This window comes from Telluria sp. AZSoR62 (genome assembly GCF_058111565.1).
Genome location: NZ_JBYTST010000001.1, coordinates 683059 through 740729 on the forward strand (window position 1 = coordinate 683059; position 57671 = coordinate 740729).

Below are 57671 nucleotides of genomic sequence, written 5' to 3' on the forward strand. Positions count from 1 at the left end.
GAAGCCGCCAGCTGCGTCCATTGCCGCGCGCAGGTCGAAACGATCGGCAAAACCGGGGTGGAGATGGAAGCGCTCACTTCGGTGCAGGTCGGCTTGCTGACTATTTATGACATGTGCAAGGCGGTGGATCGGGGGATGGTGATGACCAATGTGCGGGTTCTGGAGAAGCACGGTGGCAAGAGCGGGGACTGGACGGCACCCGTTTGATTGTGAAAATACAGTCTGGCAAGCAGATTTAATCCGATGCCAGACAATATCACCCTATACCGCGATAATAAATTCCCGCAATCCTATTGGCAAACGCGATTTTGATGCCAGACAGTCTAAAGTAAAAAGATGCGACTTAACTTTTTCTGGCACCTTGTTCCACCGGACAGTGTTTTGGCTCCCAGAATTTCGGTCTGCCGCCAATAATTCAAGCCATTTAATAAAAAACATTAGAGCGAATTTACCCCGATATCTAAGTGACCCTGAAAGCCTCAAGAATTCGTCTTTATAGGCCGCCTTTTCAGCTTCGGTTGCTTCTCGCTTAGCTTGAATTATTAGCTTCTCATCCTTAGGACTTCGTACAATCTCGTCAACTTTAATTTCTACAATGTGATTGATTTTTTTGGGCAGAGGCGCAGCCAACTCAATCCCTAATTTTCGCACGACGAACAATCTATAATTTATTTCATAAGTTGCTGCAATATACTCCTGATATACCTTTTCGAATAGATCTACAACTGAATCTCGAAGCCCGGGCTCAGCATGGCAATGGAATTCATTCTGCAATAATTTTCTCAAAACAATTTCATCCACCAAATAATTCTCAACAGAATATGCATCCGTCATGAATATCGAATTATCTGGTTCACGCCCCCGCAAATCGTCAAAATCTCGGTCAATAAAGAAATATACCGAGGTGCCGATATCTCCTAAATCACGGTCAATCATAGCCTTTAGATCAAGGACATTCTCCTTTCCGTTACAGGGAAACGGCTCATAATCTAATCCCGGTCGAATTTTTTCGATCCAGTGGTGATAGATTGTCTTATCATCTATTCCCTCGAACGCAAATATTGGCGTTTCTGGCAGATCAGATCTAAGAGTTCCTAACCGTACTTTCAGAACAGCGGGCCCGCTTTTAGAACGAATCATTTCCTCGCGATAATCTTCTTGAACTCGGCCTTCTTCACTCATTTATCTCGTCCTCGTCTTCTAGATCTCCACCCAGAACCTTGCTCTCGTCCACTTTAATTGAGAGAGTTTTCGCGTAAGGCTCCAAATCGTTATCAAAGATAAACGGTGAATGGGTGATTGCGATTACTTGCGAACAGGCTGGCGAAGCCATTACATCCACAATAATCTTTTTTTGCCAGTTAATTGACAATGACAATTCCGGCTCATCAATCAAAACGATCTTTTTCCCAGGATAAAGGTAAAGCCTCGCAAAAAGAGAGATCATTTGCTTTTCCCCTGAGGATAGGGCGTCAAGTGAGATATTTCCCTTACCCCATTTCCTCTTCACGTTTACTCGAAGATTCTTTTTGTTTAGATCAAGAATTTTGTCATCACTTCTCTGATGAGCCATTTTATTATTTGCGGTCGCACTGTTATCATGCCCGGAAAGATATTTATTGCAACTAGTAACAAATTCTTCCACGATGAGCTCGGTGTCTCTAGTTGCTTTGATTACAGTATTCAGCTTACTCAAAAAATAATTGAGAAATTTATTAGATTGCGGTGTTATAGCTTCGCTGTTATAGATTTTATCAATATCCGGAATCACCACCTCATCATAAGTACTTACATGGCGCCTTCCCCCTTCTTTAATTCGAGAGAAGAAGAGTTGTAGCGACTCTTTGTCCGGCATCTCGAGAGGGCCAAAATCTTCTCTGTCCAATGCCCCACTGATCATTTCATTAATAATGCTGGCGCTAATCTTACGGTAGCCCTCATTCGACTTGAAAAGGACTTCTTGATTCAATACATACAAACGATCAGAAATATCTGACAATCCAAATTGTATTTCTGGATTATGAAGCCCTCTCGACTGGAGCCCTAGCCTTGATAAAATGTTTTTTTTACTTTTACTGGGTCGAGGACGCTCATTTTCCATCTCATTCGACAACGACAACTCAATCCGTCGATATGTTGGAAGATAAACAATGTCGTAGTGGCTAGTTACACTCTCAATTTTCCTTTTTACTTTGACGATGTTTGCACTTGAACCAAATAAACTATCGAGAATCATCTCACATACTTTATTAACTTCAGACCTAGAGTGGCCTAGTTTCATCCATATCTTGTAATAAATTTCATTTTCGGTGATGTCGTCGTTTTTCTTTCGCAACACTTGAAAATCGTAATACAGAAAATCAAGAAAAATTGTGGGCTCGATTCCAAATGACGTTGCATAACGATAAAGTAAGCTCTCCGATGGAACATTCACCAAAGACTTTACATCGCTTTGAGAAATAACGAGCTCCTCGTCCACATCACGTAATTTGCACTTAATCGAGGAAAATTCGAGCGATGCTAGTCGTCCAAACTGACAGCGCAAAAACGCATCTAACGCGCCAAGCAATGTAGTTTTTCCGCCGCCATTTTTTGCAATTAGAATGCATGCTGCGTATTTTGAACTCAATCCTATAGTCTTGTACCCGTAAAGTCCCTCAATAACAAAACTTTCGACGATAGAAGGTGAATGAAAAGTGGATTGGATCTCTATATCTGAATTATTTTCAACCATGATTTTATTTTTGATCCTGCGTGAATAAAAATTAGAAACTGGGAAATCGTTACGTAGCCGAATTCTACGTCCGCTAAATACAGGTACGAGTAAATATACCTTATCCCAAAATATTCGGCACATTTATTTAGAAAAACCACTCTATATGAATAATGTTAAGGGCTTTCAAAATCCTCGCAATCGAAGCTAGAGCAGTGCGATAGCAATACTATTCACCACTACGTCATTATGTTCCATATGAAGTAAAGGCGATTCCGTCTTTAACTATCCCCACCAGCGCCGCCTTGTTCTCTCCGCTTTCGCTGATGTCCGCGAGCACCTCGGCCACCGTCGCCGCGCGGCGATCGAGCAGGTCGCTCCAGTAGGCCAGGCCTGCCGCTTCCGGTGCGCGGTGCAGGATGTTTTCGTAGAAGCGGCCGACCAGTTGCTGGCTGGTCGGGCTGGCGCCATAGATGCCCTTGAACTCGACCGAATGGATGAAGTTGTCGGCCACGCTGTCCAGGCTCAATCCCTTGTCCATCGCCCTGATCCAGTAACCGAGTCCGCCCCCATCCGGCGTGCGGTTGAACGCCGCCTGGTAGAGCCGGTAGGCTTGTCCGGCATTGCCCTCGATATCCAGCGCCAGCGTGCCGTCGGTGAACGCGATGCGTTCCACGTTGACGAGCTGGTTGACGGCGCCGGATTTGTCGGTCGCGGTAAACGCCGACGCCGTGGCGCCCGCTTTCACCGTGATGTCGGCCCGCAGTGCGGCGAACTTCACGATGTCCAGGCCCGTGCCGCCGTCGACCCGGTGGCTGCCGCCCAGCAGCGACACGGTATCGTTGCCTGCCCCGCCATTGGCGTGCAGGCGCCCGCCCCCGCCTGCCAGCGTGACCAGGTCGTTGCCGCCGCCTGCCTCCACCACCATGTCTTCATACAGCCGGCCCGGCAGTTCCACGACGATGTCGTCATTGGCGCTGGATGCGCGCAGTAGATTCGCCATGATCGAGTCGCCGGCACGCATCTGGGTCTGGGTATTGCTCACGTTGAAGAAGCTGCCGTCCCGGAAGCTGCTCTGGTAGGAAGTGAGGATGCCTTCGACGGCCGCGTGCGACAGCCCCAGGCCCATGCTGTTGAGGTCGCCCGACACATTGAACTGCCCTTCGATCACCCCGGACAGGATGTATTTGTCCGAGGTCGCCGTCAGCTTGCTGAGCGTGCCCCGGAGCATGCCGTTGCTGGACAGGCTGAGCGCGCCGTTCATGAGGATCGCCACGTTGCCCAGCGTCGGATCATAGACGGAGCTGTAGGTCGGGACCTGGGTGGCGATGCGGATGGCATTCAGGGTCGATGCCTGCGTTTGCGATGGCATGAGCGACAGGCCGTCGGCGCCGATGACATAATCGTAATGCAGCTGGCCGGCCACGCTGAAGGTCAGCGCTCCCGGCGCCACGAATTCCGTATGGGTGGCCGTGGCCGCCCCGCTGGCCGCATTCGGATTGGCCATCCGCACGCCGTTATAGGTACGGAAGGCGCCGTCGGGGAAGTCGAGGCGCAGCGTGCTGCCCAGGTAGCTATAGGACGAGTAATACAGGTAGTTCTGCCCGATGGCATGGCTGGTCGTGGCGAACACGTCGACCAGGCTTCCAAGGTCGCCATTGAATGCGGGATTGCTTGCCCCGGCCTGCTGCTCGGTGTCGATGATGGCTTGCGAAAGTTTGATGCGGACAGTGGTCACGGTGATCCTTGAATGCGGTGGTTTTACTTACGGAAAAAATCATTGTAGTGATCCCGCCCAGCTGCAAATCTCGCCAATATTCACTTTCCGCCGATTACCCGGACGGGGTGATTGTTAGCTGCTATGATTCGCCCTTTTTGCATACCACCCAGCCGCAAACCGGCCCGCACACCACATGAACAGCGCCCCAGCCCAGGAGCTCAAGCAACAGGAGTTCGAGTTCGAGACGATGAACCTGCAGGTCGGCGTCCGCCTGCAGGTGATGACGCACCGGCAGCTCAAGCCGGTCCAGTACTTCTCGACCCTGATCGGCTACGTCAAGGACGAGTACATCATCATCAAGACCCCGCTTGAAAACGGCGTGCCGATTTCGATCACGGAAGGCGACCCGCTGACGGTGCGGGTGTTCTCGGGCGTGAACGTGTGCTCGTTTGCCTGCTCGGTCGAGCGCGTGTTCCCGCGCCCGCTGTTCTATCTTCACCTGTCCTTCCCGACCTCGATCCAGGGCACCAGCCTGCGCGGCGCAATGCGGGTCAAGGCGGAGATCCCGGCGCGGGTCACCCCGATGGGAAGCGGCGCGACCCCGGTCGACTGCTTCCTCACCAACGTGTCGGTGAGCGGGGCGCGCATCGATTCCCAGCATCCGCTGCCGCCCGATAACGAAGTCGTCGGGCTCAAGTTCACGCTGACGACCCCGCCAAGCAACCAGGAAGTGCAGGTCGAGACGCTCGCTGCGATCAGGAATACCACGGTGGCCAAGACGGGACCCGACAAGCCCGACCTGTTCAGCTATGGCGTGCAGTTTGTCGACCTCGACCCCGGGCATTACACGCTGCTCCAGAACATGACCTATGAAGCCTTGCTCGCGGACCGGCTGAAAATCGTCTAGGCCCCTCCTCCGCAGCGGCGCAGCTGACGGGCGTGCGCCGCCGCCTGACATGCCACATGGTAAATTGCTCGCCTACGTGCGCGGCGCCTTGCCGCGCGCGGACATGACAACGAGGATGGAGCATGAAATTTCGTTTGCCGAATTCGCTGCCGCAGGTGCTGCAGCTGATGCCGATCGCGGTCGCCACGCTGGCCGCCACCACGGCGACGGCCGCGCCGCGCGGCTTTACCGTGGAAGACCTGGTGAACATGGAACGGGTGGGCAGCCCGGCCGTGTCGCCTGACGCCAGCCGCGTCGTCTACACCGTGCGCAGCACGGACATGAGCAAGAACCGCGGCCATACCGAACTCTGGATGGTCGACCTGCGCGCCGCCCAGGCAGTGCCGCAGCGCCTGACCAGCCACGCGTCCAGCAGCACCGATCCGGAATGGTCGGCCTCCGGCGACGCCGTCTACTTCCTGTCGAGCCGCTCGGGCTCCTCGCAGGTCTGGCGCCTGCCGGTCGATGGCGGCAAGCCCGGCGCCGAGCCGGTCAAGGTGACCGACCTGCCGCTGGACGTCGACAGCTTCCGCGTCTCGCCCACCGGCGACCGGATCGCGATGAGCATGTCGGTGTTCCGCGACTGCGCGGACCTGGCCTGCACCAAGGGGCGCGCCGAGGCGAAAGAAAAGGACAAGGCCAGCGGCAAGCTGTACGACCGCCTGTTCGTGCGCCACTGGGATACCTGGGCCGACCACCGCAACGCCGTGCTGTTCTCTGCGCCACTGGACACCAAGGGCACGCTGGCCGCAGCCCCTGTGAGCCTGTCCGGCACCCTGGATGGCGACGTGCCCTCCAAACCCTTCGGCGACCGCGAGGAATTCCGCTTCAGCCCGGACGGCAAGACCATCGTGTTCTCGGTGCGCCTGGCCGGCAAGACCGAAGCCTGGTCGACCAACTTTGACCTGTACACCGTGCCTGCCGCCGGCGGCACGCCGCGCAACCTCACGGCCGACAATCCGGCCTGGGATACCAAGGGCGTGTACTCGCCCGACGGCCGCACCCTCGCCTATCTCGCCATGGCGCGTCCCGGTTTTGAAGCCGACCGCTTCCAGGTGATGCTGATGGACGTGGCGACCGGACAAAAGCGCAAGCTCGCGGCCGACTGGGACCGCTCGGTCGGCAGCATGCAGTGGCGTGCCGACGGCAAGGCCCTCATCGTCGACGCCGAAGACCTCGGCCAGCACCGCCTGTATGCGATCGACGCCGCCAGCGGCAAGGTTGCCGCCCTGACCGACAAGGGCGCGGTCGGCGCCTTCGACGTGCGCGGCGATACCGTCGCCTACACCCAGGCCAACCTGGCGTCCGGCGCCCAGCTGTTCTCGCTGAAGCTGGGCGGGGCACCGAGCCAGCTCACCAGCCTGAACACGGAGCGCCTGAAGGATGTGCACTGGGGCCAGTATGAACAGTTCAGCTTCAAGGGCGCCAATGGCGACACCGTCTACGGGCATGTGATGCAACCGTGGAATGCGGAACCCGGCAAGAAGTATCCGGTCGCCTTCCTGGTCCACGGCGGCCCGCAGGGCAGCTTCGGCAATGGCTGGAGCTACCGCTGGAACCCACAGGTGTATGCGGGCGCGGGCTATGCCACCGTGTTCATCGACTTCCACGGCTCGACCGGCTATGGCCAGAAGTTCACCGATTCGATCAGCGGCGACTGGGGCGGCAAGCCCCTGGAAGACCTGCGCAAGGGGCTGGACGCGGCGGTGAAGAAATACCCGTGGCTCGACCGCGGCCGCAGCTGTGCGCTCGGCGCATCCTACGGCGGCTATATGATGAACTGGATCGCGGGTAACTGGAACGACGGCTTCCGCTGCCTGGTGAACCACGACGGCGTGTTCGACAGCCGCGGCATGGCGTATTCCACTGAAGAACAGTGGTTCACCGACTGGGAAAACGGCGGCGCCTATTTCGCGGTGCCGAACAACCACGAGCGCTACAACCCGGTGCACCACGTGAACAAGTGGAAGACGCCGATGCTGGTGATCCAGGGCGACCTCGATTTCCGGATCCCGACGGCGCAGGCCCTGTCGACCTTTACCGCGCTGCAGCGCAAGGGCATCGACAGCCAGCTGCTGGTGTTCCCGGACGAGAACCACTGGGTGCTCAAGCCGGCGAACTCGCTGCAGTGGCATCACACGGTGATCAACTGGCTGGACAAGCACTTGAAGCAGTAAGCGTTGCGCCCGCTTCTCAACAGCGGGCTGTTAACGAAAAAAGAGACCGCCGCGGCGGTCTCTTTTCATTGAGCGCTTTCGCGGTCATTCACGATGACTTGTGATTAGCCGGCTGGAGCTGGGGCCGGGGCTGGAGCATCAGCATCAGCAGCCGGGATGTCGCAACCAGCAGGCTTGTAGCCCTCGGTGTCGGCGAAGCCGGTGGTGACGCAGGTGTAGACACCGGTAGCGCTGCGGTTCAAGGCGATGGTCGGTGCGGTGTCTGGATCTTCTGCCAGACGGCCTGGGTTGGCGATGGTGCAGGTCAGGGCGGCGCCGCCGTCTGGATCAGGAAGCGAAGCAGCGATGGTGGTGCAATTGCCGGTGGTTGCCGACAGACCGGCCTTTGCCAGGAACTCTTCCACGGTGTCCGCGCTGCTTTCCACGACGGCCATTTCGTAGCCGGTCTTGCCAGCCGAGATGTCGGCGTAAGCGGCAGTTGCTTTCGACTTGGCGATGTAGTCCTGGTATGCAGGGATAGCGACAGCTGCCAGGATACCGATGATGGCAACGACGATCATCAGTTCGATCAGGGTGAAGCCGCCTTGGGCTTTCTTGGCTTGCATTTGCTTGAAGTTCATTTTGTATCTCCAGGTGGTGTGTCGGGTGAATTTGGGTTACTGCTGAGTGCCACGCTTTCATATATGCAAGCGGTGTGCCAGCCCCAAAAATGTCGATTTTATGATTACGGAGATAACAAAACGGCTTGAAAGCGCAAGTTTAGGCTTGATCGGTGACAAAATTTGTCATGTGATGCCAGCAATTTTTGTCACCTGAACAGTTTACGTAACGCAATTTGTCATGCATAAGCCAAATTTGGCATGCCGACACATGGCACACGTGCCAGCCTGCTCAAAACGGCAGGCGAAAAAAAAGCGGGGAGCTCGCGCTCCCCGCTTTCGGCAACCTGAAGGTCGTCAGTATTACAGCATGGCCTTGAGCAGGCGTGCCATTTCCGACGGGTTCTTGGTGGCCTTGATGCCGCACTCTTCCATGATGTCCAGCTTGGCTTGCGCGGTATCGGCGCCGCCCGAGATCAGCGCGCCGGCGTGGCCCATGCGCTTGCCCGGAGGAGCGGTGACACCGGCGATGAAGCAGACCACCGGCTTCTTCATGTTCTCTTTGATCCAGTAGGCGGCGTTGCCTTCGTCCGGACCGCCGATTTCGCCGATCATGATGACCGCGTCGGTATCAGGATCGTCGTTGAACATGCGCATCACGTCGATGTGCTTCAGGCCGTTGATTGGGTCGCCGCCGATGCCGACTGCCGATGACTGGCCCAGGCCCAGTGCGGTCAGCTGCCCGACTGCTTCATAGGTCAGGGTGCCCGAACGCGACACGACGCCGATACGGCCCTTCTTGTGGATGTGACCCGGCATGATGCCGATCTTGATTTCGTCCGGGGTGATCAGGCCTGGGCAGTTCGGGCCCAGCAGCAGGGTCTTCGAGCCGGCTTTGGCCATGCGGTCCTTCAGGGCCATCATGTCACGGACAGGAATGCCTTCGGTGATGCAGATTGCCAGGTCCAGGTCGGCTTCGACGGCTTCCCAGATGGCGGCGGCTGCGCCTGCCGGCGGCACGTAGATGACCGACACGGTGGCGCCGGTCGCGGCCTTGGCTTCCGACACGTTGGCGTAGATCGGGATGCCTTCGAAATCTTCGCCGGCTTTCTTCGGGTTCACGCCTGCGACGAAGGCAGCTTTGCCGTTCGCGTAGTCGCGGCACATACGGGTATGGAACTGACCGGTCTTGCCGGTGATACCCTGGGTAATGACTTTAGTATCTTTGTTGATCAGGATCGACATTTGTTTATTCCTTAATTAGGCTTGACCAGCTGCAGCGGCGACGACGGCCTTGGCTGCATCTTCCATCGTATCGGCAGCGATGATCGGCAGGCCGGAGTCGACCAGCATCTTCTTGCCCAGGTCTTCGTTGGTGCCCTTCATGCGGACAACCAGCGGCACCTGCAGCGACACGGCCTTCGATGCGGTGATCACGCCTTCGGCGATCACGTCGCAGCGCATGATGCCGCCGAAGATGTTGACCAGGATGGCTTTCAGGCCAGGGTTCTTCAGCATGATCTTGAATGCTTCGGTGACTTTCTCAGCCGTCGCACCGCCGCCCACGTCCAGGAAGTTGGCCGGCTCGCCGCCGAACAGCTTGATGGTGTCCATGGTGGCCATGGCCAGGCCGGCGCCGTTCACGAGGCAGCCGATGTTGCCGTCGAGCGAGATGTAGGCGAGGTCGAACTTCGATGCTTCGACTTCGGCTGGATCTTCTTCGTCCAGGTCGCGGTAGGCGACGATTTCCGGCTGGCGGTACAGCGCGTTCGAGTCGAAGTTGAACTTCGCGTCGAGAGCGATGACCTTGCCCGAACCGGTCAGGATCAGCGGGTTGATTTCAGCCAGCGACGCATCGGTTTCCCAGTACGCCTTGTACAGGCCTTTCAGTTGCACGCGCGCGTCGGCCAGCGATTCGGCAGGCACGCCGATCTTGGTCGAGATCTCGTCGGCTTCCGCGTCGGTCAGGCCGACCGATGGGTCGATCGCGATCGAGTGGATTTTTTCCGGGTTGCTGTGCGCGACTTCTTCGATGTCCATGCCGCCTTCCGACGAGGCCATCAGCACGACGCGCTGCGAAATGCGGTCGGTGACCATCGAGACGTACAGTTCCTTCTTGATGTCGGCGCCTTCTTCGACCAGCAGGCGACGCACTTTCTGGCCTTCAGGGCCGGTCTGGTGCGTGATGAGCTGCATGCCCATGATCTGTTCCGCGTATTCGCGAACCTGCTCCAGCGACTTGGCAACCTTGACGCCGCCGCCCTTGCCGCGACCGCCAGCATGGATCTGCGCCTTGACAACCCAGACCGGACCGCCCAGTTCTTCGGCGGCCTTGACCGCTTCGTCGACCGACATGCACGGAATGCCGCGCGGAACGGTCACTCCGAACTTTCGGAGGATCTCTTTGCCTTGATACTCATGGATCTTCATGCTGGCTTCCCTTCTATTGATTACTGATTTGGAAATACGGTTGAACTACAAATGACAAAACTGCGAATGCTAACCCGCGACGGCTTTGATCGACCAGCGGGGATAGTAGGTGGCCACGGCGGGTCCGTCGCTGCGCAGCGCATGACAACGGTCGAGCTCGAAGGGCCGTTCGGCCGAATGCGTGCTGCCATGCGCCTCGGCGCCGCCGCGGGTGTCGAACACGTCGTCGGCAAAGGCTTGCAGCGCTGCGGTAGGCAGCACTTGGGCCAATTCGGTCAGGTGGGTGCAGCCGAGCACGCCGGACAGGCGATCTTTCAGGTGCAGCCGGAAGTGGTTCATCAGCGACAGGCCGATCAGCTTCCTGTAAGAAGGGCCGATCGTCTCGCAGAAACCGGGATACGGGACGGCATCGGACGCGGCTTCGGCATCCACGATGGTCAGGTCGCGGTCGATGGTCACGCGCAGTTTCAGGTCGTGCACGGGCAGGCCGCCCGGACGGGTGCCGGAAGCGAGGGGAATGTCACGGGTTTTGACGTCGCGGATGCTGGCGTCCAGATCCCACAGGCCATCATCGCGCGCATAGGCTTCGACGGTGATGGCGCGCGTATGCCGGAGCGAGCGCGATACGGGAAGAGACAGGGGCATAAAAACCAATGCCGCTTGCGCGGCCGTTAGTGGTGCAGCCAGTGTGCGTCATGCACGTTGCCGTAGCTTCTACGACAACAACCGCTCATGCGGCGCTGCTTAAACCACAAAAGTTTATCACAGCGCGTTATCGGTTGCACTGCAACAAAGCCGTTTTGGGGAGGTGAAAGGCAGATTTGACAGGGTTTCTTGCAGAGTGGGCAATGTTGCAGCAGCTTGGAGATCGATGCCGCAGGCGTTGCGGGAAAATGCAGACCGGCGCCAGCGCGCAGCGCCATCGCCCGTTGAGGAATATGCCGGAGCATATCGGGGATGACGCTCCGCGCTGGCGCCGGAACGGCTCACCTGGAAAGGCGGCCTAACAATACAGTGAAGGTGCTGGCTGGACGATGCGGCTACAAGCAGGCCAAGCGACAGGAACGACCGTCCTTCTGCACGCCATCCAAACGCGTACGACCAGGCTGCCAGGATGGCAAGCGCCCGCCCGTCAGAACTCGTCGTCGTCCGGTCCGCCCTGCATCGCCACCCGTGCGGCGCGCTGCGAAAAGCCGCGCTGCAGCAGGAAACGCATCTGCTTGGCGCGCTCGGCCGCATCAAGCGCGACGGTGCCGAACTTGCGTTGCCAGACTTCGGTCGCGCGCGCCGTTTCGGTGTCGGCCAGGCCGGCCTTGAGCTCGTCCAGGGCTTCGCCCTTGAGGCCGTGGCTTTTCAGCTCGGCCATCACGCGGCTGTTGCCGAACCGTGCCGCACGCCGGTTGATGAGCGATTCGGCGAAACGTTCCTGCGACAGCCAGTTGTTCTTTTCAAGGAAATCCAGGAGGGCTTCCACGTCATCGCCCTCCTCGGCATAACGGGCCAGTTTGCGTCCCAGCTCGAGCCGGCTGTGCTCGCGCATCGACAGGTAGCGAAGCGCGCGCCCTTTGAGGCTGAGCTGGGGTGCTGGCATGCAGGATTAGCGAAGACCGCCGGCGATTACTCGCCGACCGCCTGCAGCTTCACCCTGCCGGCTTCTTCGGCGGCAGCGACAGCAGCGGTGACCGGCGGCAGTTCGCGCACGCCCAAGGCCGTACGGACCTTGTTTTCGATCTCGCGGGCCAGCGCAGGGCGATCGCGCAGGAACTGGCGGGCGTTGTCCTTGCCCTGTCCGATGCGTTCGCCGTTATAGCTGTACCACGAGCCCGACTTCTCGACGATCTTGTTGTCGGCGCCGAGGTCCAGGATTTCGCCTTCGCGCGACGTGCCTTCTCCATAAAGAATGTCGAAGTGCGCTTCCTTGAACGGCGGCGCGATCTTGTTCTTGACAACCTTGACCTTGGTTTCGTTACCGATCACTTCGTCACCCGACTTGATCGAACCGGTACGGCGGATGTCCAGGCGCACGGAGGCGTAGAACTTCAGCGCGTTACCGCCGGTCGTGGTTTCCGGGCTGCCGAACATCACGCCGATCTTCATACGGATCTGGTTGATGAAGATGACCAGGGTGTTGGTACGGTTGATCGAGCCGGTGAGCTTGCGCAGCGCCTGCGACATCAGGCGAGCCTGCAGGCCCGGGAGCGAGTCGCCCATGTCGCCTTCGATCTCGGCGCGCGGCGTCAGTGCCGCCACCGAGTCGATGACCACGAGGTCGACCGAACCCGAACGCACCAGGGCGTCGGTGATTTCGAGGGCCTGCTCGCCGGTATCCGGCTGCGAGATCAGCAGTTCGTCGAGCTTGATGCCGAGCTTTTGCGCATAGCCCACGTCGAGCGCGTGCTCGGCGTCGATGAAGGCGCAGGTGCCGCCCAGTTTTTGCATTTGCGCGATGGTCTGCAGCGTCAGGGTGGTTTTACCCGACGATTCAGGACCGTAGATCTCGACGATACGGCCACGCGGCAGGCCACCGACGCCCAGCGCGATGTCCAGGCCCAGCGAGCCGGTGGAAACAGTCTGCACTTCCTCGACCGGCGTATTGGCATCCATACGCATGACCGAACCCTTGCCAAACTGCTTTTCAATCTGCGCCAGGGCGGCGGCCAGCGCCTTGCCCTTTTCAGCGGCGTTTACTGCGGTTTTTTTGTCGTCCATGGTGTACTTTCAGCTGTGGAGTAGGCAAGGTAGGGTCGCTACCGCGCAAATCAAGGTCACTACTGTATAAAATTCCAGTGGTTCTCAAACATGAATTCAAGTCAGTACTGTATATAAATCCAGTAGTTTGTGCAAGCGAAAAAATGGCGGTGTTGTGAAGAGGAGGCTCGCATTGTTGCGATAAATCAAACACAATAGGCCCTGTCGAAAGTCTAACGTTTACCAGGTGCTCCCATGCGAATTCTGCTCGCCGAAGATGATAGCGTACTTGCCGACGGACTCACGCGCTCGCTGCGCCAGTCCGGCTATGCCATCGACTGCGTCAAGAACGGCGAAGACGCCGACACCGCGCTGTCCACCCAGGAATTCGACCTGCTCATCCTCGACCTCGGCCTGCCCAAGCTGTCCGGCCTCGAAGTGCTGCGCCGCCTGCGCGCGCGTTCCTCGCTGCTCCCGGTGCTGATCCTCACCGCGGCCGATTCGGTCGAGCAGCGCGTCGAAGGCCTCGACCTGGGCGCCGACGACTACATGGCCAAGCCTTTCGCCCTGTCCGAGCTCGAGGCCCGCGTGCGCGCCCTCACCCGCCGCGGCGCCGGCGGCGGCCCGGCCGTGGTGCGTCACGGCCCGCTGGTCTACGACCAGGTCGGCCGCAGCGCCTATATCAACGAGCAGATGCTCGACCTGTCGGCGCGCGAGCTGGGCCTGCTGGAAGTGCTGCTGGCGCGTACCGGGCGCCTGGTTTCCAAGGAACAGCTGGTCGACCACCTGTGCGAATGGGGCGAGGAAGTGTCGAACAACGCCATCGAAGTCTATGTGCACCGCCTGCGCAAGAAGATCGAGGTCGGCGGCGTGCGCATCGCCACCGTGCGCGGCCTGGGCTATTGCCTGGAAAAGTACTCCGACGCCCCGCGCGCCACCGCCGACAGCAAATCCGCCGAGAAGTGAGCGAGCGCCACACCGGGTTCGAGGCCGCGCCCGCTCCCTGGGCGCCCGAGCAGCCCTACATTCCACCCAATCCCGAACCGGACGAGAACATCCGGCACTCGCTGTTCGGCGAGATCCTCGACTGGATGCTGGCCCCGCTCCTGCTGCTGTGGCCGATGAGCATCGCGATCACCTACCTGGTGGCAAAGTCGATCGCCAACCAGCCTTTCGACGACGCGCTGGAAGACCGCGTCACCGTGCTGTCGCAGCAGATCCGCACCGTGGCCGGGCGCCCCAGCGTGCAGCTGCCGGCCAGTGCGCGCGACGTGCTGCGCGCCGACGATGTCGACAGCGTCTACTTCCAGATCAGCGGGCCCGACGGCCTGCACATCGACGGCGACCGCGACCTGCCGCGCCCGCGCGCCAGCACGGCCGGCGCCGCGGCCGACGGCAGCCGCAGCGGCGCCGTGAGCTTCCGCAACGACAGTATCCACGGCACGCCGCTGCGCGTGGCCTATTCCTACGTGCACCTGGACCCGCTGCGCGGCGAGGACGCGGGCCGCGCAGCGCCCGACCTGGCCCTGGTGCAGGTGGCCGAGACGCTCGACAAGCGCGCCCACCTGGCCAACGAGATCATCAAGGGCGTGATCCTGCCGCAGTTCATCATCCTGCCGGTGATCCTGGCCCTGGTCTGGTTCGCGCTGTCGCGCGGCCTGACGCCGCTGGCCGAGCTGCAGGAGCGCATCCGCGCGCGGCCCCACGACGATCTGTCGCCGATCGACCCGCGCCAGGTGCCGGAAGAGATCTCGCCGCTGGTGGGTTCCTTCAACGACATGCTCGAGCGCCTGGCCCAGACCGTCGAGATGCAGAAGCGCTTCATCGCCGACGCCGCGCACCAGATGAAGACCCCGCTGGCCGGCATGCGCATGCAGTCCGAGCTGGCCCTGCGCCAGGTCGACCCGGAGGAAATCCACCGCTCGCTCGAGCAGCTGGCCAAGAGTTCGGAATCGGCCACGCGCCTGGTCAACCAGCTGCTGGCGCTGGCGCGCGCCGAGAACCAGCCGCATGCGGGCCTGGCCTTCGAGGCGATCGACCTGGCGCAGCTGGCGCGCGCCGTCGTGCAGGACTGGGTGCAGGCGTCGTTCGCGCACCGGATCGACTTCGGCCTCGAGCTGCCGGACCAGCCACCCGCGGAGCCGCCCGTCATCGCCGGCAATGCGCTCATGCTGCGCGAGCTGCTGTCGAACCTGATCGACAATGCGCTGCGCTACACGCCGCAGGGCGGCAGCGTGACGGTGCGCGTGCGGCGCGACGGCGAGCACGTGCTGCTTGAAGTCGAGGACACCGGCCCCGGCATCGCGCCCTCCGAGCGCGCCAACGTGTTCCAGCGCTTCTACCGCATCCTCGGCAGCAATGTGCAGGGCAGCGGCCTGGGGCTGGCGATCGTGCGCGAGATCGCCCAGCAGCACGGCGCCGAAGTCGACATCTTCAACAATCCACGCAGCGACTCCAGGAAGCACCCCGGGAGCCTGTTCCGCCTGACCTTCCCGCCACCGCAGCACCACGCCGACGCCGCCGATGCCGACCAAGCCCCCTAGCCCTCCCGCCTCGCCGGCCGACGCGGCCGCGCGCCACCAGCGCCTGATGGCGGCCCGCGCCGCGCACTGGGAGCGCACCCGGCGCCTGACCGCCGTACTGCTGGTCCTGTGGCTGGCCACCGGTTTCGGCACCGTCTATTTCGCGCGCGAGCTGGCGCAGTTCAGCGTGTTCGGCTGGCCGCTGTCGTTCTACATGGCCGCGCAAGGCGCCTCGCTGGTGTCGCTGGCCATCATCGCCTGGTACGCCTGGCGCATGCACCGCCTCGACCGGCTGTACGCCCTGCCGGAGGCGGGCGCATGAGCAACCCGAAGCCGCCGTATTTCCGCAAGCTGTCGCGCTACTACCTCTGGTACACCGGCTGCTTCGCACTGTTCCTGGCCTCGCTGGCCCTGCTCGAGCAGGAAGGCATGCCGCGCCTGTGGATCGGCTACATCTTCATGTTCGCCACCATCGCGCTGTACGCCACCATCGGCGTGGTGGCGCGCACTTCGAACGTCACCGAATACTACGTGGCCGGCAGGCGCGTGCCGGCCCTGTTCAACGGCATGGCCACGGCCGCCGACTGGATCTCGGCGGCCAGCTTCATCAGCCTGGCCGGCGGCCTGTACCTGCACGGCTTCGACAGCCTGGCCTACATCATGGGCTGGACCGGAGGCTATGTGCTGGTGGCCCTGCTCATCGCGCCTTACCTGCGCAAGTTCGCGCAGTACACCATTCCGGATTTCCTGGCGGCGCGCTATGGCGGCGGCGCGGGCGGGCGCGGCGGGACGGTGCGCGCCCTTGCCGTCGGCGCCACCATCCTGGTGTCGTTCACCTACGTCGTGGCGCAGATCTACGCGGTCGGGCTGATCGCCTCGCGCTTCACCGGCGTCGACTTCTCGGTCGGGATCTTCCTGGGCCTGGCCAGCATCCTGGTGTGCTCCTTCCTGGGCGGGATGCGCGGCATCACCTGGACCCAGGTGGCCCAGTACATCATCCTGCTGGTCGCTTTCCTGATCCCGACCATCTGGCTGTCGGCCAAGCATGCGGACAATCCGGTGCCGCAGGTGGCCTACGGCTCGCTCCTGCCCAAGCTGGCGGCGCGCGAGCAGCAGCTGGCGCGGGACCCGCGCGAACTGGAGGTGCGCGCGGAATTCCAGCGCCGCGCCGGCGAGTTCGATGCGCGCCTGAAGGCCCTGCCGGCATCGTGGGAAGCCGGCAAGCTCGAAGCGCAACGCGCCCTGCGCGCGGTCCGCGCCAGCAATGCCTCGCTGGGCGAGGTGCGCCAGGCCGAGCGCACGCTCGCTACCTATCCGGGCTCGCCCGACGAGGCGCGCACGATATGGCTGGCGCTGCGCGAAGCCAACCTGGCGCGCGCGCGCGCGCCCGCGCCGCACGCCACGCCCTTCCCGGGCGCCACCGAAGCCGAGTCGGACAATCGCCGCAACAATTTTTTGGCGGTGGTGTTCTGCCTGATGTTCGGCACCGCCGCCCTGCCCCATATTTTGATGCGGGCCTACACCACGCCCTCGGTGCACGAGACCCGCGTGTCGATATTCTGGACCCTGTTCTTCATCCTGCTGATCTACCTGACCATTCCGGCGCTGGCGGTGCTGGTGAAATACGACCTGTACACCTCGCTGGTGGGGAGCGACTTTTCCGCCCTGCCGACCTGGATCTCGTACTGGGCCAACATCGACAAGCTCAGCCCCCTCGTCAAGGTGGCGGACATCAACGGCGACGGCATCGTGCAGCTGGCCGAATTCGCGATCGATGCCGACGTGCTGGTGCTGGCCACTCCCGAGATCGGCGGCCTGCCCTATGTGATCTCGGGGCTGGTGGCGGCGGGTGGGCTGGCGGCGGCCTTGTCCACGGCCGACGGCCTGCTGCTGGCGATTTCCAACGCGCTCTCGCACGACGTCTACTACAAGATGGTCGACCCGGGCGCCTCGACCCAGAAGCGGGTCACGATCTCCAAGCTGCTGCTGCTGGGGGTGGCCTTCATTGCCGCCTATGCGGCATCGCAACGGCCGGCCGACATCCTGTCGCTGGTGGGAGCGGCCTTTTCACTGGCCGGTTCCACGCTGTTCCCGGTGCTGGTGCTGGGTGTGTTCTGGAAGCGCGCCAACCACACGGGCGCGATCGCCGGCATGGTGACCGGTTTCGCCATCTGCCTCTGGTACATGCTGCGCGCCAGCCCGACGCTGGGCGGCAGCGTGGACGACGCCTGGTTCGGCATCCAGCCGCTGGCCGCGGGCGTGTTCGGCGTGCCGGGCGGCCTGCTGGCCACGGTGGCAGGCAGCCTGCTCAGCGCGCCGCCGAGCCGCACCAGCATCGGCATGGTCGACTACATCCGCGCGCCGGAACAGGACCCGCCGAACGGCGCGTGATTGCGCCGGCGCGACAGTGCGTATGCATGCGGCATGGATGTGGCCCCTAGGGTTTTGCTGGCCCCGCAAGACTGTTATTGTTGGGATGCCTTCCCGGGCGCCTCCCACCATTTCAAGAGCCAACATGACGTTTTTCCGTTCCCGTGCACTGCGCAGCGCTGCGCTTGCCGCCGCCCTCGCATGCACCCTGCCCGGCGTGCAGGCGCAAACGCCGGCCGCGGCCGCGCTGCCGCCCATCGCCAGCTTCTTCGCCAGCGCCCCGATCAGCGGCGCCAAGCTCTCGCCCGACGCGCGCTTCCTGGCCGCGCGCTCCGGCGCCCCCGGCCGGCGCGATGCGCTGGTGGTGGTGGACCTGCAGGCCAACAGCGCCAAGGTGGTGGCCTCGTACAACGACGCCGACATCGACGACTTCCAGTGGATCAGCAACGAGCGGCTGCTGTTCGACACGCGCGAAAAGGGCGTCGGCCAGGGCAACCTGCGCTATGCGCCCGGCCTGTACGCGGTCAACCGCGACGGCGAGAAATTCGTGGAACTGGCCGACCGCACCGGCAGTAATTCGTCGCTCGGACGGCGCACCGTGCGCAAGATCCTGCCCTGGCATACCTTCATGCACAGCCAGGCCGGCGCGCAGGATTCGGAATACGTGTACGTCACCAGCATCAATTTCGATACCGCGAACGAGGTGCGCAACGTCGACCTGCTGCGCCTGAACACCCTGACCGGCTTCACCCAGGTGGTGCCGCGCCCGGCTGGTAACGTGCGCGGCTGGACGCTCGACCACAAGGGCCAGCCGCGCCTGACCTGGTCGATGGAGCGCGACACCGTCACCATGCATTACCGCGAACCGGCAAGCGGTGCATGGCGCGTGCTTGCCAGCTTCCCGGCATACGGCGACGGCAGCAAGGAGTTCCAGCCGGTCGGATTCGCTCCGGACGGCAACCTGTTCGTGCTGGCCTTCAGCGGCGGGCGCGACACCACCTCGCTGCATTTGTTCGACATCGCCACCGGCAAGATCAATCCGGAACCGGTGCTGGTCACCACCGGCTATGACTTCGACGGCGGCCTGGTGACCAACCGCGACAAGGTGCTCGGCGCACGCTTCACCACCGACGCGACATCGAACGAGTGGTTCGATCCGGCCATGAAAGCAGTCCAGCAGGCGGTGGACACACTGCTGCCGGCCACCGTCAACCTGATTTCGGTGCCAGCCCAGGCGGCGTCGCCCTGGGTACTGGTGTATGCCTACTCGGATGTCCATCCGGGCAGCTATTCGCTCTACAACACCCAGACGGGCATGCTCAACAAGGTCGCCGATGTGCGCCCGGCCATCAATCCGGCGCAGATGGGACGCCAGCAGTTCGTACGCTACAAGGCGCGCGACGGCCTGGAGATCCCGGCGCTGCTGACGCTTCCGCCTGGCGGCAAGAAGACCGGGCTGCCGATGGTGGTGCTGGTGCACGGCGGCCCTTACGTACGCGGCGGTTCGTGGAAATGGCACCCTCAGTCGCAGTTCCTGGCATCGCGCGGCTATGCCGTGCTCGAGCCGGAATTCCGGGGCAGCACCGGCTTCGGCGTGAAGCATTACCAGTCGGGCTTCAAGCAATGGGGCCTGGCGATGCAGAACGACATCGCCGACGGCGTGCGCTGGGCCACCGGGAAAGGCATCGTCGACGCCAATCGGGTCTGCATCGCCGGCGCCAGCTATGGCGGCTACGCGACCCTGATGGGCCTGGTGAACGATCCCGGCCTGTACAAGTGCGGCGTGAACTGGGTGGGCGTTACCGACATCAACCTGATGTATGACAGCGGCTAGAATTTCGACAGCGACCTCTCGAAAGAATGGAAATCCTACGGCATGCCGGAGTTGGTCGGCGACCAGGTCAAGGATGCCGCCCAGCTCAAGGCCACCTCGCCGATCGAGCAGGCCAGCCGCATCACCCAGCCGGTGCTGCTGGCCTATGGCGGTGTGGACCGGCGCGTGCCGATCACCCACGGTACCAGGTTCCGCGACGCCGTCATGAAAACCAACCCGAACGTCGAATGGGTCGAGTATCCGGAAGAAGGCCACGGCTGGTCGCTGACCAAGAACAACGTCGATTTCTGGGGACGCGTCGAGCGCTTCCTGGACAAGCATATCGGCGCCGGCGCAGGCAAACAATGACCAATCGCTTCGACAAAACCATCATGTCCACACTTCCTGTCCTGTGCGCCCGCGTCCTGTTCGCAGCAGCGCTGAGCACCGCCTTCGCCGCGCCATTGCAAGCCCAGACCGCGCCGCCGCCGGTCGAAGCCTTCTTCTCCAACCCCCTGCTCGAGCGTGCCCTGCTCTCGCCGAGCGGCCGCTACCTGGCCGCGCTCTCGGGCGCGCCCGGGCGACGCGACATGCTGGTCGTGATCGACCTGGTGGAAAACAAGGGCAAGCTCGTCGCCGGCTACAAGGACGTCGACATCCTGCAGTTCCAGTGGGTGAACGACCAGCGCCTGCTGTTCAACGTCACCGACAAGAAGATCGGCCCGGGCGGGAACTACCTGGCCAGCGGCCTGTATGCGGTCAACCGCGACGGCGAAGGCCTGCGCCAGCTGGCCAACCGCCGCGGCAACGAGTTCGTGGTCGAAGGCGGCTCCAATATCGACCGCCGTATCCTGCCCTGGCATACCTTCATGCTCGGCCAGCGCGGCGCCCAGGAATACGACAAGGTCTACGTGAGCAGCGTGGAATTCGACCACAATGGCGAAGTGCGCACCTCGAACCTGCTGCACCTCGACACCGTCACCGGCCGCTACGTGACGGTGCAGCGTCCGGGACCGATCGACAGCTGGATGCTCGACAACGCCGGCGAGCCGCGCCTGGCCACCAATTCCGAAGGCGGCACCACTACCATGTATCTGCGCGAGGGCGAAGGCGGCAATTGGCGCACGCTCGCGCAGTTCCCCACTTATACCGGCAGCCCGGGCGCGTTCTCGCCGGTCGGTTTCGGCAGCGACGGCACGCTGTACGTCAGCACCGGCAACGGCGCCGACACCGATTCGCTGCACACGCTCGACCTGGCCACCGGCAAGGTCAGGCCTGAGCCGGTGGTGGTCACGCCCGGCTACGATTTCAGCGGCCGCCTGATCAGCCAGCGCGGCAAGCTGCTCGGCGTCTCGGTCGAGACCGATGCCGCCGCCCACATCTGGTTCGACAAGGACATGCAGGCGGTCCAGCAGGCCGTGGACAAGCTGCTGCCGGGGACCGTCAACCTGATTTCGCCGGCCTCGCGGCCGGAGGCCGCGTGGATGCTGGTCGCTTCGTACTCGGACGTGAAGCCGCTTTTCTACAACCTGTACAACCCGAAGACCGGCGCACTCAATGCGGTCGGCAAGAGCCGCGAAGGGATCGATGCGCGCCAGATGGGCCGCCAGGACCCGGTGCGCTACAAGGCGCGCGACGGCCGCGAGATTCCCGCCCTGCTGACGGTGCCGGCCAATGCGGGCAAGAACCTGCCGCTGGTGGTGCTGGTGCACGGCGGGCCTTATGTCCGCGGCAACCACTGGGGCTGGGACGCCGATACCCAGTTCCTGGCCTCGCGCGGCTATGCCGTGCTGGAACCGGACTTCCGCGGCAGCACCGGCTATGGCGAGGCGCACTACCGGGCCGGCTGGAAGCAATGGGGACTGGCGATGCAGAACGATATCGCGGACGCCACCCGCTGGGCCATCGCGCAGGGCGTCGCCGATCCCAAGCGCATCTGCATCGCCGGCGCCAGCTACGGCGGCTACGCCACGCTGATGGGCCTAGTGAACGACCCGGACCTCTACAAGTGCGGCATCAACTGGGTCGGGGCCACCGACATCAACCTGCTGTTCAACGGGCACTGGAGCTTCGATTCCGATCTGAGCGAGGACTGGAAGAAGCATGGCATGCCGGTACTGATCGGCGACCCGGTCAAGGACGCGGCCCAGTTCAAGGCCACCTCGCCGGTCGAGCAGGCAGCGCGCATCACCCAGCCGCTCCTGATGGCATATGGCGCGGTGGACCGCCGCGTGCCGCTCTACCACGGCAACAAGTTCCACGACGCGGTCAAGACCCACAACAAGCAGGTCGAGTGGGTGGTGTACCAGGACGAAGGCCACGGCTGGACCCAACCGGAAACCCGTTTCGATTTCTGGAAGCGCGTCGAGCGCTTCCTGGACAAGAACATCGGCGCCGGGGCAGCGCGCTAGCCTGGAAGGCCGGCTGCAACGAAAAACGGGCGCCGCGGCGCCCGTTTTTCATGCGAGGCCGGGCATTACAGGCTGAAGTCCCAGTCGAACGCCGCGCGCCGCTGCCCCACCATCTCGACCGATTCCAGCAGCTCGATCGCGACCTGCTCGAGCGTGACGCCGTGCGCCATCTCCTGCTGCCAGTAGGCCAGCCCGCCGGCATCGGCCTCGCGGTTGAAGAGCGCCGCATACAGCAGGGCGATATCGTGGCCGGCCTGGCCATTGAAACCGCCGGCCGAAGCACTGTGTTCGCTCGAGTCGATCATGCGCAGCGCGACCGCGCCCCAGCTGGCGCCGGCGCCCAATGCATCGGCCCAGTATTCGAAGCCCTGCAAGTCGGCCTGGCGCCCGAGCACGGACTGGTACATGCCGGCCAGGGTTTCCAGCTCGCCGATGTTCTCGGCATGTCCTACCGCGACGCCGCCGTCGGCAAAGCGCAGCATCTCGACATTGACCAGCATGGCGCCGGCCGCCGGGTTCGCTTTGCTGGACACCACCACATGCCCGTGATGCCAGGCGATGTCGTAGTCGCCGCGCGCCCCCAGGAAGATGGCGGTGTCGATGCCATGGCCGCCGTGCAGGGTCGCGACGCCGCTCGCCGGCAGCGCCAGCGCGCGCTGTTCGCTTGCGGCAGGGCTGGCGGGTATGCCGAAGCCGAGCGTGTCGGCGCCGCCGCCCGCGAACACGGTGGCCCGGCTACCCGCCTCCACGGTGAAGCGCTGGTGGGCGCCGTCGCCTACCAGGACCGGATTGCCGCGCGCCAGGATGTCGGCATTGCCCACCACCGCGGCGAAATCGACGTCGCGCAATTCGATCGTGCCGCCGCCGGCCAGCCCGCTCGTGTCGATCACCAGCGCCACGCTGCGCCCTTGCGCCGCCGGCGCGCCGGCAAGGGTCAGGTTGCCGGCCGGCGCCGCCATGCTGACCGGCGCCACCGTCTGCACCAGCAGCGATTCGGCCGGCGCCAGTCCGGCCAGGAAGGTCAGCCCGTTGCCGGTCAGGTGGCCCTGCTCGGCCGGCGCATGGGCCGGCGTTGCCGCCTTGATTGCGCTGACCAGCGATTCCAGCGACTTGCCGGTGACGCTGGCGCCGCTGGCTTGCAGGCCGAAGCCGGGCGCCAGCTGCGCCAGTAGCAGCGTGGCATTGCCTTCGCTTGCCAGCGGAATGTCCGCCACGTCCGCGCGACCGCTCGATTCCATCCGGCTGCCGGTGACCACCGGTACCTGCACCGAAGTGCCGAGCATCCCGCCGGGCAGCAGCACCGGCTGCTGGCGGACCGATACGCCGTCGACCAGCGGGTCCGGCGCCGGCGGCGCGTCGATGCGCAAGATAAAGGCGCCGCTTGCGGCCGATACGTTGCCCGCCGCATCGCGCTGGGTCGCGGTGAGCGTATGGCTGCCGTCGCCCAGCGCTGTGGCGATGCGCCAGTTGCCCGCCGCATCCGCCGTGGCGCTGCCGGCCACGGTGGCGCCGGCATACAGGGTCACCTGGGCATGCGCGGCGGCCGTGCCTTCGACGAGCGGGCTGGTGGCGCCGGTGATGCCGTCGCCGGCGGCCCCCGTGTCGCTGCTTGCTGCCAGCGCCGGCGTCCCGGGTGCGGATGGGGCCAGCGTGTCGACATGGAGTGCCGCCAGCAGGCCGGCGGCGCCATCGTTGCCGGCCAGGTCGGCATAGGACCCGGCCGCGACGCCGATGGATGCTGCGCCGCCATCGATGCCCGCGTTCGGCGTGAACACGGCGCTGCGAATCAGACCCGTACCCGTCAGCGCACCGAGCGTGCCGCCGCTGACGGCGATATCGGCTGCATCGAAGCCGGCGCCGGGGTCTTCGCTGAAGGTGAAGGTGATGGTGGCGGTCTGGCCGATGCGCAGCGCCGGCGCGCTGCTGGTAATGGCCAGGGTCGGCGCCGCGGTGTCGATGATGACGGCCAGGCCGGTGCTGGCGGCGCCCGCATTGCCGGCGGCATCGACCGCGCGCGCGGTAACGGTATGCGCACCCGGCGCCAGCGCCGCCGCCGTGATCGACCAGGCGCCGTCTGACATGCCGGCCAGCCCGGTGCCGATGGCCGCGCCGCTGCTGTCATAGAGGGTGACGGTGGCGCCCTGTTCGGCGGTGCCGGTGAAGGTCGGGGTGGCGTCGTTCGTCACGCAGTCGGTGTTCGAACGGCCGCTGTCGCTGGCGGACAGCAAGCCTGGTGCGGAAGGGGCGGCCGGCGCCAGCGTGTCGAAGGGCAGCGCAGGCAGGGCGGCGCCCGTCCCGAGGTTGGCGGCCAGGTCGGTGTAACTGGCGCCGACCGTGATCGCCGCGCTGCCGCCGTTGGTGGCGGCGCTGGGCGTGAACAGCGCAGTACGGGTCAGCCCGGCGCCCGAGATCGCGCCCAGCGTGCCGCCGGACACCAACAGGTCGCCGGCGCTGCCGTCCCAGGCGAAGCTGCCGCCCGGGTCTTCGCTGAAGCTGAAGGTGATGGTGGCGCGCTCGCCCGCCTTGAGCTGGGCGAGGTCGCTGGCGATCGTCACGGCCGGCGCCGTGGTGTCCAGGGTGACGGTGCGCTGCAGCAGCGGGCCGGCATTGTCGACGGCGTTCGCCACGCGCACCTGCAGCGTGTGCACGCCGGCGGCCAGCGTGGCCGGCAGCGACCAGGTGCTGGCGCCGGCGGCGGCGCTGGCAAGCAGCCAGTTCATTCCCCCGTCGAGCGAGACCTCGACCCGCTCGCCCGCCGCCAGGTTGGCGTCGAGGGTGCCGGAAATGGTCTGGACGGCGGTGTTGGTGACGAGGTCGGCGCCGGAGAGCCCGGTATCGTTCGACAGGGCGACGCTGGCGGCGGCGGTCGTGGGCGAGCCGGTTTCGACGAACAGGCCGAGCGCGGTCGATGCCGCGCTTTCATTCCCGGCCGCGTCCACCGCACGCGCGGTAATGGTGTGGCTGCCCTGGGCCAGTGCGCTGCTGGTGATGCTCCAGGCGCCGCCCGTGGAGAACGCCGCGCCGATCACGGTCGCGCCGTCGTACAGGGTGACCCGGACGCCGCTTTCGGCGCTGCCGGTGAAGGTGGGCGTGGTGTCCCCGGTGACGTCGTCGCTGGCGGAGATGCCGGTATCCGAGGCGCCGGCCAGGTCCGGGCTGGAAGGCGCGGTCGGCGCGGCCGTATCGAACACGTAGGCGCAGGCGAACACCGCGCCGGCATTGCCGGCGGCATCGACCACGCGCACGCTCAGCGTGTCGCTGGCAAGCAGGGTTGTGGCCAGCGTCCAGGTCGCGCCGCCTGCGGCCGCCGTTGCAAGCCGCCAGGTGGCGCCATCGTCGGTCGAGACGTCGACCCGCTCGCCCGCGCCCAGGGCGGCGCTCAAGCTGCCGGAAATGGTTTGGGCGGCGGTCGCGGTGACCAGGTCGGCGTTTGACGCGCCGCTGTCGTCCGAGAATGCGGCGCCGGCGACCAGCGTGGCCGGGGCGCTGCGGTCGATCGTCAGCGCCAGGCCGGCCGACGCGGCGCCCAGGTTGCCGGCCGCGTCCAGCGCCCTGGCCGTGATCGTGTGCGCGCCCTCGGACAGCGCACCGGCGATGACCGACCAGCTGCCGTCGCCGCCCGCCGTCGTGCTGCCGATGACGGTGCTGCCGTCGGTGTCGTACAGGCTGACGGTGGCGCCGGCTGGCGCACTGCCTGCGGCGCCGGTGAAGACCGGCGTGTTCACGCTGGTCAAGTCGTCGCTGCCGGAACTGCCGCTGTCGCTGCCCTCGGCCAGGTCGGGCACGCCCGGCGGCGGCGGCGCCGTGCGGTCGATGGTGATGCTCAGGGCGCCGGACGCCGCGCCGGCATTGCCGGCGGCATCGGTCGCCGTCGCGGTGATCGCGTGGACGCCCTCGGCCAGGAAGATGCTGTCGGCCGACCAGCGTCCGTCGCCGGCGGCGGAGGTGGTCGCGATCAGCGTGGCGCCGTGGTACAGCCGGATGGTGGCGCCGGCTTCGGCGCTGCCTGCGGCGCCGCGGATGGTCAGCGCCGTGTCCCTGGTGAGGTTGTCGGTGGCCGAGCTGCCGCTGTCGTTGGCGGCGGCCAGGTCGGGCACGGCGGGCGCCCCGGGAGCCAGGGTGTCGAAGCTCAGCGCGGGTGACGCGCCGGCAGCGCCCGCATTGCCGCCCGCATCCACATAGGCCCCGGCGGCGACGCTGATACTGGCCGTGCCGTTGTTGACGCCGGCGGCCGGCGCGAAGGTGGCGCTGCGCGTGGTGCCGCTGCCCGCCAGCGGCCCGAGGCTGCCGCCGCTGACCGTCACGTCGGCCAGGGTGAAGCTCGCGCCCGGGTCTTCGCTGAAGGTAAAGGTGATGGCGGCGGTTTGCCCCGCCTTGAGCGTGGGCGTGTCGCTGCTGATGGAAAGCAGCGGCGCCAGGGTGTCGAAGTTCAGTGCAGGGCTGATTCCGGCGCCGCCGGGATTGCCCGCCGCATCGGTGTAGCTGCCTGCGGCAACGGTGATGCTGGCGCTCCCCCCGTTGGTGTTCGCCGTCGGAGTAAAGGTGGCGCTGCGGGTCAGGCCGCTGCCGCTGAGGGAGCCCAGCGTGCCGCCGGTCACGACCAGATCCGCGGCGTTGAAACTCACGCCGGGGTTTTCGCTGAAGGTGAAGGTGATCGTCGCCGTTTCGCCTACCTTCAGGGCTGCCTTGTCGCTGGTGATGGCAAGCGTGGGCCCGGCGGTATCGAGCACGATCGCCTTGTTGGCGCCGAGCGAGCCGGCTGCACCTGGGACGGGCAAGGTCAGGTCCGCACCGGCGCCGCTGTCCGCCGCCCGGATGGTGGCGCCGTTCAGTGCCAACGCACCGGTGCCGAGGTAATTCAGGTCGGCGCTGGTGTCGCCTGCTTGCACCGTATAGCTGAAGCTCAGGGTCATCGTGCCGCTGCCGCCCGCATACGTGGCCAAGTGGTCGCTGCTGCCCGTTTCCAGCTGCAGCGTGGGCAGCCCTCCGGCGGTATCAACATCCACCGTCCGGTCGAAGCTTACCGTCAGCAGGATCACATCGCCGGCGTTGTAGCTGCCGTTAGGCGTGCTGGACGAAACCGAAACGATGGCCGGGGCGGGCGGCTGGATGTTGGTCATCGAGATATCGTCGATCATCAGGTACTCGATCTTGCCGTTCAGCGTGGTGGCCGTGATCACCAGCCGGGTGATGGCGGTCATGCCGGGAAGCGCAATCGCGTCGATCGGCACGTCGCCAAAATAGTTGTTCGCAAGGGAGTGGGTGACGGTCGCGCCTATCTGCTGGTTGGCCGCGTTATAGCCCTTGATGACCACCGTCTGATCTTCCTGGCTGGTCGCGTAGTTCGACAGCATGATGACGCCCGGCGTGAACACCTGCCCCGTTGCGAACGACAAGGTGATGGCGTCCTCCAGCGCATACGAAGCGGCAAAGACGGCATCGTAACCCTCGTAGGCAACGGTGCCGGTCGTCGCGCCATCGATGACCAGCTGGTAGGCGGGATCGCCATTGACGCGGTAGACCGCATTCTGCGCCGCGTCGTTCTCGTCGCCGTCGTTCGCGAAATCGCCGAAATTCTCGAAGCTGACCGTGACGGAAGCGATGGATTCTGTCGTGGGGAGATTGGACGCCATGCTTGTCTTCCTTGGTTGTGCAAAGGATGTCGCGCGCACGGGCGTGCACGCATTGCAACCAAGCGATGATTCAGCAAACGCCGGGGCCGAGCAATTGCTGTTGCGCTATTGCTTGACCGAAATCAATTGGGCATAAAAATCCGCTTTCGTGTACCTGCCGCGCGACATGCGTTACATCCGAACCGTGCGAGCCTCACGGCGCTCCGGCACCGCTACCGCCGGTTTCACGGCCGCCCGCAGGCCGTCTTCGTCGCATCACGACACCACCAACAAAGGGGATTCACATGGAAGCTTTTCTCGGAATGATCATGCCCGTCGCCTTCAACTTCGCCCCGCCGGGCTGGATGCTGTGCCAGGGCCAGATCCTGTCGATCGCGCAGAACAACGCGCTGTTCGCCATTCTCGGCACCACCTACGGCGGCAACGGCCAGACCACCTTCGCCCTGCCCGACCTGCGCGGGCGCACGCTGGTGGGCATGGGCCAGGGCGCGGGACTGAGCCCGGTGAACCAGGGCGACATGATGGGCGCCAACAGCACCACCGTCACCGCCAGCGGCAACGCGATGGTGGCCATCGACGCGGCCCACCTGCCCAAGCACAGCCACCCGGTGAGCATCAGCGGCGACAGCTTGAGCGCCACCTCGACCCTGCACGCCACCTCGTCCGGCCCGGGCGCGGCCGCGCCGAGCGAAGGCGCGGCGCTGGGCACCACCGGCGGCGGCCCGGGCTCGGCGGCGATCTATGTCGGCAATGGCGCCACCACCGGCGTGGCGCTCAATGCCGGCAGCGTCACCACCAAGGTCGGTGGCCAGGTCGAGACCAGCACCGGCGAGAACACGGGCAGCGGCGCGGCCTTCGCGGCGCCGGTGACGACCAGTGCCAATGCCAGCGTGATGCAGCCTTCGCTGGGAATGAACTACATTATCTGCGTGCAGGGGATCTTCCCGTCGCGGCAGTAAGCGCCTGCACAAGAAAAACGGGCGCTCCGGTAAGCCGGGCGCCCGTTTTTTTTACAACTGTCAAAAAACCTTATTGCACGATGGTCTGCGCCTGGCCTTCTTCGCGCGCACGGATCTCGCCGATGCGGTACACGGTCTCGCCGGCTGCCTGCAACTGCGCCATGGCGGCGTCGGCGTTTTCCTTCGAGACGATCACGGTCATGCCGATGCCGCAGTTGAACACGCGGTGCATCTCGGCGTCTGCCACGCCGCCGTGCTGCTGCAGCCACTGGAACAGCGGCGGCATGGTCCACGACTTCGCGTCCAGCACGGCCGTCACGTGGTCCTGCAGCACGCGCGGGATGTTCTCGACCAGGCCGCCGCCCGTGATGTGGACCATGCCTTTCACTTCCATCGACGCCATCAGCGCCAGCAACGGCTTGACGTAGATGCGGGTCGGCGCCATCAGCACGTCCGACAGCTTGCGGCCGTGGAAGTCGCCTTCCAGGTCCGGGTTGGCGCGTTCGATGATCTTGCGCACCAGCGAATAGCCGTTGGAGTGGATGCCCGACGAGGCCAGGCCCAGCACCACGTCGCCCGCGACGATCTTGCTGCCGTCGATGAGCTGCGACTTTTCGACCGCGCCGACGGCGAAGCCGGCCAGGTCGTATTCGCCGTCCGGGTACATGCCCGGCATTTCGGCGGTTTCGCCGCCCAGCAGCGCGCAGCCCGACTGTTCGCAGCCCTTGGCGATGCCCGAGACCACGGCGGTGGCGGTGGCCACGTCCAGCTTGCCGCAGGCGAAGTAGTCGAGGAAGAACAGCGGCTCGGCGCCCTGCACCAGGATGTCGTTCACGCTCATGGCGACCAGGTCGATGCCGACCGTGTCATGGCGGTTCAGCTCGAAAGCCAGCTTGAGCTTGGTGCCGACGCCGTCGGTGCCGGAAACCAGTACCGGCTCCTTGAACTTCTTGCTGATCTCGAACAGCCCGCCGAAACCGCCGATGCCGCCGAGGACGCCCTCGCGCATGGTGCGCTTGGCGAGCGGCTTGATCGCTTCGACCAGGGCGTCGCCGGCGTCGATGTCGACACCCGCGTCGCGGTAGGAGAGGGAAACATTAGATGGTTGGCTCATGGTATTTGGCAGCGGAGGCGGTAAAATAGAAGGCGGCAGACCCAAACCAGGTCAATCCGTCATTTTAGCATTAGCAAAACGGCCCCCGCCGAAGCCGTTCTCACCCCAATCCGCGACCATAACAATAACTACATGCCATTTTTCCTCACTCCGGAGCAAAAACAATCCACCTTCTGGTTGGCGCTCTGGCTCGCGGTGGCGCTGTTGTTGTACGTCCTGGGGCCGATCCTGTCGCCCTTCATCGCGGCCGCCATCCTGGCCTACATGCTGGGCGGCGCGGTCGACCGGCTGGCCACTACCCGGGCCGGGCGCCCCCGCATGCCGCGCGTGCTGGCCGTCTCGCTCGTGCTCACCGCCTTCTGCGCGGCGGTGGTGGCGCTGTTCCTGATCGTGGTGCCGGTGCTGCGCGCCGAAATTCCCCTGCTGCAGGCCAAGATTCCCGCCTTCTTCACCTGGCTCGACACCTACCTGGCGCCCTGGCTGGGCCAGTACGGCATCCACGTCAAGCTCGACAGCGCCGGCCTGCGCGCCCTGCTCGAGCAGCAGGTAGCGGCCGGCGGCGACGACATGTGGACCTCGGTGCTGGCCAAGGTGAAGGTCGGCGGCAGCGCCCTGCTGGGCTGGATCGCCACCCTCACCCTGGTGCCGGTGGTGCTGTTCTACCTGCTGCTGGACTGGCATTCGCTGCTGGCGCGTATCGAAGGCGCGATCCCGCGCCGCTGGGCCCCGCAAACGGTCGGCATGGCGGTCGAATCCGACGTGCTGCTGGCCCAGTACCTGCGCGGCCAGCTCCTGGTGATGATCGTGCTGGCCGTGTACTACTCGGCCGCGCTGTACTTCATCGGACTGGACGTGGCGCTGCCGGTGGGCGTGCTCACCGGCCTGCTGGGCTTTGTGCCCTACCTGGGTTTTGGCCTGGGCATGCTGCTGGCGCTGGTCGCGGCGCTGCTGCAGTTCTCGAGCTGGGTGGGCCTGGCCTGGGTGGTAGGCATCTACACCGCCGGCCAGCTGATCGAAAGCTTCATCCTGACCCCGCGCCTGGTGGGCGAGCGCATCGGCCTGCATCCGCTGGCGGTGATCTTCTCGCTGATGGCCTTCGGCGAACTGTTCGGCTTTGCCGGCGTGCTGCTGGCGCTGCCCGCATCGGCGGTGCTGATGGTCGGCTTCCGCCACGTGCGGCGCCACTACCTGCGCAGCAGCTTTTATAATGCCGGTAGCATGGACCCAGCCATTGACACCGACCCCGAACCCGATGCCACCCGCGTGAAAGCGACACCATGAAACAGCTGGTGCTCGATTTAGGCGCCGAACCGGCGCACAGCCTCGACACCTTCCAGGTGGGCGAGAATGCCGAACTGGCGCACCTGATGCACCAGTTCGCGCAGCGCGCTTCGCGCGAGCATTTCGCCTACCTGTGGGGCGACACCGGCGCCGGCAAGACCCACCTGCTGCAGGCCCTCGCGGCCAGTCCGGCTTCGCGCTACATTCCTTTCAATGCGCCGGAAGACCAGTTCGTGCACTCGCCCGACGTCACCCTGTACCTGCTGGACGACTGCCACTGCCTGTCCCCGCAGCGCCAGATCGACGCCTTCGCCCTGTTCAACCAGATCCGCGAGCACGGCACCTACATGGTCAGCACCGGCCCGGTGCCGCCGGCCGTGCTGCAGGTGCGCGAAGACCTGCGCACGCGCATGGGCTGGGGCCTGGTCTACGAGATCAAGGGCCTGTCCGACGACGAGAAGATCGCGGCGTTGACCCAGGCCGCCGAGGCGCGCGGATTGACGCTGTCGGCCAGCGTGTTACCCTATTTGTTGTCTCACTTCAAGCGCGACATGCGGTCGCTGGCGACGATGCTGGACGCCCTCGACCAGTATTCGCTCGAGACCCAGCGCCCCGTCACCGTGCCCCTGCTGCGCGATTTGTTGCTCCAAGAAAACCAGCAGTCGGAATCCAAAGAATGAAACACCTTGCGCTGTTCGACCTCGACCATACCCTGCTGCCGATCGATTCGGACTACGAATGGGGCGAATTCCTGGTCCGCGTCGGCGCAGTCGACGAAACCGCCTTCCGCCGCCGCAACGACGAATTCTTCGCCGAATACCAGGCCGGCTTGCTCAATCCGCACGTCTATCTCGAATTCGCCCTCGGCACCCTGGCGCGCTTCCCGCGCGAACGCCTCGACGCCCTGTACGCGCAGTACCTGCGCGACGTGATCGAGCCGGCCATCCGGCCAAGCGCGCTGGCGCTGGTGCGCAAGCACCAGAATGCCGGCGACCTGGTGGCCATCATCACCGCCACCAATTACCACATCACGGCCCCGATCGCGCAGCGCCTGGGCGTCGAGCACCACATCGGCGCCATGCCCGAATACGACGCGGCGGGCAATCTCACCGGCAGGCTGGCGGGCACCCCCACTTCCGGGGCGGCCAAGATCACCCACATGCACGCGTGGCTCGAACGCCTGGGCCACCGCTTCGAAGAATTCGAGCGCAGCCACTTCTACAGCGATTCGCACAACGACATCCCGCTGCTGTCGGTCGTCAGCCATCCGGTCGCCACCAACCCGAGCACCAAGCTCGCCACCCATGCGCGCGAGCAGGGTTGGCCAACACTCCATCTATTCAATGATTAAGAAATTCATCCGCAAGATCCTGGGCGTCAAGGAAGACGGCCGCGACCCGACCGAACCCGTCATCCTCGGCCCCGACCAGCACAGCATCGACCCGCGCCTGGTCTCGAGCAATGCGATCAAGGTCACGCAAACCCTGCAGGACGCCGGCTTCCAGGCCTTCGTCGTCGGCGGCGCCGTGCGCGACCTGCTGCTGGGGATCAAGCCGAAAGACTTCGACATCGCCACCGACGCCACGCCCGAGCAGGTCAAGCGCCTGTTCCGCCGCGCCTTCATCATCGGCCGCCGCTTCCAGATCGTGCACGTGATGTTCGGCCAGGACCTGCTGGAAGTGACCACCTTCCGCGGCAACGGGAGCGACAACGCACCAAAAGACGAGCACGGCCGCGTCCTGCGCGACAACAATTTCGGCCCGCAGCACGAAGACGCGGCGCGCCGCGACTTCACCATCAACGCCATGTACTACGACCCGGCCACCGAGACGGTGCTCGACTACCACGGCGGCATCGAGGACATCCGCGCCAAGCTGCTGCGCATCATCGGCGTGCCCGAGGCGCGCTACCGCGAAGACCCGGTGCGCATGTTGCGCGTGGTGCGTTTCGCGGCCAAGCTGGGCTTCACCATCGAGCCGACCACGCGCGCGCCGATTCCCGTCATGGCCCCCTTGATCGACAACGTGCCGGCGGCGCGCGTGTTCGACGAAATGCTCAAACTCCTGCTGTCGGGCCATGCGCTGGCCTGCCTGCGCGAGCTGCGCTCGGCCGGCCTGCACCACGGCCTGCTGCCGCTGCTGGACGTCGTGCTGGAGCAGCCGATCGGCATGAAATTCGTCACCCTGGCGCTGGAATCGACCGACGGGCGCGTCAAAGCCGGCAAGGGCGTCTCGCCCGGCTTCCTGTTCGCCTCGCTGCTGTGGCACCAGGTGCTGGAAAAGTGGAACGCCTACCGCGCCGCCGGCGAAGCGCCGATCCCGGCCCTGCACCTGGCGGCCGACGACGTGCTCGACACCCAGACCGAGAACCTGGCCCTGCAGCGCCGTATCGCCACCGACATGCGCGACATCTGGGCCATGCAGCCGCGCTTCGAGCGCCGCACCGGCAAGGCGCCGTTCAAGCTGCTCGAGCACCCGCGCTTCCGCGCCGGCTACGACTTCCTGCTGCTGCGCTGCGAATCGGGCGAGCTGCCGCTTGAGGTGGGCGAATGGTGGACCGCGTTCTACGCGGCCGAAGGCGGCGAGCGCGAACAGCTGCTGGCAGCGGCCAATTCGCGCGGCGGGCGCTCCGGCGGGCACCGCGGCGGCGCCAGTTCGGGTCCAAGCGACAGCCAGGAGGGCGAAGGCCAGGGCGGCGAAGGCCAGCCGGCCAAGCGCAAGCGCGCACCGCGCCGCGGCCCACGCAAGTCGGGCGGTGGCGGCGAAGGCGCCGTCGCGAACGCACAGGGCGGCGGCGAGGAATGATCGCCTGGATCGGCATCGGCGCCAACCTGGGCGACGCCCAGGCCAACGTGCTCGACGCCGTGCGCCGCCTGGCCCTGCTGGACGGCACGATGGTGGTGGAAACCTCGGGCCTGTACCGCACGGCGCCGATCGATTCCAGCGGCCCGGACTACATCAATGCGGTGGCCTGCATCGACACCAGCTTCGACCCGCACGAACTGCTGGCCGCACTGCAGGACATCGAACTGGCCCATGGCCGCGAACGCCCCTACCGCAACGCGCCGCGCACCCTCGACCTCGACCTGCTGCTCTACGGCGACCAGGTCATCGCTACCGACTCCCTGACCGTGCCGCATCCGCGCATGCACGAACGCGCCTTCGTGCTGGCCCCCCTGGCCGAAGTCGCACCCGACCTGGTCATCCCGGGCCGTGGCCCGATCCATGATTTCCTGCCGCTCATCGGGCGCCAGGACGTGGACAAGATCGGCTGAGCATGCAGCTGCCCATCTGGTTCCAGACCGCGGGTCTCCTGGTACTGTCGAACGTCTTCATGACCTTCGCCTGGTACGGCCACCTGAAAAGCCTGAACCACCGCGCCTGGTATGTCGCGGCCCTCATCAGCTGGGGCATCGCGCTGTTCGAATACCTGCTGCAAGTGCCCGCCAACCGCATCGGCCACACCCAGTTCAGCCTGGCCCAGCTGAAGATCATGCAGGAAGCGATCACGCTGAGCGTGTTCGTGCCCTTCGCGATGTTCTACATGAACCAGCCTTTCAAGCTCGATTACGTGTGGGCGGCGCTGTGCCTGGTGGGCGCGGTGTACTTCATTTTCCGTTCCTGAACGATCCGCGCCGCGGGCGGCCGTCTTACCTGCCCTTGCGCTTGCCCGAAGCGAATTCCTCGATCTTCCTGGTCGGCCCCGAGACGATCAGGAGATCCGCGGGACGGATGAAGGTGTCGGGCATCGCATGCTGGAAATCCTCGTTGGCGCGCTTGACGCCGACGATCGTGACGCCGAAACGCGAGCGCACATGGGCGTCGGCAAGGGTCTTGTCGTGGGTTTCGGCCGGCGCATGGATTTTCGCGATCGCGAAGCCGTCCTCGAATTCGATGAAGTCGATCATCCGCCCCGTGATCAGGTGGGCCACGCGCTCGCCCATGTGCGCCTCGGGATAGATGATGTGGTGGGCGCCGATGCGCTGGGCGATCTGCCCGTGTTCGGGCGACATGGCCTTGACCCAGATATCCTTGATGCCCAGTTCCGTGAGCACCATCAGCGTCATCAGGCTGGCGGCCAGGTCGGAACCGATGGCGACGATCGCGTGCGAGAAGTCGGCCACGCCGAGCTGCAGCATGACGTTCTCGTTGGTCGAATCGGCCTGCATGGCGTGGGTCAGGCGGTCGCCCCAGACCTGCACCAGGTCTTCCTTGCGGTCGATGCCCATGACGTCGTGGCCGAGGCGCACCAGCGATTGGGCCACGGCGCCGCCGAAGCGCCCCAGGCCGATGACCACCACGCTGTCGCTGCTGGAAAACGCGAACTGCTCTGTGAAAATTCTACCCAACAATTGGATGCTCCTCAGGATAACGGTAAGGCATGCGCCGCTCGCCCATGACCAGCGAGGTGGCCAGCGTGATCGTCCCTATCCTGCCGAACAACATCAGCAGCAGCAGGACCAGTTGCCCGGCGACCGGCAGCTGCGCGGTGATGCCGGTCGACAGGCCGGCCGTGCTGAAGGCGGCGATCACTTCGAAGATGACCTGGTCGGTCGGAAAATCGGTCAGGTGCAGCAGCGCCAGGGTGCCGAGCACCACCAGCATGCTGCCGATTACGAGCACGGTGATGGCCTGGCGCTGGGCCGGCGCGCCGACGCGCCGCCCGAACGCCTCGGTGTCGTTGCGCCCCCGCAGTTCGGCCAGCACCAGCAGGAACAGGACGGCGACGGTGGCCACCTTGACGCCGCCGGCGGTGCTGGCACTGCCGCCGCCGATGAACATGAGCAGGTAGTGCAGCGCCCAGGTTTCCTGCGTCAAGGCGGCGATGTCGACCGTATTGAAGCCCGAGGTGCGGGCGGCAGCCGACATGAACAGCGCATTGAGCATCTTCTCGCCGAGCGCCATCGGCCCCAGCGTGCGCGCATTGTTCCATTCCAGCAGCAGGATCAGGACGAAGCCGGCCAGCAGCAGCACCAGCGTGGCGGCCAGCGTGAGCTTGGTGTGCAGCGACCAGTGGCGTGGATCGTTCAGCCGCTGGCGCAGGTCGTGCATGACGGGAAAGCCGATGCCGCCGAGCAGGAAGCCGAACAGGATAGGCAGCAGGATGAAGGCATCGGCGGCATAGCGCGTCAGGCTGTCGGCATGGATCGAAAAGCCGGCGTTGTTGAAGGCGGATACCGCATGGAACAGCCCCGACCAAGCCGCCTCGCGCCAGCCGAGTCCGTGCTCCAGGTGCAGGCGCAGCATCAGGACCAGCGCGATGACGCACTGGCATGCCAGCGTCATGGCCAGCACCACCCTGGCCACGCTGCGCACGTCGCCCAGCGCCAGCGAGCGCGTTTCGGTCTGCGTCATCAGGCGCGTGCGCAGGCGCGGCGAGCGGTTCACCATCAGGCCCAGCAAGGTGGCCGCCGTCATCATCCCGAAGCCGCCCAGCTGGAACAGCACCATGATGGTCGCCTGGCCGAAGGTCGACCAGTAGGTGCCGGTATCGACCGTCACCAGGCCGGTAACGCAGACCGCCGACACCGAGGTAAAGAAGGCCACCATCAACGGCGCGTCGCTGCCGTCGGCGCGCGCCAGCGGCAGCTGCAGCAGCGCGGTGCCGATCAGGATCACCACCAGGAAGCTCAGGCTCACGGCCCGAGCGGGATGCAGGATCGTCTTCACTGGCTGCGCGGCGGCCGGCGCAGCGGCGCGTCGTCGAAGTCCATGGTGCCGGGGTCCGGATCCGACGCCAGCGGCGCACCCAGGAACTTGAGCCAGGCGAAGCCGGCCAGGCCCGCCACCAGCGAGCCCATCAAGATCGCCATCTTCGACGCATTGATCACCTCCGCCTGCCCCGTATAGGCCAGGTTGGTGATGAAGATCGACATGGTGAACCCGATGCCGCCGAGCAGGCCCGCCCCCAGCACGTGCCGCCACGCGAGGTCGAGCGGCAGCCGGCACACGCCCAGCAGCACGGCGCCGTAGCTGAACAGGAAAATCCCGACGGGCTTGCCCACCACCAGTCCGAGCAGGATGCCCAGGCTGTTGGCCGACACCAGCTCGCCGGCCCAGCCGGCACCGATCACGATACCGGTATTGGCCAGGGCGAACACCGGCAGGATCAGGAAGGCAACCGGCTTGTGCAGCATGTGCTCGAGCCGGTGCGAAGGCGAGGCCGCATCGTCCTCGCGGCTGGAATACGGAATCGCAAAGGCCAGCAGCACCCCGGCGATGGTGGCGTGGACCCCGGACTTGAGCATCAGGAACCACATCAGCGCGCCGCCCAGCAGATACGGCCACAGCGCCATGATGCGCAGCACGCGGTTGGCGGCCAGCAGCGCGGCGAAGACGGCGAAGGCGCCGGCCAGGTAGAGGAAGGACAGCTCGGCCGTGTAGAACACCGCGATCACGACGATCGCGCCCAGGTCGTCCATCACCGCCAGCGCCGTCAGGAAGACCTTCAGCGAGGCCGGCACCCGGCTGCCGAGCAGGGCCAGCACGCCGAGCGCGAACGCGATGTCGGTCGCCATCGGGATGCCGATGCCAGCCTGGGTCGGGGTGCCGCCATTGAGCAGGAAATGAATCAGGGCGGGCACGGCGATGCCGCCGGCGGCCGCCAGGATCGGCAGCATGGCGTTGCGCAGGTCGGACAGCTCGCCGTTCTGCAGTTCGCGCTCGAGCTCGAGCCCGATCAGCAGGAAGAACACGGCCATCAGCGCATCGTTAACCCAATGCTCGATCGACAGGCCGGCCACGTACTGGCGCCAGAACCCGAGGTAGCCCTCTCCCAGCGCCGAATTGGCGACCAGCAGCGACACCAAAGTGCAGGCGATCAGCACGATGCCGCCGGCCTTGCCCGATTCGGTGAACTGCTTGAAGGTCGTCGACAGTCGTCTTTCAATGCGCACTGGTGGTCTCCGGTTGCGTCAGGTAGTTGGCCGAGGAGCCTGCCATGCTTGGTAAAACATGCAAGCGCGGGCGCGTGCCTGCGGCAGGGTCGTGGGGCGTACGCGCGTCGGCGTCAAGGCAGGGAAGAAAGAAGACGGCTGGCTGGAGCGGCAGGAATCGGAGGATCATCGGCGATGGACGTGACGGTAAGCGCGTGGCGGCCCGACCATCGCGAATCCTGTCGTTTCTGTGAGAAACGATCACCCTCGATCTCATTATACTGACTCTGTTGTCGCTTCACCATCCTGTTGGCGCTGCCGGCTTTCCGCCCGGCGTGTAAGCTGCACGTTTGCCGCCGCCGCATTACACTACGCAATTGTCGAACGACCGTCTTAAAAGGAATTCCATGAGCGCTTACCTGCAGGGCCAGGACCCGGCCGCCAACGACGCACCGAAACGCCAGCGCAAGGCCGTCACCGCGCCCTCGCTGCTGGCCATGCGCGCGGCCGGCGACAAGATCGCGATGCTGACCGCCTACGACGCCAGCTTCGCCTCGCTGATGGACCGCTGCGCGGTCGACGTGCTCCTGATCGGCGATTCGCTCGGCATGGTCTGCGCCGGCTACGACTCGACCCTGCCGGTGACGGTGGCGGACGTCGCTTACCACACCGCCTCGGTCGCACGCGGCAACAAGCTGGCCCTGGTGCTGGCCGATATGCCCTTCGGCAGCTACACCACGCCCGTGGAAGCCTACAACAATGCGGTGACCTTGATGCGCGCCGGCGCCCAGATGGTCAAGATCGAAGGCGGCGCCTGGCTGGCCGAGACCGTGCGCTTCCTGGTCGAGCGCGGCGTCCCGGTGTGCGCCCACATCGGCCTGACACCGCAGTTCGTGCACGCCTTCGGCGGCTTCAAGGTGCAGGGCAAGACCGACGCCGCGGCCGAGCAGCTCAAGGCCGACGGCCTGGCGCTGCAGGCGGCGGGCGCCTCCATGGTGGTGCTGGAAGCCATTCCCGCGGCGCTGGGCAAGGACGTGACCGAACTGCTGGCCATCCCGACCATCGGCATCGGCGCCGGTCCGGACTGCTCCGGCCAGGTGCTGGTGATGCACGACCTGCTGGGCGTCTTCCCCGGCCACAAGGCGCGCTTCGTGAAGAACTTCATGGAAGGACAGGCCAGCATCGACGCCGCCGTCACGGCGTATGTGACGGCAGTGAAGGATGGCAGCTTCCCGGCGCCGGAACATTGCTTCTGAGATGACGCAGATGGACAGGCAGCCTACCAATCGCCTGTTCCTGGCCCTCTGGCCTGACCCGGCGATGCGCCACCTCCTGAAGGAGCGGCGCGACGCCTGGGGATGGCCGAAGGGCGCCACGCCGGTCGCGGCCGACAAGCTGCACGTCACCCTGCACTTCCTCGGCAGCCAGCCAAGCGAACGGCTGCCGGCATTGCTCGACGGTTTCGATGTGCCCGTCGAGCCGTTTTCGCTCGAACTCGATACGGCCGCCCTGTGGCATAGCGGGATCGCGGTGCTCGAACCCGACACCACGCCGCCGCAACTGCAGGCGCTGCATGCGCGCCTGTCCAACGCCCTCGTGGCGCTCGGCTTGTGCCCCGAGGCGCGCCCCTACCGTCCGCACGTGACCATGGCGCGCCGCGCCACCGGGGCGGCCCTGCCTGCCGGCTTGCCGCCGGTGTGCTGGGACGTGCGCGGGTATGCGCTGGTCGAATCGAAGAACGGCGTGTACACGGTCCTGCGTCACTACGGCGAGGCCGCATGAACAAAACCATCCTCATCACCGGCGGTGGACGCGGGATCGGCGCGGCCTGCGCGCTCCTGGCCGCCCAACGCGGCTACCAGGTCTGCATCAACTATCGATCCGATGCGGCCGCCGCCGCGGCGGTCGTCGATACGATACACAGCCAGGGGGGCGTGGCCTATGCGATCCAGGCCGATGTCGCCGACGAAGCACAGGTGGAACGCATGTTCGCGTCGATCGACGAGCGCTTCGGGCGCCTGGACGCCCTGGTCAACAATGCCGGCGTGCTGTCCCAGCAGATGCGCGTCGACCAGATGGACGCCGCGCGGATTCATCGCATCATGGCCACGAATGTCGTGGGCGCCCTCCTCTGCGCGCGCGAGGCGGTGCGGCGCATGTCGACCCGGCATGGCGGCCTTGGGGGCGGAATCGTCAACGTCTCGTCGCGTGCAGCCGTGCTGGGTGCGGCGGGCGAGTACGTGGATTATGCGGCGTCGAAGGCGGCGCTGGATGCGCTGACGATCGGCCTGTCCAAAGAGGTGGCATCGGAGGGCATCCGCGTGAATGGCGTACGCCCCGGGCTCATCGAAACGGAGATGCATGCCAGCGGCGGCGAACCCGGACGCGTCGCGCGCCTGGCTTCCTCGGTGCCGATGGGGCGCGGAGGACTCCCCATTGAAGTCGCCCAGGCCGTGTTGTGGCTGCTCTCAAGCGAGGCGTCGTACACGACCGGCAGCTTCATCGACGTGTCGGGCGGACGCTAAACGAATCTGGTCTACGCTCAGGGCGATTGATGCAGCAGGACGCCGCCCAGCGACCGGGCCTCGGGCGCATAGGCCTGCATGCCCCAGCCTGCGCCGGCCACGACAAGCGTGGTCAGGACGAAAGGAATGATCGTGCGCTTGACCGCCGCGACCATCCAGTGCCGGGGATCGAGCACCCGCAGCCGCCGGTACAGGCCCGCCGCCAGCAAGCCATCGACCAGGATCTCGGCAAAGAGGATAGGCGCCGACCAGATCACGAATAGCGACGATAGCGCGATGCCGAGGGCAAGCAGGACCACGACTAGCGGGATCGCGGCCTCGTCGGCCTCGCCAATGACACTGAGCGGTTTCTCGACGACCGTGTCGATGGCGCTGTCGCCCGTGCCGGCATCGAAGTTGGCGCTGGCGCCGCCGCCGTCGAATGTGCCGCCACCGCCGGTAAAGTCAGTGGCCGCATCCGTCCCGGGCCCGCCCCCCGAGTCCGTAGGCACGAGGTCGATGTAATCGGCTGCGCTCGTGCGCAACCACAGCCAGAGCAGCAGCAGGAACACGATATAGGCCACGCCCATCGCGAGCAGGTAGCGCAGCGCCATCGTGTCGATCCCGGCGGCGAGCATGGCCACCGAGGCGCCGAAGCCGGCCAGGCCGGTGAGGGACACGAGGATGAACATCTGGATGCGGGGGAAGCTGTCGCGCAGCAGGCGGGCGCGCATGTTGTGCACTGCGCTGGCGCGCGTGAGTGGGCGGGGGTCGGGCGGTCGCGCCATGAATACCTTTCGAGCCAATAGCCGGGAATGCAGGGCGATTCTCGCACGACGGGCCGGGGCGCGCCATGCGGGATGCATGGCGTTTCGTGTAACGTGCAGGTCATCCTGGCCGAATAGGATGCATGCATGTTCAGCACCGGAGTCTTGCATGCCCCGCCTCGTTCGCCTTCCATTCCTTTCGTTTGCCGGCGCAGCCGCACTGGCGCTGTCCGGCTGCGGCAGCAGCAACGACGCACCGCCTCCCGTACAGACGGCGCCGGTCGCGCCGCCGCCGGTCGCAGCCGCCAATACCAGCGTCGCCTTCATGTCGGACGTGCACTTCCATGACGTGTACGGCGACTTCAAGAGCAGCCAGTTTGCCGGCATTCCCACCAAGGATGGCAAGAACGCAACCATCCGCACCATGTATGCGCAGCTGACCTCCACGCGCCTGTTCAACGAAAACTACTTCGCTTTCCGCGCGGCCCTAGACGACGCCTATGCCAAGGGCATCCGCCAAGTGGCCTTCCCCGGCGATTATTCGGACGACGCCCAGCCGATGAACATCGACGGCATCGCCGCAGTGCTCAAGGAATACCAGGCCAAAGGCATGCGCTTCTTCTTGGCGCCGGGCAACCATGATCCGAACGAACCCTTCGACGACCCGGAAGCGGGCAAGAACGACTTCCTGACCAAGGAGGGCAAGGAGCAGAAGGTGTACGCGAGGTCGAACGCGGCCTGCGTGGCCAAGGACCCGACGGTGGTCTGCACCGACCAGCTCATGGAGCAAGGCTATGACAAGCTGATGGCCAAGCTGGGCGAATTCGGCTTCACCCCGAACAAGGCCGACATCCTGTGGGAGACCCCGTTCAGCAAATACAGCGGCAACAAGTACAGCTACGAGGAAGCGCTGGCCCAGTCCGCGGTGAAGAACCGCGAGTTCGAGATTTGCGCTGAAGGCTCGGGCGGCGCGTTCAAAGCCGCTGGCGAAGCCAAGCTGGGCAAGCCCTACACGCGCTGCGCCAGCATGATCGACAGCAGCTACCTGGTCGAGCCGGTCAAGGGCCTGTGGCTGTTGTCGATCGACGCCAACGTGTTCGTCCCGAACGCCAAATTCGATCCGGCCAATCCAAAGAAATTCAGCGGCTACGACGGCGCCGGCAACGCCGGCTGGAACAAGGTGCTGACCCACAAGCTGCACCTGGTCGAATGGGTCAAGGCCGTCACCGCGCGCGCCAAGGCCGAGGGCAAGCAGCTGATGGCCTTCTCGCACTATCCGACCATGGACTTCTACGCCAACCAGACCGAGGCCATGAAAGCGGCCTTCAAGCCGGGCGCCTTCCAGACCGCGCGCGTGCCCGATTCGGCCACCGCCGCGGGCGTGGCCGCCACCGGTCTGCGCCTGCACGTGGGCGGCCACATGCACTTCAATGGCACCAACGACTACGCCGACGCCGGCGGCAACTACCTGGTCAACGTGCAATCGCCTTCGCTGGCGGTCTATGGGGCGGCCTACAAGATCCTGACCTACAAGGACCTCGACAACGTCGACGTGCAGACCGTGGCGCTGAACTCCGTATCGCGCTTCAACGAGCTGTTCCCCCATTACCAGGTGGAGAACACCTACCTGCAGGCTAGCACCCTGCCTGCCGACGTGGCCAAGCGCTGGGACCGCACAATCCTCGATACCCGCTCGTACGGGGAGTACACGCGCACCTATTTCGGCGAACTGTCGCGCTTGCGCTTCATGGACGAGTACTGGCCATGCGAAATGAAAGAAGCGGCCATGAAGCTCGACGGCAGGCAGATGCTGATCCTGTCGCAGCTGCAAACCCCGGTCACGCTGGCCCAGCTCAAGGACAACCCGGCGGTGCTGCCGCTGACCGCCGCATGCGCCGCGACGGTGGCGCCGTCCGGCCAGGCCGCCAGCGCCGCGCGCTTGAACACCGACTGGCTGGACGCGACCGCCCGCGCCGAGAAGCTCGCTTCGGCCGCCGGCCTGAAGCTGGACGACTTCGCCAAGATCACGCCCTACGAGTTCTACGGCGACTTCCACCGCACCGTGTATGCAGGTGAACTGGCCTTGCGCGACATGGGCCAGGAGCGCGTCAGCCAGTACAAGGTACTGATGGCAGCCTTCCCCGCGACACCGGCGCCAGTGCTGCGGGTGGGCGACAAGGTCTCGGACCAGAACCCGGTGCAGGTGCCGTTCCAGCACCAGTTCAAGCAGGTGTTCGCCATCTTCAAGGGCCTGGGTTCGGCCAAGCCGAGCGACCGCTTCACGGTCGACCTCAAGGGCAAGAAGATCAACAACGCCAATAGCGCGGGCCTGAGCTTCAACTAAGGCAAGGGCGGCCGGCATGCCCGGCCGCCTGCTGCATGCGCCGGCAAGCGCAATTCATCATCGAAGGAAGCAATCATGACGATGGTCTCCACCGAGCGCCGCAGCCACCGCGCGCGCTCATCCCAGGCCCGAACCTCCGTCGATATCGACAAGCTGGTACGGCAAGCCGTCCTGCTCCAGTCCTCGGTAGGCACGCGGGGCGCCGTCGAATACCTGAAGAACAACCGGATCGGCGGCGATGTGATCAAGCGGGTGCTGTCGGGCGGGGCGATCCGGCACGAAGACCATGCGTCGCGCGACCTGCCCAGTGCCTGGGAGTGAGTAGCGGCAGACCTGCCGCCCTCACGTAACGCGACCGACATGGCCGGGGGACCATCCGCCATTCCCGGGTTGACCTGTTTGCAGCACCACCCTATGCTGCATGCTCTTCATGGATGTCTATACCGGGTAACGATGGACTTGATCAATACGATGCAGTCGTTCGTGCGTGTCTACGAGACGCGCTCGTTCAGTGCTGCCGCCAAGGACCTGGATGTGAGGCAGCCTTCGGTCTCGAAAGCGGTTGCACAACTCGAGCAGGAACTGGGCGTACAGCTTTTCCTGCGTTCGACCCGCGGCCTGGCGCCCACGGACGCCGGCCAGGTATTCTACGAGCATGCCCTTCGCACGCTCGAAGAAGCGGACCTGGCGCTGCAAAGCGTTAAAGGCGCGAATGCCCCGCTGACGGGCAGGCTTCGTGTCAGCGGCACCATCACCTTCATGCGGCAGCACATCATACCGAAACTGCCGCTGTTCATGGAGCGACATCCGCGGCTGTCGATCGACCTCCTTCTCGACGATGGGAACGTCGGTCTTGTGGAAGAAGGTGCGGAGGTCGCCTTACGAATGGGGAAGCTCGCGAGCTCCAGTCTCACGGCTCGCAAGATAGGTCAATGCCGCCGGATCGTCGTCGCGACGCCGGATTACCTGGCACAACGTGGCGCACCCGAAGCGCCGGCCGACCTTGTCGGGCACGATGCCATCGTTCTCTCGCGTGGGGAGGGCGGCGACCACATCACGTTTTCCAGGGATGGCGTGTCGACCGAGGTCGTGCTTCAGTCACGGCTGAGGATCAGTGCATTGGAAGGGGTTCGTGCGGCGGTGCTGGCCGGCCTGGGGGTGGCTGTTGCGACGGAATGGATTTTCGAGGACGAACTTGCCAACGGAGCGGTGGCCGAGGTCTTGGCCGACTGGCGCATGCCGCACCTTGACTTGTGGGCCGTGCTCCCCGGAGGGGGACGCAATGCAAGCCCACAAGCCCTGGCGTTCATCGCATTCGTCGAGGAACAGCTCGGCACCAGCAGATACGGCGTGCGCTGAAGCTGCATTGAGGACTGGGCCCTGCCGTCCGCGCGGCTGGCAAAGCCAGGCCGCAGGGCAAGACATGCAAGGCCCGGATGTTGTTCCTTGGAGCCCAATGCATCAGAAGCTGATGCCGAGCGAACCCATGAAGCTGTCCATACGCTCGTCGAGGTCACGCTTTGTTTGCGCCCACGCCGGCACCGTTTCCAGGAGCCGTTGCTGCCACGCCCACAGGTTTGGATACTCGGCAAAAGGGGCCTTAGTCCGGAACACCTGGGAGAACGGCGCCGCGATATCGATGTCAGCCAGGCTCAGCGCGTCGCCGACCATGAATCGCCGGTTTGCAAGATGCGCGTCCAGGACCGCCGCGCCCGCCCGGATATGCTTGAGCGAGAGATCGACGATCGACGCATTCTCGCTTTGTCCCATTGCCCGGCCGGCCACCCGCTCGTTGAACAGGTGTACGCCGAAGATACGCCACTGTTCGCCGGACCAGAACATCCACTGCAAGATTTGGTAACGTTCGCTCTCGCTCTTGCCTAGCAGCGGCGAGTTTGCTTTCTCAGCCAGGTAGATATTGATTGCGGATGATTCCCAGAGAGTCGTGTCACCATCTTGCATGACTGGCGTCAGCCCGTGGGGATTGAGCTTCAGGAACTCGGGTGTGTGGCTTTCACCTTTGAAGAGATCCACATTGATATGCTCGAACTCGATGCCCATGATGCTTGCGGCAGCCGCGACGCGACGATAGCTGCCTGAGCCCAGGTCGCCGTAGATAAGAATGCTCATATTTGTTTCCAATAGAAAGTGGGTGGTAGTTCGAGAAATCGTCAAACTCGTGTCACGCCGCCGTCGGCGACCAGGTTCATACCTGTGGAGAAACTGCTCTCGTCCGATGCCAGGAACAGGGCGGCGCTGGTCATCTCGTCGGCGTTGCCGATGCGGCCGAGCGGCGTGATGCCTGCGTACTCCGCCCTCGCGTCATTCGCTTCTTCCTTTGTCCTGAACTGGCTGTCGATGATCGGCGTGTCGATTGCACCCGGCGACAAGGTATTCACGCGAATGCCAATGTGGGTACCTGTCGAAGAGTGAATGCGTGCCACGGCTCGCGGCACAGGACACACGATATCCGTGCGCCCGTCTTGGTAGAAGACGGGGGCAAGGCATGACACTTATTCGATCGGAGAATAGGGGCGCCGACTCGCTGCGCAGGCGGCAGGTGGTCCCCCACTGAAAAGTTTATTCACTGTTCGGTTTGTTTGTTATTGCCTTGACTGGAAGGGAGCGCGGCTCGTTACACGGGTGCCCGACGCCGATATCCTCGTCAACAATGTAGGGACTGCGTATCTTCGGAAGTACACAGGAATCGCGGATATCGCGAGCATTCCCGACGAAGACCGCTTTGGCTTGTTTCGTCTCGCGATTGAATTTACTCGACGTGATTGGCTGAGTGCTGTCGTTTGCAACTGGATGCTCTCGACTCAATGCGTACCTATTGTAATGTTCGCTTTCGACCCATACCGGTCGTTGCATCAGACCGGATATGAGAAAGTCGTCACCTGGATAAACGGTTGAACTTGGAGACGAAATCCATACGGAGGGGCGTCGACGTGGTCGTAACGTTCGCCGAATGATTTCGCAGCAGAGAACTCGATAGATGTACCTTGGCTGTCCCGTACTACACGTGCGCCCGGACACTCAAGCAAGTTGAGGCGCACTAATGGCTCCGTTATCCCCTCGCAGCGCAGCAGTAGCTCTACGTCACCATCGAAAGGCCAGATCGTCAGCTCAAGAGAAACGAGTTGTCTTGAGGAAAGATATCGATAGGAAATGCCGTATTCCTCTTCCACAGGCACTACCTCAAGCGCCTCTAAAAAATCGAGCGGCTCCCACGAAAAGTTCGGCATAGTTCCTTATCTCATGTATTCGCAACTACGGCTTTTGGCCGATTGCAGACCGTAATCGAAAGCCCTGTGTACAAGCGACACTGCCTTCAACACTAGCTAAAAAACGTCAGCGCACGATCAAGCCTGCCGCGTGATAATCCCTGCACTCAGCGCAATCACCAACCCTGACAGCGACAAAATCCCTAGCGCGACCATGATGCTGGCCTGCGCCGCGATATACCCCAGCACCGGCGGCGCCAGCAGCAGCCCGCCATATCCCAGCGTCGCCACCGCCGCCACGCCCGCCCCCGCGCTCATGCCCGGGATGCGCGAAGCCGCGCCGAACAGCAGCGGCACCACGTTGGCAGCCCCGATCCCGATCAGCGCAAAGCCGGCCGCCGACAACATGAAGTGCGTGCTCAGCACAGCAGTGGCCAGCCCCGCGAACATCGCCAGCCCGCCCAGCACCATCACGCGCATGGCGCCGAAGCGCAGGATCAGGCGGTCGCCGGCAAAGCGGCAGGCCGCCATTGCGATCGAGAAGGCCGAATAGGCCAGCGCCGCCGTCGCGGGGTCGGCCGCGGTGCGTTCCTGCATCAAGAGCGCGCTCCAGTCGACCAGCGCGCCTTCCACCGCGAAGCACAGCAGCGCCAGCAAGCCGAGGCTGAGCGCCGCGCCGCGCGGCAGCTGGAAATGGCTGCTCGCTTCATGACTCGGTGCGAAGGCCATCACGCGCGGGGCGGCCAGGGCCAGCGCAACAGCCGTCACGACGGCCATCGCGAACGCGCCCTGCCCGTCGCCCCAGCCCTGGCCGATCATCACGCCGCCCAGCGCCGCGCCCAGCAGGCCGCCGAGGCTGAAGAAACCGTGGAAGGACGACATGGTCGGCACGCCGCGCGCGGTCTCGACCTCGCTGGCATTCGCGTTCATGGCCACGTCCAGCGCGCCGTTGCTCACGCCGAAGGCAAAAGCGGCCACGAACAGCAGGCGCAGGTCGGTCACGCCCATGACCACGGCGAGCGTCGCCGCGAAGGCAAAGCCGCCCAGCAGCGTCATGCGGCGCGTGCCCCAGCGTGCGGTGAAGCCGCCCATCAAGGGCATGGCCAGCAAGGCGCCCGCCGCGATGGTGAGCAAGACCATGCTCAGGGTCGCGGTGTCGATGCCGGTGCGTGCCTGCACCACCGGCACGTGGGCGGCCCAGAGGCCGATGCCGGCGCCGTTGAACAGGAAGACGGTCGAGATGGCCCAGCGTGCGGGCGAGAGGGAAGCGGAAAGCGGGGTCATGGAGGGTGTCGATGGCGGCGGCTGCCGCAGCCGGAATGTTGTCCTGTCGAGTCTGCACGACTTTACGCAAACGGGCGCCAACTTGCAAATCCACGCCCGGCCTTGAAAAGCCATGCAGGACAGGTAAGGATGGCAGGCCCTGCCGGGACTTGCTACACTCGGCCGTGCGTTTGATTCCCGGGCATGCGCAATCCGCGTCGTTTTCTTGCAATCCGTCGCACGGCGTGCCGCACGCCCTCGAAGCCGCGCCATACTAGCCCCATGAAACCGACCACCTTCTTCGCGCGCATCCCGCTCATGTGGCGCACCTACATCGCCGGCTGGAGCCTGTACGGCGTCATCGTCGGCTTCGTGCTGCAGGCCGACACGCTCGACCAGGGCGTGCGCTGGCTGGACCTGCTGCAGGGCGTCTACGGCACCATCCCCGCCGCCGGGCTGCTGGCGCTGGTATGGCCGCTTACCGGCCGGCTCGAAGCACGCGCGGTGGGAGGCTTCGCCCTGGTCGCCGTCCACGCCTGCGCGGCGCTGTGCTTTGCCATCGGCTCGCACCTGCTGACGCTGGCGATGCTGGGCGCGGTCACGCGCTCGATCCAGTGGCATGCCTGGCCCTTCATGTACAGCCTGATGAGCTACGCCCTGGTGGCCGGGATCTTCCACACGGTCCGCGCCGGCATGGCTGCCCAGCAGCAGGCGCTGGCCGCGCAGCAGGCGCGCACCCTGCTCGTCGCCTCGGAACTGAGCGCCCTGCGCAACAAGCTCAATCCGCACTTCCTGTTCAACACCCTGCACTCGATCATCGCGCTCACCCAGCGCAACCCGGCCGCCGCCGAGACGGCGTTGTTCCAGTTCTCCGACATGCTGCGCTATGTGCTCGACACGGAGCGCAGCGGCAGCGACCGCGTCACGCTCGACGCGGAAATCGGTTTCGTGCGCGACTACCTCGAGCTGGAGCAGCTGCGCCTGGGCGAACGCCTGCACGTGGAATGGGACCTCGACGAGGACGCGGGCGACCATCCGCTACCCGCGCTGTCGCTGCAGCCGCTGGTGGAGAACAGCATCAAGCATGCATTCAATCCGCACAGCCGACCCGGCATCCTGCAGATCCGCACCCGGCGCGATGCTGCCAGCGGCGCATTGACCATGACGGTGCGCGACACCGGTCCCGGCGCCGATCCGGCAGCGGTCGCAGCCTCGAACGGCCTGGGCCTGCGCACCGTCGAGCGGCGCCTGCAGCTCGACTACGGCAGCCGCGCCCTGCTGCGCGTGCAGTGCGCACCGGGCGCGGGCTTTTGCGTCGCCGTCACCATTCCGGCCGTGCGCCAGGAGAGCTACGCATGACGCTTAAAACCGCCTTCTTCGCCGAAGACGAGCCGCTGGCGCGCGACGTGCTGCGCGACGCCATCTATGCCCACCAGTCGTTGCGCCTGGTGGGGGAAGCCTCCGACGGCGCGACTGCACTGGAGCGTATCGGGCGCCTGCGTCCGGACGTCGTGTTCATGGATATCCAGATGCCCGAGATGACCGGGCTGGAAGTGCTGCGCCGCCTGGATTACCTGCCGCAGATCGTGTTCACGACGGCCTACGACCAGTATGCGGTCACCGCCTTCGAGCTCAATGCGGTGGACTACCTGCTCAAGCCCTTCACGCAGGCACGCTTCGCGGAAGCCGTGGCGCGGCTGCTGGAAGGCGCGCAGCACGAGCGTGCATCGCTCGACAGCGCGCTGGTCCAGGCAAGCAGCCCGGCCGCCGCCCCGGCGCGGCTGGAACGCATCCTCGTGCGCGACCGCGGCCGCATCTTTCCGCTGGCCGCGGGCGACATCGAGTACATGAAGGCCGATTCCAAATACACCGTGATCGCGGCGCGCGGCCAGCACTTTTTGGTCCGCATCGGTATCTCGGAACTCGAAGCCCAGCTCGATCCGGCGCGCTTCGTACGCATCCACCGCTCGGCACTGGTCAATCTCGACTTCGTGGAATCGATGCGGGCCGACGACCAGTCGCAGCTGCAGATCCACATGCGCGACGGCACGGTGCTGGGGGCGAACCGGGATGCATCGCGCATCCTGCGGGACATGGCGGTGTAAGCGGCATCGCGCCATGCAGGCTACTTTTTTGAACACGACTGAACAACCCATGCATCCAGACCCTGACACCCCCTATCCGATGCCAGGCTTCCCGCAAGTCTGCTTTTTAAAGAACCTGATCACGCGCCCGAACATCGAGGTCGGCGACTTCACCTATTACGACGACCCGGACGGCGCCCAGAACTTCGAGAACAACGTCCTCTACCATTTCCCCTTCATCGGCGACCATCTGCGCATCGGTAAATTCTGCGCGATCGCGCGCGGCGTGAAGTTCATCATGAATGGCGCCAACCACCAGATGGACGGGATCTCGACCTATCCCTTCTTCATCTTCGGCAATGGCTGGGAAGGCGCACGCCCGAGCGAAGGGGAGCTGCCGTACAAGGGCGATACCATCATCGGCAACGACGTCTGGATCGGCTTCGACGCCTTGATCATGCCGGGCGTGCGCATCGGCGACGGCGCCATCGTCGCGGCGCGCTCGGTCGTGACGGGCGACGTGCCGGCCTATGCGATCGTGGGCGGGAACCCGGCGAAAGTCGTGCGCCCGCGCTTCGACGCCGACCACGCACGCCGGCTGGTGGCGCTGGCCTGGTGGGACCGCCCGCTGGACTGGATCACCCGGCACCTCGACCTGATCCGCGGCGGCGACATCGACGCGCTCGAACACGCCGCGCGCAACTAAGACGGCCCGGGACGGCGTTCAGCCGACCCGGATCCAGGTCGTCTTCAGCTCGGTGTACTTGTCGAAGGCATGCAGCGACTTGTCGCGCCCATTGCCCGACTGTTTATAACCGCCGAAAGGCACGGTGATGTCGTCGCTGTCGTACTGGTTCACGTGCACGGTGCCGGCGCGCAGGGCGCGCGAGGCGCGGATTGCACGGCTCATGTCGGCCGTCCACACGCCGGCCGCCAGGCCATAGGGCGTGGCGTTGGCCTGGCGCACCGCTTCGTCCAGGTCGGTGAAGGACAGCACCGACAGCACCGGCCCGAAGATCTCTTCGCGCGCGATGCGCATGCCGGCGTCGACGCCGTCGAACAGGGTCGGCTCGATGAACAGGCCGCCGCTGTCCTGCCGCACCGCCTTGCCGCCCGCGAGCAGGCGCGCCCCGCCCTGCTTGCCCTCCTCGATATAGCCGAGCACCGTCTTCATCTGGATCGGGTCGACAATCGCGCCCATCACGGTTGCCGCATCGAGCGGGTCGCCCGGCGCGTAGCGCGGCATCAGCGCCAACGCTTTTTCCAGGAACGCATCCTTGATCGAGGCTTCCACGAACAGGCGCGAGGGCGCATTGCAGCTTTCTCCCTGGTTGAAATAGATCGAGCCGATCGCGGCCTCCACCGCAGCGTCCAGGTCCGGGCAGTCGGCGCAGACGATATTGGCCGACTTGCCGCCCAATTCGGTCCAGGCGCGCTTCAGGTTCGACTGGCCGGCCATCTGCAGGATCTGCTTGCCCACGCGGGTGGACCCGGTAAAGCCGATGCAGTCGACGTCCATGTGCAGGGCCAGCGCGCTGCCCACTTCGTTGCCGTAACCGGGCAGCACGTTGAACACGCCGGGCGGCACGCCCGCTTCCAGCGCCAGCTCGGCCAGGCGCAGGGAGGTGAGCGGCGCTTTTTCGGAAGGCTTGAGGATGACGCTGTTGCCGGCGGCGAGCGCCGGGGCGATCTTCCAGGACGCCATCAGCATCGGGTAGTTCCACGGGATGACGGCGGCGACCACGCCGACCGGCTCGCGCGTAATCAGGGCCAGGCTGTCTTCGGCGGTGGGGGCGACCTGGTCGTAGATCTTGTCGATGGCCTCGCCGTACCAGCGGATGCAGTTCTGCGCCTGCTGCACGTCCACGGCGAGGCTGTAGCGGATCGGCTTGCCCATGTCGAGGGTTTCCAGCAGCGCCAGCTCGTCGCGGTTTGCAAGCATCAGGTCGGCGAAGCGGATCAGGACGCGCTTGCGCTTGGCGGGCGGCATGCCGGCCCAGCGCCGGTCTTCAAAAGCGGCGCGGGCGCTCAGCACGGCGGCGTCGGCGTCGGCTTCATCGCAGCGCGCGACCTCGGCCAGCTTGCGGCCGTCGACCGGCGAAAGGCAGTCGAAGCGGGCGCCGCTGCGGGCCTCGACCCGGAAGCCGTCGATGAAGGCGCGGCCGTCGATGGCCAGGCTGGCGGCACGCTCGTGCCAGGAGGGGGTAGAGGTGCTGCGATCCGACATGTCCGTTTCCTTCCCTGTTGAACAACACTCGATCGGTAAATACTAGCAAACTTGATCCTGCGGCCAGATTCTGCCTTTATAATCGCGGATTTTCCGCGCGAACATTTTTCTCTTCGGAGCTCCCACAGCATGAACACCACCTTGATCGTTTTCGTCGCCCTCTACCTGATCGGCACGCTGGGCATCGGTGTGTGGGCGGGCACGCGGATCAAGAATACCAGCGACTTCGCCGTGGCCGGCCGCAGCCTGCCCCTGATCATGGTGATCACGACCACCTTCGCCACCTGGTTCGGCGCCGAGACCGTGATGGGCATCCCGGCCAAGTTCGTGCAGGGCGGCCTGAATGCCGTGATCGAAGACCCGTTCGGGGCCGGCATGTGCCTGATCCTGGTCGGCCTGTTCTTCGCGGCCAAGCTGTACAAACTCAACCTGCTGACCATCGGCGACTATTACCGCCAGCGCTACGGCAAGGGCATCGAGATTTTCTGCTCGGTGGCGATCATCCTGAGCTACCTGGGCTGGGTGGCGGCGCAGATCACCGCGCTGGGCCTGGTGTTCACGGTGCTGACGGGTGGCGCGATGTCGCCCGCGATGGGCATGTTCGTCGGGACCATGGCGGTGCTGATCTACGTGGTGGTGGGCGGCTTCCTGGCCGTGGCGATCACCGACTTCATCCAGATGATCGTGCTGGTGGTGGGCATGAGCATCATCGCCGTCTTCGCGGCGGATCTCGCCGGCGGCACCGACAAGGTGCTGGCGATGGCCCAGCAGGCCGATTTGTGGCGCCTGCTGCCCGAGCCGAGCTTCACCGACATCATGTTCTTCATCGGCGCGGCCGTCACCATGATGTTCGGCTCGATCCCGCAGCAGGACGTGTTCCAGCGCGTGATGTCGGCCAAGGACGCACCGACCGCCCGCACCGGCGCCGTGATCGGCGGCGCCAGCTACATCCTGTTCGCCTTCGTGCCGATGTTCATCGTGGCCGCGGCCGTGGTGGTGATGGGCGATTCCGCCATGGACATCGCCAGGAACGACTACCAGCGCCTGCTGCCGACCTTCATCATGACCAAGATGCCGCTGGTGATGCAGATCCTGTTTTTCGGCGCCCTGCTCTCGGCCATCAAGAGCACCTCGTCGGCCACGCTGCTGGCCCCATCGACCAGCTTTGTCGAGAACATCCTGCTCAACCTGCGTCCCGGCCTGAAGGACAAGCAGAAGCTGCTGGCCATGCGCATCACGATCGTGGTGTTCGCGGCCATGGTGCTGCTGTATGCGATCGCGATGCAAGGCACCTCGATCTACGAACTGGTCTCGAGCGCCTACCAGGTGACGCTCGTGGGCGCCTTCGTGCCGCTGGTGATGGGGCTGTACTGGAAGCGCGCGACCACGCAAGGCGCGATCCTGTCGATCGGCGCGGGCATCCTCGTGTGGCTGCTGTTCTTCCCGCAGTTCACGACCTGGGGCGAGCATTTCCCGGGGCAGCTGGCGGGGCTGGTGGCGGCGTTCATCGGGATGTTCGTGGGCTCGCTGGCGCCACAGGTGTTCAAGAATGGCGGGGAGCCGGCCAAGCATATCGTGACGGGTGCGGTTTAAACGAAGCGCCGCAGTTCAAGCGCAATGTGAACGCGTGGGCAGGGTAATTTCGGGCAGTGCCCGGAATGACGCCCACCCTACGAGTTGCCGCAATTCGTAGGGTGGGCAAGTCTCTTGCCCACGCGTTCAACCAGAGCGTGCCGGCCCATTCAGCCGATCCAGCCCTTCGCCCTCACCTCATCCAGCGTCAAATCCAGGCACGCCCGAATCCTTCCCACCATCTCGTCGATCTCGGCCACCGTGATCGACAGCGGCGGCGCCACGATCATCCGGTCGCCGACCGCGCGCATGATCACCCCGTTGTCGAACATGTGCTTCCGGCACAGCATCCCCACCGCATGCGTCGAGGCGAACGGCTCGCAATCGTGCACGGTCGCGCCCTTGCTCCGCACCAGGTTCAGGCCGGCGGTGAGGCCGCAGGTCTCCGCATGGCCCACCAGCGGATGCGATACCAGGGCGGCAAAGCAGGCCTTCAGGTGCGGGCCGGTTTCCAGCGCCACGCGCTCGACCAGCCGTTCCGTTTCCAGGATGCGGATATTCTCCAGCGCCGCCGCGCAGGCCACCGGGTGGCCGGAGTAGGTAAAGCCGTGGTTGAAGTCCCCGCCCTTCTCGATCAGCATGTGCGCCACGCGCGCGCCCACCAGCACCCCGCCCAGCGGCACGTAGCCGGACGTCACACCCTTGGCGAACGCGATCAGGTCCGGCTGGAAGCCCATCAGCTCGCAGCCGAACCAGGTGCCCAGGCGCCCGAAGCCGCAGATCACTTCGTCGGAGATCAGCAGGATGTCGTATTTGGTGCAGATGCGCTGGATCTCGGGCCAGTAGGTGGACGGCGGGATGATCACGCCGCCCGCGCCCTGCACCGGCTCGCCGATGAAGGCGGCCACGTTTTCGGGACCGGCTTCGAGGATCTTCGCTTCCAGCCAGCCGGCGGCCTCCAGGCCGAATTCGGCCTCGCTCATGCCGCGGCCGCCTTCCGCATAGCTCGGCTGGCCGATGTGCACGATGCCGGGAATCGGCAGCCCGCCCTGCGCATGCATGCCGGCCATGCCGCCCAGCGAGGCGCCCGCCATGGTAGAGCCATGGTAGCCATTGCGGCGGCCGATGATGACCTGGCGGTCGGGCTGCCCGGCCAGCTGCCAGTAGCGCCGCACCATGCGCACGATGGTGTCGTTCGCCTCGGAGCCGCTGCCGGTGTAGAAGACATGCTGGAACTGGGGTGGCGCCAGCTCGGCCAGCAGCGCCGCCAGTTTCACAGCGGGGACGTTGGTGGTGTTGAAGAAGCTGTTGTAGAAGGGTAGCTGCAGCATCTGGGCGTGCACCGCGTCGGCGATGCTGGCGCGCCCGTAGCCGGCATTCACGCACCACAGGCCCGCCATGCCGTCGATGATCTTGTTGCCGTCCGAATCCCACAGGTAGACGCCGTCGCCGCGGACGATCACGCGGGCGCCGCGTTCGCGCAACGCGGCGTGGTCGGTGAAGGGGTGCAGGTAGTGGGCGCTGTCGAGCTGCTGCAGCGCCCTGGTGTCGAAGCCCCCGCTATCGAAGCCCTCCTGTACTGCAACAGGCACGCAGGCCTGCGGCGGATTGGTCGTCATGATCGCCTCCCATGTGGACTCGCATGGATCAGACGTGCAGCAAGAGGTGTTCGCGTTCCCAAGGACTGATGACGCGCATGAATTCCTGGTGCTCGAGATCCTTTACTGCAGAGTACACGTCGATGAAGCGCTCGCCAAGTACATCGCGCAGGCGGTCTTCGCGCCGGAGTTGCGTAATTGCCTCAGACAGGCCGCCCGGCAGCTCGACCGGCATGTCGTAGGCGCTGCCCTCGACCATCGGGCTCGGGTCGAGCGCCTCGGTCATGCCCAGGTAGCCGCAGGCCAGCGTGACCGCCAGCGCCAGGTAGGGATTGGCGTCGGCGCCGATCACGCGGTTCTCCACGCGGCGGTCCTGCGCGCCCGACACCGGCACGCGGAAGCCCACGGTGCGGTTGTCCATGCCCCACTGCAGGTTGATCGGCGCGGCCGTGTGGCGCACGATACGGCGGTAGGAATTCACGTAGGGCGCGACGATCGCCATCGCCGAGGGCATGTAGCGCTGCAGGCCGCCGATGTAGTGGCGGAAGGCGGCCGAGGCGCTGCCGTCCTTGTTGCTGAAGATGTTCCGGCCGGTCTCGGCATCGACCACGCTCTGGTGCACGTGCATGGCCGATCCCGGCTCGTCGGCCATCGGCTTGGCCATGAAGGTGGCGTACATCTCGTGCTTGAGCGCGGCTTCGCGCAGGGTGCGCTTGAAGTAGAAGACCTTGTCGGCCAGTCCCAGCGGGTCGCCGTGCAGGAAGTTGATTTCCATCTGGCCGGCGCCGATCTCGTGGATCAGGGTGTCGACGTCGAGGTTCATCATCTCGCAGTAGTCGTAGATGTCCTCGAACAGCGGGTCGAATTCGTTGACCGCGTCGATGCTGTAGACCTGGCGGCTGGTCTCGGCACGGCCGCTGCGGCCCACCGGCGGGGCCAGCGGCAGGTTCGGATCGATGTTCTTGGCCGTGAGGTAGAACTCCAGCTCGGGCGCGACCACCGGTTTCCAGCCGCGCTCCGCATACAGCTTGAGCACGCGGCGCAGCACGCTGCGCGGGGCGAAGTCGACCAGGGTGCCGTCGGCGAAATAGCAGTCGTGGATCACCTGCGCGGTGGGGTCGACGGCCCACGGCACCATGGTGATGGTGGTGGGGTCGGCCTTGAGAATCATGTCGCGGTCGGTGACGGCGATGGCGCTGTTGTAGCATTCGTCGCGCTCGGGCGTGTTGCCTGTCACGGTCATGCCCAGCACCACTTCGGGGATGCGCATGCCGCGGTCTTCGGTGAATTTCACGCGCGGGAGAATCTTTCCACGGGCGACACCGGTCAAGTCGGGGACCAGGCATTCGATTTCGGTGACACGCTTGGCGTTGAGCCACTCCTCCATGTCGGTATAAGAAAACTTGTCGCGGATTGCCATGATTGCCTCTCTGTCTGTGATGGGGGGTCGCGCGGCAGGGCGCGCGAAGGCGCCGGCGGGCGCGCTGGGTGCTTCAGGCAGGGAAGCTAGGGGACGGCGCTGCTTGCCCATAGGCGGGCCGCGGCCGGGATGCGCGGGTTCATGACTGGTTCCACTCCTGCGCCTGGCGCTGGGCCAGGGTGCGCGCCATGCGCTGGGCATGGTAGTCGCGGCAGGCCTGCCCGAAAGCGCCGAACATCTTCATCGAGTACGGGTTGTGCTGGATGCGCCATTCGGGATGCCACTGCAGCGCCAGCGTGAAACCATGCGCGGTCGCGACCGAAAAGGCTTCGACCAGGCCGTCTTCGGCCACGGCTTCGATGCGCAGGCCCGGCCCGAGTTCATTGACGCCCTGGCCATGCAGCGAATTGACCGG

The 57671-nt window shown here is 64.7% G+C and carries 48 protein-coding genes and 1 pseudogene (2 of these 49 only partly in view); 26 read left to right on the plus strand and 23 right to left on the minus strand.

What is annotated here, in order from left to right; all coding sequences use genetic code 11:
• Positions 1 to 207 carry the 3' end of a cyclic pyranopterin monophosphate synthase MoaC gene (gene moaC, locus AC3XQU_RS03005; RefSeq protein ID WP_489872636.1) on the plus strand. It extends 294 nt beyond the left edge of the window, so the window shows 207 of its 501 coding nt (coding positions 295-501); its start codon lies beyond the left edge, outside the window; it ends in the stop codon at positions 205 to 207.
• A 54-nt stretch (positions 208 to 261) separates the two neighbouring features.
• Here the strand turns inward: moaC and AC3XQU_RS03010 are convergent, their stop codons facing one another.
• The 3 genes from AC3XQU_RS03010 to AC3XQU_RS03020 form a co-directional block, all read right to left on the minus strand.
• Positions 262 to 1182: a DUF4435 domain-containing protein gene (locus AC3XQU_RS03010; RefSeq protein ID WP_489872637.1), complete on the minus strand. Its 921-nt coding sequence runs from the start codon at positions 1180 to 1182 to the stop codon at positions 262 to 264.
• A complete protein-coding gene (locus tag AC3XQU_RS03015) occupies positions 1175 to 2734 on the minus strand; it encodes an AAA family ATPase (RefSeq protein ID WP_489872638.1) in 1560 nt (519 codons plus the stop codon). Before AC3XQU_RS03015 ends, AC3XQU_RS03010 begins: the two co-directional genes overlap by 8 nt.
• A 226-nt stretch (positions 2735 to 2960) precedes the next feature.
• Positions 2961 to 4451 (minus strand): DUF4214 domain-containing protein, encoded by a 1491-nt coding sequence (locus tag AC3XQU_RS03020; RefSeq protein ID WP_489872639.1) that lies wholly within the window; start codon positions 4449 to 4451, stop codon positions 2961 to 2963.
• Between the two features lie 175 nt (positions 4452 to 4626).
• On the opposite strand from AC3XQU_RS03020, the gene AC3XQU_RS03025 reads away from it, so the two are divergent.
• Positions 4627 to 5340, plus strand: a complete 714-nt coding sequence (locus tag AC3XQU_RS03025) for a flagellar brake protein (RefSeq protein ID WP_489872640.1) — start codon at positions 4627 to 4629, stop codon at positions 5338 to 5340.
• Positions 5341 to 5507: 167 nt separating this feature from the next.
• A complete protein-coding gene (locus AC3XQU_RS03030; RefSeq protein WP_489872739.1) occupies positions 5508 to 7556 on the plus strand; it encodes a S9 family peptidase in 2049 nt (682 codons plus the stop codon).
• 104 nt (positions 7557 to 7660) lie between these two features.
• Here the strand turns inward: AC3XQU_RS03030 and AC3XQU_RS03035 are convergent, their stop codons facing one another.
• The 6 genes from AC3XQU_RS03035 to recA all read right to left on the minus strand — a co-directional run bounded on the left by AC3XQU_RS03035 (position 7661) and on the right by recA (position 13294).
• On the minus strand, positions 7661 to 8176 hold the full coding sequence (locus AC3XQU_RS03035; protein WP_489872641.1) for a pilin: 516 nt from the start codon (positions 8174 to 8176) through the stop codon (positions 7661 to 7663).
• A gap of 342 nt (positions 8177 to 8518) precedes the next feature.
• A complete protein-coding gene (gene sucD, locus AC3XQU_RS03040) occupies positions 8519 to 9400 on the minus strand; it encodes a succinate--CoA ligase subunit alpha (protein WP_489872642.1) in 882 nt (293 codons plus the stop codon).
• A gap of 15 nt (positions 9401 to 9415) precedes the next feature.
• Complete coding sequence (gene sucC / locus AC3XQU_RS03045; RefSeq protein WP_489872643.1) at positions 9416 to 10585, minus strand: ADP-forming succinate--CoA ligase subunit beta; 1170 nt, start codon at positions 10583 to 10585, stop codon at positions 9416 to 9418.
• Between the two features lie 69 nt (positions 10586 to 10654).
• Positions 10655 to 11230: a DUF2889 domain-containing protein gene (locus tag AC3XQU_RS03050; RefSeq protein ID WP_489872644.1), complete on the minus strand. Its 576-nt coding sequence runs from the start codon at positions 11228 to 11230 to the stop codon at positions 10655 to 10657.
• A 487-nt stretch (positions 11231 to 11717) separates the two neighbouring features.
• A complete protein-coding gene (recX, locus tag AC3XQU_RS03055) occupies positions 11718 to 12176 on the minus strand; it encodes a recombination regulator RecX (RefSeq protein ID WP_489872645.1) in 459 nt (152 codons plus the stop codon).
• Positions 12177 to 12202: 26 nt separating this feature from the next.
• The gene (gene recA / locus AC3XQU_RS03060) at positions 12203 to 13294 is read right to left on the minus strand and encodes a recombinase RecA (protein ID WP_489872646.1); all 1092 of its coding nucleotides are present in this window, start codon (positions 13292 to 13294) and stop codon (positions 12203 to 12205) included.
• Between the two features lie 234 nt (positions 13295 to 13528).
• On the opposite strand from recA, the gene AC3XQU_RS03065 reads away from it, so the two are divergent.
• From AC3XQU_RS03065 to AC3XQU_RS03090, 6 genes and pseudogenes are all read left to right on the plus strand, one after another.
• On the plus strand, positions 13529 to 14239 hold the full coding sequence (locus AC3XQU_RS03065; RefSeq protein WP_489872647.1) for a response regulator: 711 nt from the start codon (positions 13529 to 13531) through the stop codon (positions 14237 to 14239).
• Positions 14236 to 15816, plus strand: a complete 1581-nt coding sequence (locus AC3XQU_RS03070) for a sensor histidine kinase (RefSeq protein ID WP_489872648.1) — start codon at positions 14236 to 14238, stop codon at positions 15814 to 15816. The genes AC3XQU_RS03065 and AC3XQU_RS03070 overlap by 4 nt, the downstream gene beginning before the upstream one ends.
• On the plus strand, positions 15797 to 16117 hold the full coding sequence (locus AC3XQU_RS03075; RefSeq protein ID WP_489872649.1) for a DUF4212 domain-containing protein: 321 nt from the start codon (positions 15797 to 15799) through the stop codon (positions 16115 to 16117). Before AC3XQU_RS03070 ends, AC3XQU_RS03075 begins: the two co-directional genes overlap by 20 nt.
• Positions 16114 to 18186, plus strand: a complete 2073-nt coding sequence (locus tag AC3XQU_RS03080) for a sodium:solute symporter family protein (RefSeq protein WP_489872650.1) — start codon at positions 16114 to 16116, stop codon at positions 18184 to 18186. The genes AC3XQU_RS03075 and AC3XQU_RS03080 overlap by 4 nt, the downstream gene beginning before the upstream one ends.
• Before the next feature lie 607 nt (positions 18187 to 18793).
• Positions 18794 to 20347 (plus strand): annotated as a pseudogene (locus AC3XQU_RS03085) (alpha/beta hydrolase family protein).
• A gap of 23 nt (positions 20348 to 20370) precedes the next feature.
• Positions 20371 to 22389 (plus strand): alpha/beta hydrolase family protein, encoded by a 2019-nt coding sequence (locus AC3XQU_RS03090; RefSeq protein ID WP_489872651.1) that lies wholly within the window; start codon positions 20371 to 20373, stop codon positions 22387 to 22389.
• A 65-nt stretch (positions 22390 to 22454) separates the two neighbouring features.
• Here AC3XQU_RS03090 and AC3XQU_RS03095 read toward each other — a convergent pair whose 3' ends face one another.
• A complete protein-coding gene (locus AC3XQU_RS03095) occupies positions 22455 to 28022 on the minus strand; it encodes an Ig-like domain-containing protein (RefSeq protein ID WP_489872652.1) in 5568 nt (1855 codons plus the stop codon).
• 284 nt (positions 28023 to 28306) lie between these two features.
• Between AC3XQU_RS03095 and AC3XQU_RS03100 the strand changes: the two genes are divergently transcribed.
• The gene (locus tag AC3XQU_RS03100) at positions 28307 to 28981 is read left to right on the plus strand and encodes a phage tail protein (RefSeq protein WP_489872653.1); all 675 of its coding nucleotides are present in this window, start codon (positions 28307 to 28309) and stop codon (positions 28979 to 28981) included.
• 70 nt (positions 28982 to 29051) lie between these two features.
• Here AC3XQU_RS03100 and purM read toward each other — a convergent pair whose 3' ends face one another.
• A complete protein-coding gene (purM, locus tag AC3XQU_RS03105; protein WP_489872654.1) occupies positions 29052 to 30095 on the minus strand; it encodes a phosphoribosylformylglycinamidine cyclo-ligase in 1044 nt (347 codons plus the stop codon).
• 132 nt (positions 30096 to 30227) lie between these two features.
• Between purM and AC3XQU_RS03110 the strand changes: the two genes are divergently transcribed.
• The 6 genes from AC3XQU_RS03110 to AC3XQU_RS03135 are packed head-to-tail and all read left to right on the plus strand — an operon-like array spanning position 30228 to position 35000.
• Positions 30228 to 31376: an AI-2E family transporter gene (locus AC3XQU_RS03110; protein WP_489872655.1), complete on the plus strand. Its 1149-nt coding sequence runs from the start codon at positions 30228 to 30230 to the stop codon at positions 31374 to 31376.
• A complete protein-coding gene (gene hda / locus AC3XQU_RS03115; RefSeq protein WP_489872656.1) occupies positions 31373 to 32056 on the plus strand; it encodes a DnaA regulatory inactivator Hda in 684 nt (227 codons plus the stop codon). The genes AC3XQU_RS03110 and hda overlap by 4 nt, the downstream gene beginning before the upstream one ends.
• The gene (locus tag AC3XQU_RS03120; protein WP_489872657.1) at positions 32053 to 32727 is read left to right on the plus strand and encodes an HAD family hydrolase; all 675 of its coding nucleotides are present in this window, start codon (positions 32053 to 32055) and stop codon (positions 32725 to 32727) included. Before hda ends, AC3XQU_RS03120 begins: the two co-directional genes overlap by 4 nt.
• On the plus strand, positions 32720 to 34180 hold the full coding sequence (pcnB, locus tag AC3XQU_RS03125) for a polynucleotide adenylyltransferase PcnB (protein WP_489872658.1): 1461 nt from the start codon (positions 32720 to 32722) through the stop codon (positions 34178 to 34180). The genes AC3XQU_RS03120 and pcnB overlap by 8 nt, the downstream gene beginning before the upstream one ends.
• Complete coding sequence (gene folK / locus AC3XQU_RS03130) at positions 34177 to 34650, plus strand: 2-amino-4-hydroxy-6-hydroxymethyldihydropteridine diphosphokinase (RefSeq protein WP_489872659.1); 474 nt, start codon at positions 34177 to 34179, stop codon at positions 34648 to 34650. Before pcnB ends, folK begins: the two co-directional genes overlap by 4 nt.
• A gap of 2 nt (positions 34651 to 34652) precedes the next feature.
• A complete protein-coding gene (locus tag AC3XQU_RS03135; protein ID WP_489872660.1) occupies positions 34653 to 35000 on the plus strand; it encodes a DMT family protein in 348 nt (115 codons plus the stop codon).
• Between the two features lie 25 nt (positions 35001 to 35025).
• Here the strand turns inward: AC3XQU_RS03135 and AC3XQU_RS03140 are convergent, their stop codons facing one another.
• From AC3XQU_RS03140 to nhaA, 3 genes are read right to left on the minus strand one after another with little or no spacing between them, the layout of a single operon-like run.
• Positions 35026 to 35727 (minus strand): potassium channel family protein, encoded by a 702-nt coding sequence (locus AC3XQU_RS03140; protein ID WP_489872661.1) that lies wholly within the window; start codon positions 35725 to 35727, stop codon positions 35026 to 35028.
• The gene (locus AC3XQU_RS03145; protein WP_489872662.1) at positions 35717 to 37045 is read right to left on the minus strand and encodes a TrkH family potassium uptake protein; all 1329 of its coding nucleotides are present in this window, start codon (positions 37043 to 37045) and stop codon (positions 35717 to 35719) included. Before AC3XQU_RS03145 ends, AC3XQU_RS03140 begins: the two co-directional genes overlap by 11 nt.
• A complete protein-coding gene (nhaA, locus tag AC3XQU_RS03150) occupies positions 37042 to 38271 on the minus strand; it encodes a Na+/H+ antiporter NhaA (RefSeq protein ID WP_489872663.1) in 1230 nt (409 codons plus the stop codon). Before nhaA ends, AC3XQU_RS03145 begins: the two co-directional genes overlap by 4 nt.
• A gap of 386 nt (positions 38272 to 38657) precedes the next feature.
• On the opposite strand from nhaA, the gene panB reads away from it, so the two are divergent.
• From panB to AC3XQU_RS03165, 3 genes are read left to right on the plus strand one after another with little or no spacing between them, the layout of a single operon-like run.
• Entirely contained in the window at positions 38658 to 39506 is an 849-nt protein-coding gene (panB, locus tag AC3XQU_RS03155; RefSeq protein ID WP_489872664.1) for a 3-methyl-2-oxobutanoate hydroxymethyltransferase, read from the plus strand.
• A 10-nt stretch (positions 39507 to 39516) separates the two neighbouring features.
• Positions 39517 to 40032 (plus strand): RNA 2',3'-cyclic phosphodiesterase, encoded by a 516-nt coding sequence (gene thpR, locus AC3XQU_RS03160; RefSeq protein ID WP_489872665.1) that lies wholly within the window; start codon positions 39517 to 39519, stop codon positions 40030 to 40032.
• Positions 40029 to 40775 (plus strand): SDR family oxidoreductase, encoded by a 747-nt coding sequence (locus AC3XQU_RS03165; protein ID WP_489872666.1) that lies wholly within the window; start codon positions 40029 to 40031, stop codon positions 40773 to 40775. The genes thpR and AC3XQU_RS03165 overlap by 4 nt, the downstream gene beginning before the upstream one ends.
• A gap of 17 nt (positions 40776 to 40792) precedes the next feature.
• Here AC3XQU_RS03165 and AC3XQU_RS03170 read toward each other — a convergent pair whose 3' ends face one another.
• On the minus strand, positions 40793 to 41488 hold the full coding sequence (locus tag AC3XQU_RS03170; protein ID WP_489872667.1) for a hypothetical protein: 696 nt from the start codon (positions 41486 to 41488) through the stop codon (positions 40793 to 40795).
• A 202-nt stretch (positions 41489 to 41690) separates the two neighbouring features.
• On the opposite strand from AC3XQU_RS03170, the gene AC3XQU_RS03175 reads away from it, so the two are divergent.
• The 3 genes from AC3XQU_RS03175 to AC3XQU_RS03185 all read left to right on the plus strand — a co-directional run bounded on the left by AC3XQU_RS03175 (position 41691) and on the right by AC3XQU_RS03185 (position 45224).
• Positions 41691 to 43865: a metallophosphoesterase gene (locus tag AC3XQU_RS03175; protein ID WP_489872668.1), complete on the plus strand. Its 2175-nt coding sequence runs from the start codon at positions 41691 to 41693 to the stop codon at positions 43863 to 43865.
• 75 nt (positions 43866 to 43940) lie between these two features.
• Positions 43941 to 44186 carry a hypothetical protein gene (locus tag AC3XQU_RS03180; RefSeq protein WP_489872669.1) on the plus strand — a complete coding sequence of 82 codons (246 nt, stop codon included), beginning with the start codon at positions 43941 to 43943 and terminating at the stop codon, positions 44184 to 44186.
• 132 nt (positions 44187 to 44318) lie between these two features.
• Positions 44319 to 45224, plus strand: coding sequence for a LysR family transcriptional regulator (locus tag AC3XQU_RS03185; RefSeq protein ID WP_489872670.1), 906 nt, complete (start codon positions 44319 to 44321; stop codon positions 45222 to 45224).
• 102 nt (positions 45225 to 45326) lie between these two features.
• Here the strand turns inward: AC3XQU_RS03185 and AC3XQU_RS03190 are convergent, their stop codons facing one another.
• From AC3XQU_RS03190 to AC3XQU_RS03205, 4 genes are all read right to left on the minus strand, one after another.
• Entirely contained in the window at positions 45327 to 45995 is a 669-nt protein-coding gene (locus tag AC3XQU_RS03190) for a glutathione S-transferase family protein (RefSeq protein ID WP_489872671.1), read from the minus strand.
• Positions 45996 to 46036: 41 nt separating this feature from the next.
• Positions 46037 to 46378, minus strand: a complete 342-nt coding sequence (locus AC3XQU_RS03195) for an SDR family oxidoreductase (protein ID WP_489872672.1) — start codon at positions 46376 to 46378, stop codon at positions 46037 to 46039.
• Between the two features lie 360 nt (positions 46379 to 46738).
• Positions 46739 to 47113, minus strand: coding sequence for a hypothetical protein (locus tag AC3XQU_RS03200; RefSeq protein ID WP_489872673.1), 375 nt, complete (start codon positions 47111 to 47113; stop codon positions 46739 to 46741).
• 117 nt (positions 47114 to 47230) lie between these two features.
• The gene (locus AC3XQU_RS03205) at positions 47231 to 48376 is read right to left on the minus strand and encodes an MFS transporter (protein ID WP_489872674.1); all 1146 of its coding nucleotides are present in this window, start codon (positions 48374 to 48376) and stop codon (positions 47231 to 47233) included.
• 261 nt (positions 48377 to 48637) lie between these two features.
• Here AC3XQU_RS03205 and AC3XQU_RS03210 point away from each other — a divergent pair, with 261 nt between their 5' ends.
• The 3 genes from AC3XQU_RS03210 to AC3XQU_RS03220 are packed head-to-tail and all read left to right on the plus strand — an operon-like array spanning position 48638 to position 51145.
• Positions 48638 to 49714 carry a sensor histidine kinase gene (locus AC3XQU_RS03210; protein ID WP_489872675.1) on the plus strand — a complete coding sequence of 359 codons (1077 nt, stop codon included), beginning with the start codon at positions 48638 to 48640 and terminating at the stop codon, positions 49712 to 49714.
• Positions 49711 to 50460 carry a LytR/AlgR family response regulator transcription factor gene (locus AC3XQU_RS03215; protein WP_489872676.1) on the plus strand — a complete coding sequence of 250 codons (750 nt, stop codon included), beginning with the start codon at positions 49711 to 49713 and terminating at the stop codon, positions 50458 to 50460. The genes AC3XQU_RS03210 and AC3XQU_RS03215 overlap by 4 nt, the downstream gene beginning before the upstream one ends.
• A 49-nt stretch (positions 50461 to 50509) precedes the next feature.
• Positions 50510 to 51145 carry a Vat family streptogramin A O-acetyltransferase gene (locus AC3XQU_RS03220; RefSeq protein ID WP_489872677.1) on the plus strand — a complete coding sequence of 212 codons (636 nt, stop codon included), beginning with the start codon at positions 50510 to 50512 and terminating at the stop codon, positions 51143 to 51145.
• Positions 51146 to 51163: 18 nt separating this feature from the next.
• On the opposite strand, the gene AC3XQU_RS03225 is transcribed toward AC3XQU_RS03220, so the two are convergent.
• Positions 51164 to 52666, minus strand: a complete 1503-nt coding sequence (locus AC3XQU_RS03225) for an aldehyde dehydrogenase (RefSeq protein WP_489872678.1) — start codon at positions 52664 to 52666, stop codon at positions 51164 to 51166.
• Positions 52667 to 52795: 129 nt separating this feature from the next.
• Here AC3XQU_RS03225 and AC3XQU_RS03230 point away from each other — a divergent pair, with 129 nt between their 5' ends.
• The gene (locus AC3XQU_RS03230) at positions 52796 to 54259 is read left to right on the plus strand and encodes a high affinity choline transporter 1 (RefSeq protein WP_489872679.1); all 1464 of its coding nucleotides are present in this window, start codon (positions 52796 to 52798) and stop codon (positions 54257 to 54259) included.
• A 149-nt stretch (positions 54260 to 54408) separates the two neighbouring features.
• Here AC3XQU_RS03230 and AC3XQU_RS03235 read toward each other — a convergent pair whose 3' ends face one another.
• The 3 genes from AC3XQU_RS03235 to AC3XQU_RS03245 form a co-directional block, all read right to left on the minus strand.
• Entirely contained in the window at positions 54409 to 55857 is a 1449-nt protein-coding gene (locus tag AC3XQU_RS03235; protein WP_489872680.1) for an aspartate aminotransferase family protein, read from the minus strand.
• 28 nt (positions 55858 to 55885) lie between these two features.
• The gene (locus tag AC3XQU_RS03240; RefSeq protein WP_489872681.1) at positions 55886 to 57256 is read right to left on the minus strand and encodes a glutamine synthetase family protein; all 1371 of its coding nucleotides are present in this window, start codon (positions 57254 to 57256) and stop codon (positions 55886 to 55888) included.
• A gap of 139 nt (positions 57257 to 57395) precedes the next feature.
• Positions 57396 to 57671, minus strand: the end of a protein-coding gene (locus tag AC3XQU_RS03245) for a gamma-glutamyl-gamma-aminobutyrate hydrolase family protein (protein WP_489872682.1). It continues 519 nt past the right edge of the window; 276 of the gene's 795 nt are visible here — the last part of the coding sequence; its start codon lies off the right edge, out of view — the gene reads right to left on this strand; it ends in the stop codon at positions 57396 to 57398.

Coding starts and splice junctions, on each gene's coding strand:
- AC3XQU_RS03215 (WP_489872676.1), top strand. CDS start 49,711: ATGACGCTTAAAACCGCCTTCTTCGCCGAAGACGAGCCGCTGGCGCGC.
- AC3XQU_RS03200 (WP_489872673.1), bottom strand. CDS start 47,113: ATGCCGAACTTTTCGTGGGAGCCGCTCGATTTTTTAGAGGCGCTTGAG.
- AC3XQU_RS03135 (WP_489872660.1), top strand. CDS start 34,653: ATGCAGCTGCCCATCTGGTTCCAGACCGCGGGTCTCCTGGTACTGTCG.
- AC3XQU_RS03165 (WP_489872666.1), top strand. CDS start 40,029: ATGAACAAAACCATCCTCATCACCGGCGGTGGACGCGGGATCGGCGCG.
- AC3XQU_RS03050 (WP_489872644.1), bottom strand. CDS start 11,230: ATGCCCCTGTCTCTTCCCGTATCGCGCTCGCTCCGGCATACGCGCGCC.
- AC3XQU_RS03080 (WP_489872650.1), top strand. CDS start 16,114: ATGAGCAACCCGAAGCCGCCGTATTTCCGCAAGCTGTCGCGCTACTAC.
- AC3XQU_RS03035 (WP_489872641.1), bottom strand. CDS start 8,176: ATGAACTTCAAGCAAATGCAAGCCAAGAAAGCCCAAGGCGGCTTCACC.
- panB (WP_489872664.1), top strand. CDS start 38,658: ATGAGCGCTTACCTGCAGGGCCAGGACCCGGCCGCCAACGACGCACCG.
- AC3XQU_RS03210 (WP_489872675.1), top strand. CDS start 48,638: ATGAAACCGACCACCTTCTTCGCGCGCATCCCGCTCATGTGGCGCACC.
- AC3XQU_RS03230 (WP_489872679.1), top strand. CDS start 52,796: ATGAACACCACCTTGATCGTTTTCGTCGCCCTCTACCTGATCGGCACG.
- thpR (WP_489872665.1), top strand. CDS start 39,517: ATGGACAGGCAGCCTACCAATCGCCTGTTCCTGGCCCTCTGGCCTGAC.
- folK (WP_489872659.1), top strand. CDS start 34,177: ATGATCGCCTGGATCGGCATCGGCGCCAACCTGGGCGACGCCCAGGCC.
- AC3XQU_RS03075 (WP_489872649.1), top strand. CDS start 15,797: ATGCCGACCAAGCCCCCTAGCCCTCCCGCCTCGCCGGCCGACGCGGCC.
- AC3XQU_RS03180 (WP_489872669.1), top strand. CDS start 43,941: ATGACGATGGTCTCCACCGAGCGCCGCAGCCACCGCGCGCGCTCATCC.
- pcnB (WP_489872658.1), top strand. CDS start 32,720: ATGATTAAGAAATTCATCCGCAAGATCCTGGGCGTCAAGGAAGACGGC.
- recX (WP_489872645.1), bottom strand. CDS start 12,176: ATGCCAGCACCCCAGCTCAGCCTCAAAGGGCGCGCGCTTCGCTACCTG.
- recA (WP_489872646.1), bottom strand. CDS start 13,294: ATGGACGACAAAAAAACCGCAGTAAACGCCGCTGAAAAGGGCAAGGCG.
- AC3XQU_RS03235 (WP_489872680.1), bottom strand. CDS start 55,857: ATGACGACCAATCCGCCGCAGGCCTGCGTGCCTGTTGCAGTACAGGAG.
- AC3XQU_RS03120 (WP_489872657.1), top strand. CDS start 32,053: ATGAAACACCTTGCGCTGTTCGACCTCGACCATACCCTGCTGCCGATC.
- AC3XQU_RS03205 (WP_489872674.1), bottom strand. CDS start 48,376: ATGACCCCGCTTTCCGCTTCCCTCTCGCCCGCACGCTGGGCCATCTCG.
- AC3XQU_RS03240 (WP_489872681.1), bottom strand. CDS start 57,256: ATGGCAATCCGCGACAAGTTTTCTTATACCGACATGGAGGAGTGGCTC.
- AC3XQU_RS03065 (WP_489872647.1), top strand. CDS start 13,529: ATGCGAATTCTGCTCGCCGAAGATGATAGCGTACTTGCCGACGGACTC.
- AC3XQU_RS03225 (WP_489872678.1), bottom strand. CDS start 52,666: ATGTCGGATCGCAGCACCTCTACCCCCTCCTGGCACGAGCGTGCCGCC.
- AC3XQU_RS03110 (WP_489872655.1), top strand. CDS start 30,228: ATGCCATTTTTCCTCACTCCGGAGCAAAAACAATCCACCTTCTGGTTG.
- AC3XQU_RS03010 (WP_489872637.1), bottom strand. CDS start 1,182: ATGAGTGAAGAAGGCCGAGTTCAAGAAGATTATCGCGAGGAAATGATT.
- AC3XQU_RS03030 (WP_489872739.1), top strand. CDS start 5,508: ATGCCGATCGCGGTCGCCACGCTGGCCGCCACCACGGCGACGGCCGCG.
- AC3XQU_RS03090 (WP_489872651.1), top strand. CDS start 20,371: ATGTCCACACTTCCTGTCCTGTGCGCCCGCGTCCTGTTCGCAGCAGCG.
- purM (WP_489872654.1), bottom strand. CDS start 30,095: ATGAGCCAACCATCTAATGTTTCCCTCTCCTACCGCGACGCGGGTGTC.
- hda (WP_489872656.1), top strand. CDS start 31,373: ATGAAACAGCTGGTGCTCGATTTAGGCGCCGAACCGGCGCACAGCCTC.
- AC3XQU_RS03095 (WP_489872652.1), bottom strand. CDS start 28,022: ATGGCGTCCAATCTCCCCACGACAGAATCCATCGCTTCCGTCACGGTC.
- AC3XQU_RS03190 (WP_489872671.1), bottom strand. CDS start 45,995: ATGAGCATTCTTATCTACGGCGACCTGGGCTCAGGCAGCTATCGTCGC.
- sucC (WP_489872643.1), bottom strand. CDS start 10,585: ATGAAGATCCATGAGTATCAAGGCAAAGAGATCCTCCGAAAGTTCGGA.
- AC3XQU_RS03100 (WP_489872653.1), top strand. CDS start 28,307: ATGGAAGCTTTTCTCGGAATGATCATGCCCGTCGCCTTCAACTTCGCC.
- AC3XQU_RS03015 (WP_489872638.1), bottom strand. CDS start 2,734: ATGGTTGAAAATAATTCAGATATAGAGATCCAATCCACTTTTCATTCA.
- AC3XQU_RS03185 (WP_489872670.1), top strand. CDS start 44,319: ATGGACTTGATCAATACGATGCAGTCGTTCGTGCGTGTCTACGAGACG.
- AC3XQU_RS03175 (WP_489872668.1), top strand. CDS start 41,691: ATGCCCCGCCTCGTTCGCCTTCCATTCCTTTCGTTTGCCGGCGCAGCC.
- AC3XQU_RS03220 (WP_489872677.1), top strand. CDS start 50,510: ATGCATCCAGACCCTGACACCCCCTATCCGATGCCAGGCTTCCCGCAA.
- AC3XQU_RS03170 (WP_489872667.1), bottom strand. CDS start 41,488: ATGCGCGCCCGCCTGCTGCGCGACAGCTTCCCCCGCATCCAGATGTTC.
- sucD (WP_489872642.1), bottom strand. CDS start 9,400: ATGTCGATCCTGATCAACAAAGATACTAAAGTCATTACCCAGGGTATC.
- AC3XQU_RS03025 (WP_489872640.1), top strand. CDS start 4,627: ATGAACAGCGCCCCAGCCCAGGAGCTCAAGCAACAGGAGTTCGAGTTC.